52 protein-coding genes (1 of these 52 cut by a window edge) are annotated in these 57671 nt (G+C 61.3%); 29 read left to right on the forward strand and 23 right to left on the reverse strand.

All coding sequences use genetic code 11. The annotated features are described in order from the left end of the window. Positions 1-160 precede the first annotated feature (160 nt). The 4 genes from BVH74_RS03565 to rpmE form a co-directional block, all read right to left on the reverse strand. Complete coding sequence (locus tag BVH74_RS03565; RefSeq protein ID WP_080048737.1) at positions 161-1423, reverse strand: malic enzyme-like NAD(P)-binding protein; 1263 nt, start codon at positions 1421-1423, stop codon at positions 161-163. Positions 1424-1520: 97 nt separating this feature from the next. Then, on the reverse strand, positions 1521-2963 hold the full coding sequence (locus BVH74_RS03570) for a M48 family metalloprotease (RefSeq protein WP_080048738.1): 1443 nt from the start codon (positions 2961-2963) through the stop codon (positions 1521-1523). Next, positions 2964-3746, reverse strand: coding sequence for a thermonuclease family protein (locus BVH74_RS03575; protein WP_080048739.1), 783 nt, complete (start codon positions 3744-3746; stop codon positions 2964-2966). 22 nt (positions 3747-3768) lie between these two features. Continuing rightward, positions 3769-3981 carry a 50S ribosomal protein L31 gene (gene rpmE / locus BVH74_RS03580; protein ID WP_080048740.1) on the reverse strand — a complete coding sequence of 71 codons (213 nt, stop codon included), beginning with the start codon at positions 3979-3981 and terminating at the stop codon, positions 3769-3771. A gap of 258 nt (positions 3982-4239) precedes the next feature. Here rpmE and BVH74_RS03585 point away from each other — a divergent pair, with 258 nt between their 5' ends. The 10 genes from BVH74_RS03585 to BVH74_RS03630 all read left to right on the forward strand — a co-directional run bounded on the left by BVH74_RS03585 (position 4240) and on the right by BVH74_RS03630 (position 16564). Next, complete coding sequence (locus BVH74_RS03585) at positions 4240-6456, forward strand: primosomal protein N' (protein ID WP_080048741.1); 2217 nt, start codon at positions 4240-4242, stop codon at positions 6454-6456. Between the two features lie 76 nt (positions 6457-6532). Further along, complete coding sequence (gene argS, locus BVH74_RS03590; protein WP_080048742.1) at positions 6533-8278, forward strand: arginine--tRNA ligase; 1746 nt, start codon at positions 6533-6535, stop codon at positions 8276-8278. Positions 8279-8283: 5 nt separating this feature from the next. Further along, complete coding sequence (locus tag BVH74_RS03595) at positions 8284-8877, forward strand: SPOR domain-containing protein (protein WP_080048743.1); 594 nt, start codon at positions 8284-8286, stop codon at positions 8875-8877. A gap of 82 nt (positions 8878-8959) precedes the next feature. Then, positions 8960-9505, forward strand: coding sequence for an ATP-dependent protease subunit HslV (gene hslV / locus BVH74_RS03600; RefSeq protein WP_080048744.1), 546 nt, complete (start codon positions 8960-8962; stop codon positions 9503-9505). 18 nt (positions 9506-9523) lie between these two features. Beyond that, positions 9524-10864 (forward strand): ATP-dependent protease ATPase subunit HslU, encoded by a 1341-nt coding sequence (gene hslU, locus BVH74_RS03605; RefSeq protein ID WP_080048745.1) that lies wholly within the window; start codon positions 9524-9526, stop codon positions 10862-10864. Between the two features lie 274 nt (positions 10865-11138). After that, a complete protein-coding gene (locus BVH74_RS03610) occupies positions 11139-11519 on the forward strand; it encodes a gamma-butyrobetaine hydroxylase family protein (RefSeq protein ID WP_080048746.1) in 381 nt (126 codons plus the stop codon). Between the two features lie 196 nt (positions 11520-11715). After that, complete coding sequence (gene phaC / locus BVH74_RS03615) at positions 11716-13395, forward strand: class II poly(R)-hydroxyalkanoic acid synthase (protein ID WP_080048747.1); 1680 nt, start codon at positions 11716-11718, stop codon at positions 13393-13395. A 7-nt stretch (positions 13396-13402) separates the two neighbouring features. After that, entirely contained in the window at positions 13403-14266 is an 864-nt protein-coding gene (phaZ, locus tag BVH74_RS03620) for a poly(3-hydroxyalkanoate) depolymerase (RefSeq protein ID WP_080048748.1), read from the forward strand. Between the two features lie 75 nt (positions 14267-14341). Further along, positions 14342-15928, forward strand: coding sequence for a PHA/PHB synthase family protein (locus BVH74_RS03625; protein ID WP_080048749.1), 1587 nt, complete (start codon positions 14342-14344; stop codon positions 15926-15928). 9 nt (positions 15929-15937) lie between these two features. After that, positions 15938-16564: a TetR/AcrR family transcriptional regulator gene (locus BVH74_RS03630; RefSeq protein ID WP_080048750.1), complete on the forward strand. Its 627-nt coding sequence runs from the start codon at positions 15938-15940 to the stop codon at positions 16562-16564. Positions 16565-16616: 52 nt separating this feature from the next. Here the strand turns inward: BVH74_RS03630 and BVH74_RS03635 are convergent, their stop codons facing one another. The 3 genes from BVH74_RS03635 to BVH74_RS03645 form a co-directional block, all read right to left on the reverse strand. Continuing rightward, a complete protein-coding gene (locus BVH74_RS03635; RefSeq protein ID WP_080048751.1) occupies positions 16617-17399 on the reverse strand; it encodes a phasin family protein in 783 nt (260 codons plus the stop codon). Positions 17400-17419: 20 nt separating this feature from the next. Beyond that, complete coding sequence (locus BVH74_RS03640) at positions 17420-17842, reverse strand: phasin family protein (protein ID WP_080048752.1); 423 nt, start codon at positions 17840-17842, stop codon at positions 17420-17422. A 163-nt stretch (positions 17843-18005) separates the two neighbouring features. Beyond that, positions 18006-18281, reverse strand: coding sequence for a polyhydroxyalkanoic acid system family protein (locus tag BVH74_RS03645; RefSeq protein WP_080048753.1), 276 nt, complete (start codon positions 18279-18281; stop codon positions 18006-18008). A gap of 142 nt (positions 18282-18423) precedes the next feature. Here BVH74_RS03645 and ubiE point away from each other — a divergent pair, with 142 nt between their 5' ends. Genes ubiE through BVH74_RS03690 form a run of 9 tightly spaced genes read left to right on the forward strand, consistent with a single transcriptional unit; the run spans position 18424 to position 24261 of the window. Continuing rightward, positions 18424-19185, forward strand: a complete 762-nt coding sequence (gene ubiE / locus BVH74_RS03650) for a bifunctional demethylmenaquinone methyltransferase/2-methoxy-6-polyprenyl-1,4-benzoquinol methylase UbiE (protein WP_080048754.1) — start codon at positions 18424-18426, stop codon at positions 19183-19185. Continuing rightward, positions 19185-19808 carry a ubiquinone biosynthesis accessory factor UbiJ gene (locus BVH74_RS03655; RefSeq protein WP_080048755.1) on the forward strand — a complete coding sequence of 208 codons (624 nt, stop codon included), beginning with the start codon at positions 19185-19187 and terminating at the stop codon, positions 19806-19808. Before ubiE ends, BVH74_RS03655 begins: the two co-directional genes overlap by 1 nt. Next, positions 19805-21397, forward strand: a complete 1593-nt coding sequence (ubiB, locus tag BVH74_RS03660; protein ID WP_080048756.1) for a ubiquinone biosynthesis regulatory protein kinase UbiB — start codon at positions 19805-19807, stop codon at positions 21395-21397. The genes BVH74_RS03655 and ubiB overlap by 4 nt, the downstream gene beginning before the upstream one ends. Positions 21398-21430: 33 nt before the next feature. Then, positions 21431-21844, forward strand: a complete 414-nt coding sequence (gene hisI / locus BVH74_RS03665; RefSeq protein WP_080048757.1) for a phosphoribosyl-AMP cyclohydrolase — start codon at positions 21431-21433, stop codon at positions 21842-21844. Further along, on the forward strand, positions 21837-22169 hold the full coding sequence (locus BVH74_RS03670; RefSeq protein WP_080048758.1) for a phosphoribosyl-ATP diphosphatase: 333 nt from the start codon (positions 21837-21839) through the stop codon (positions 22167-22169). Before hisI ends, BVH74_RS03670 begins: the two co-directional genes overlap by 8 nt. 22 nt (positions 22170-22191) lie before the next feature. Continuing rightward, on the forward strand, positions 22192-22431 hold the full coding sequence (gene tatA / locus BVH74_RS03675) for a twin-arginine translocase TatA/TatE family subunit (RefSeq protein WP_080048759.1): 240 nt from the start codon (positions 22192-22194) through the stop codon (positions 22429-22431). A 6-nt stretch (positions 22432-22437) separates the two neighbouring features. Then, a complete protein-coding gene (gene tatB, locus BVH74_RS03680; protein WP_080048760.1) occupies positions 22438-22797 on the forward strand; it encodes a Sec-independent protein translocase protein TatB in 360 nt (119 codons plus the stop codon). Next, the gene (tatC, locus tag BVH74_RS03685) at positions 22784-23557 is read left to right on the forward strand and encodes a twin-arginine translocase subunit TatC (protein ID WP_080048761.1); all 774 of its coding nucleotides are present in this window, start codon (positions 22784-22786) and stop codon (positions 23555-23557) included. The genes tatB and tatC overlap by 14 nt, the downstream gene beginning before the upstream one ends. Next, the gene (locus BVH74_RS03690) at positions 23554-24261 is read left to right on the forward strand and encodes a 16S rRNA (uracil(1498)-N(3))-methyltransferase (protein ID WP_080048762.1); all 708 of its coding nucleotides are present in this window, start codon (positions 23554-23556) and stop codon (positions 24259-24261) included. The genes tatC and BVH74_RS03690 overlap by 4 nt, the downstream gene beginning before the upstream one ends. Here the strand turns inward: BVH74_RS03690 and BVH74_RS03695 are convergent. Beyond that, on the reverse strand, positions 24258-24824 hold the full coding sequence (locus BVH74_RS03695; protein WP_080051607.1) for an OsmC family protein: 567 nt from the start codon (positions 24822-24824) through the stop codon (positions 24258-24260). The genes BVH74_RS03690 and BVH74_RS03695 overlap by 4 nt on opposite strands. Positions 24825-24969: 145 nt before the next feature. Between BVH74_RS03695 and BVH74_RS03700 the strand changes: the two genes are divergently transcribed. Continuing rightward, positions 24970-25998, forward strand: a complete 1029-nt coding sequence (locus BVH74_RS03700) for a GlxA family transcriptional regulator (protein ID WP_205890211.1) — start codon at positions 24970-24972, stop codon at positions 25996-25998. Here BVH74_RS03700 and BVH74_RS03705 read toward each other — a convergent pair. Continuing rightward, a complete protein-coding gene (locus BVH74_RS03705; RefSeq protein ID WP_080048764.1) occupies positions 25995-26492 on the reverse strand; it encodes a winged helix-turn-helix transcriptional regulator in 498 nt (165 codons plus the stop codon). The genes BVH74_RS03700 and BVH74_RS03705 overlap by 4 nt on opposite strands. 110 nt (positions 26493-26602) lie before the next feature. Here BVH74_RS03705 and BVH74_RS03710 point away from each other — a divergent pair, with 110 nt between their 5' ends. From BVH74_RS03710 to BVH74_RS03720, 3 genes are all read left to right on the forward strand, one after another. Then, positions 26603-27331 (forward strand): SDR family oxidoreductase, encoded by a 729-nt coding sequence (locus BVH74_RS03710; protein ID WP_080048765.1) that lies wholly within the window; start codon positions 26603-26605, stop codon positions 27329-27331. A gap of 36 nt (positions 27332-27367) precedes the next feature. Then, positions 27368-27958, forward strand: a complete 591-nt coding sequence (locus BVH74_RS03715; RefSeq protein ID WP_080048766.1) for a 2-hydroxychromene-2-carboxylate isomerase — start codon at positions 27368-27370, stop codon at positions 27956-27958. Positions 27959-28022: 64 nt separating this feature from the next. Beyond that, positions 28023-28370 carry a GlpM family protein gene (locus tag BVH74_RS03720; protein WP_080048767.1) on the forward strand — a complete coding sequence of 116 codons (348 nt, stop codon included), beginning with the start codon at positions 28023-28025 and terminating at the stop codon, positions 28368-28370. A 1-nt stretch (position 28371) separates the two neighbouring features. On the opposite strand, the gene dtd is transcribed toward BVH74_RS03720, so the two are convergent. Together dtd and pip are read right to left on the reverse strand one after the other, a co-directional pair. Next, positions 28372-28809 carry a D-aminoacyl-tRNA deacylase gene (gene dtd / locus BVH74_RS03725; RefSeq protein ID WP_080048768.1) on the reverse strand — a complete coding sequence of 146 codons (438 nt, stop codon included), beginning with the start codon at positions 28807-28809 and terminating at the stop codon, positions 28372-28374. Positions 28810-28812: 3 nt separating this feature from the next. Next, on the reverse strand, positions 28813-29784 hold the full coding sequence (gene pip, locus BVH74_RS03730) for a prolyl aminopeptidase (RefSeq protein ID WP_080048769.1): 972 nt from the start codon (positions 29782-29784) through the stop codon (positions 28813-28815). Positions 29785-29866: 82 nt separating this feature from the next. On the opposite strand from pip, the gene BVH74_RS03735 reads away from it, so the two are divergent. The 4 genes from BVH74_RS03735 (at position 29867) to BVH74_RS03750 (ending at position 33746) form a co-directional block, all read left to right on the forward strand. Continuing rightward, positions 29867-30295, forward strand: coding sequence for a hypothetical protein (locus BVH74_RS03735; protein ID WP_080048770.1), 429 nt, complete (start codon positions 29867-29869; stop codon positions 30293-30295). 131 nt (positions 30296-30426) lie between these two features. Beyond that, the gene (locus tag BVH74_RS03740) at positions 30427-31482 is read left to right on the forward strand and encodes an AraC family transcriptional regulator (protein ID WP_080048771.1); all 1056 of its coding nucleotides are present in this window, start codon (positions 30427-30429) and stop codon (positions 31480-31482) included. 114 nt (positions 31483-31596) lie between these two features. Next, entirely contained in the window at positions 31597-32628 is a 1032-nt protein-coding gene (locus tag BVH74_RS03745) for a histone deacetylase family protein (protein ID WP_080048772.1), read from the forward strand. 20 nt (positions 32629-32648) lie between these two features. Beyond that, entirely contained in the window at positions 32649-33746 is a 1098-nt protein-coding gene (locus BVH74_RS03750; protein ID WP_080048773.1) for a polyamine ABC transporter substrate-binding protein, read from the forward strand. Positions 33747-33792: 46 nt separating this feature from the next. On the opposite strand, the gene BVH74_RS03755 is transcribed toward BVH74_RS03750, so the two are convergent. The 4 genes from BVH74_RS03755 to BVH74_RS03770 all read right to left on the reverse strand — a co-directional run bounded on the left by BVH74_RS03755 (position 33793) and on the right by BVH74_RS03770 (position 37241). Further along, complete coding sequence (locus BVH74_RS03755; RefSeq protein ID WP_080048774.1) at positions 33793-34374, reverse strand: NnrU family protein; 582 nt, start codon at positions 34372-34374, stop codon at positions 33793-33795. A 51-nt stretch (positions 34375-34425) separates the two neighbouring features. Beyond that, positions 34426-35748 (reverse strand): META domain-containing protein, encoded by a 1323-nt coding sequence (locus BVH74_RS03760; RefSeq protein WP_177344507.1) that lies wholly within the window; start codon positions 35746-35748, stop codon positions 34426-34428. A gap of 63 nt (positions 35749-35811) precedes the next feature. Next, positions 35812-36597, reverse strand: coding sequence for a PhzF family phenazine biosynthesis protein (locus BVH74_RS03765; RefSeq protein ID WP_080051608.1), 786 nt, complete (start codon positions 36595-36597; stop codon positions 35812-35814). Positions 36598-36704: 107 nt separating this feature from the next. Continuing rightward, the gene (locus BVH74_RS03770) at positions 36705-37241 is read right to left on the reverse strand and encodes a DUF924 family protein (RefSeq protein WP_080048776.1); all 537 of its coding nucleotides are present in this window, start codon (positions 37239-37241) and stop codon (positions 36705-36707) included. A 29-nt stretch (positions 37242-37270) separates the two neighbouring features. Between BVH74_RS03770 and BVH74_RS03775 the strand changes: the two genes are divergently transcribed. Further along, positions 37271-37933 (forward strand): TVP38/TMEM64 family protein, encoded by a 663-nt coding sequence (locus BVH74_RS03775; RefSeq protein WP_080048777.1) that lies wholly within the window; start codon positions 37271-37273, stop codon positions 37931-37933. Positions 37934-37998: 65 nt separating this feature from the next. Beyond that, positions 37999-38397: a YkgJ family cysteine cluster protein gene (locus BVH74_RS03780; protein ID WP_080048778.1), complete on the forward strand. Its 399-nt coding sequence runs from the start codon at positions 37999-38001 to the stop codon at positions 38395-38397. Here BVH74_RS03780 and BVH74_RS03785 read toward each other — a convergent pair. The 8 genes from BVH74_RS03785 to typA form a co-directional block, all read right to left on the reverse strand. Continuing rightward, a complete protein-coding gene (locus BVH74_RS03785) occupies positions 38394-39233 on the reverse strand; it encodes an alpha/beta hydrolase (protein ID WP_080048779.1) in 840 nt (279 codons plus the stop codon). The genes BVH74_RS03780 and BVH74_RS03785 overlap by 4 nt on opposite strands. 123 nt (positions 39234-39356) lie before the next feature. Then, positions 39357-40286 (reverse strand): alpha/beta hydrolase family protein, encoded by a 930-nt coding sequence (locus BVH74_RS03790; protein WP_080048780.1) that lies wholly within the window; start codon positions 40284-40286, stop codon positions 39357-39359. A gap of 191 nt (positions 40287-40477) precedes the next feature. Then, a complete protein-coding gene (locus BVH74_RS03795) occupies positions 40478-41611 on the reverse strand; it encodes a glutathione S-transferase family protein (RefSeq protein WP_080048781.1) in 1134 nt (377 codons plus the stop codon). A 69-nt stretch (positions 41612-41680) separates the two neighbouring features. Further along, the gene (locus BVH74_RS03800; RefSeq protein WP_080048782.1) at positions 41681-42091 is read right to left on the reverse strand and encodes an RDD family protein; all 411 of its coding nucleotides are present in this window, start codon (positions 42089-42091) and stop codon (positions 41681-41683) included. A 204-nt stretch (positions 42092-42295) separates the two neighbouring features. Continuing rightward, positions 42296-42823, reverse strand: coding sequence for a hypothetical protein (locus BVH74_RS03805; protein ID WP_080048783.1), 528 nt, complete (start codon positions 42821-42823; stop codon positions 42296-42298). A 4-nt stretch (positions 42824-42827) separates the two neighbouring features. Then, positions 42828-53876, reverse strand: a complete 11049-nt coding sequence (locus BVH74_RS03810) for a two-partner secretion domain-containing protein (RefSeq protein WP_177344509.1) — start codon at positions 53874-53876, stop codon at positions 42828-42830. Between the two features lie 23 nt (positions 53877-53899). Beyond that, the gene (locus BVH74_RS03815; RefSeq protein ID WP_080048785.1) at positions 53900-55594 is read right to left on the reverse strand and encodes a ShlB/FhaC/HecB family hemolysin secretion/activation protein; all 1695 of its coding nucleotides are present in this window, start codon (positions 55592-55594) and stop codon (positions 53900-53902) included. Between the two features lie 306 nt (positions 55595-55900). Further along, positions 55901-57671, reverse strand: partial view of a translational GTPase TypA gene (gene typA / locus BVH74_RS03820; RefSeq protein ID WP_080048786.1) — the 3' portion only. It continues 41 nt past the right edge of the window; 1771 of the gene's 1812 nt are visible here — the last part of the coding sequence; the start codon falls outside the window, past its right edge — the gene reads right to left on this strand; it ends in the stop codon at positions 55901-55903.

The raw sequence follows: 57671 nt of genomic DNA on the forward strand, positions 1-57671 counted from the left end.
GTAACCCATTGATCCTAAAGCACTTTAAACAAAGCACCGCGATCAGCGAGAGGCGCATTATAGGCACTTTCAAAACACCGTCAAGACTTTTTCCAAAACTTTTACTGCACAAATGCAAAGCCCCGCCAGAGGCGGGGCTTTGTACGACCACCAAACCGCGTTACTTGACGTCTTCTACCGACATCAGCGGGTAGTGAGCAGGGTAAGGCTGAGTCGCCACACCCGAATCAATAGCAGCCTGAGCCACGGCAGCCGGTACGCGCTCGATCAGACGCACATCCATCGGCTTGGGAATGATGTACTCACGACCAAATTCGAGCTTGATGCCGCCGTAGGCCTCGGATACATACTCCGGCACCGGCTCTTTGGCCAGTTCGCGGATGGCATGAACCGCAGCGATCTTCATCTCTTCATTGATCCGGGTTGCACGCACGTCGAGCGCACCACGGAAGATAAAGGGGAAGCCCAGCACGTTGTTGACCTGATTCGGATAGTCGGAGCGGCCAGTAGCCATGATCACGTCCGGACGCGCCGCATGAGCCAGCTCCGGCTTGATTTCCGGATCTGGGTTGGAGCAGGCGAATACGATCGGGTTTTCGGCCATCAGCTTGAGGTCGGCTGGCGGCAGCAGGTCCGGACCAGACAGACCAACGAATACATCAGCACCCTTGAGCGCGTCGGTCAGAGTGCGCTTGTCGGTCTCAGTGGCGAAGATCGCCTTGTACTCGTTCAGATCATCACGACCAGCATGGATCACGCCCTTGCGGTCGAGCATATAGATGTTTTCAACCTTGGCACCCATGGATACCAGCAGCTTCATGCAGGCGATGGCCGCAGCACCGGCACCGAGGCAGACGATCTTGGCATCTTCGATGGTCTTGTCGGCCAATTCCAGAGCATTGATCATGGCCGCAGCGGTAACGATAGCAGTACCGTGCTGGTCATCGTGGAATACTGGGATGTCGCACTGCTCAATCAGTGCGCGCTCGATCTCAAAGCACTCAGGCGCCTTGATATCTTCCAGGTTGATGCCACCAAAGGTGCAGGAGATACGCTTGACGGTATCAATGAAAGCCTGAGGGCTTTCAGCTTCGACCTCAATGTCGAACACGTCGACGCCAGCAAAGCGCTTGAACAGCACACCCTTGCCTTCCATGACCGGCTTGCTCGCCAGCGGCCCCAGATTACCCAAACCGAGAATCGCGGTACCATCGGAAATCACCGCAACCAGGTTGCCCTTGCCGGTGTATTTGAAGGCGTTTTCGGGATCCTTGGCGATCTCGCGTACCGGCTCAGCAACACCCGGGCTGTAGGCCAACGCCAGGTCACGGGCAGTAGCGGTAGGCTTGGTCAGTTCAACGCTCAACTTGCCCGGGCGCGGATTGGCGTGATAGGCAAGTGCATCGGTTCTCAAATCGGACATGGTCAAAAATTCCAGTCAAGTTGCTCATGCGGACGGCCGAGAATACCGAAAAGCATGTACCCGAACAAGATTATTCACGGAATATATGACGAGGACATTATTTTACAACTTTGAGCCATTGACCCGCCGCCGGCTCACCTGTCGGCCAGTGCCCATTCAGCAGCCGCAACCGCGCTTCAGCCTCCTCGCCAAGTGGGCTGCCTTGCGCCAGGCTGGCGTAGTTGTCGCCAACCCTGGCACGCCGCAAACGGATGCGCAGCGGCTCGGCCTGCGCACGCTCACTAGCCTCAAGCGCACGAAAACTGCCGATTACCTCGACAAAGCCCGCATCGTATAACTCCAGCGGGCCACGCCCCCTGAATCCGGCGACAAACAGAAAGGCCTGCTCACCCCGAACTATGGCGGCCACTCGGCGCGCCTGATTGCCGGGAATGATCGCCATATAGCCCTGATAACCCGGGCCACTGAACGCCTGCTCCTGCACCAGACGTTGGTTACCAGCACGCTGGCGCAGCAACTCCTCTGCTGTCAATGGCCGACTCAGACGCTCAAGCACCAATGCGATAAACCCCTGCTGATCCGGCGTATGCGCCAGCAACACATCCGGCCGATTGACCAGCACCCAGCCCTGCGGATAACTCAGGGCCAGATCCAGGTCAACATGAAAGAACTGCGAGCCGCGCACAATCCCTTCACGCGCACTGCTGCCGTACACCAATCCGTCGATCGCCTTGAGATACTCCCCAATACCGTCATGCTGCGCCTGATCGCCGGCCAGCGCCTCAGCCCTGGCCACCACCTGGCGCAGACGCTGATCATGGGTAGGGTGTGTAGCGAACAGCCCATGATAGCCCGCCACTTCACGCCCCTCGGCCGCCGCACGCTGGCGATGGTAGTCATCCTGATCCTTGAGTACACCAATGACACTCAACATGGCCTGCGGTCGATACCCCGTGCGCGCCAGATACTCGGCACCCAGCCCATCGGCCTCCAGCTCCATCTCTCGCCCATAACCACGGACCATCGCTGTACCCAATATATTGCTCAGGTCGCCGGCCGCCCTGACACCGGTCCCGATGGTCAGCAGATCACTGAGCAGCCCAGTACCCATGGCCATACTCTGCTGACGCACCCCATGGCGGGCGGTGACGTGACCGAGCTCATGACCAAGCACAGCAGCCAGCTCAGCTTCGGAGTTCAGATAGGCCAGCAGCCCACGGTGGATATAGATATGCCCGCCTGGCAAGGCAAAGGCGTTGACATCAGCACTGTCGACCACCCGAAACCGGTAATCGAGGCCCGGGCGATGACTGGCCTGCGCCAAGCGTTGCCCTACGCCCTGCACGTAAGCCTGCAGAGCCTCATCCCCAACCATCGACAACTGCTGCTCAAGCTGCTGACTAGCCTGGCGACCCAGCGTCAGCTCCTGAGCCTCGGACATCATCACGAAATCCTGCCGCCCCGTCACCGGATTAGGCGCACAGCCGGTCAACACGACCAGCAACAACAACCCTGACAAAAGAACAACTGGCCCAGACATTTATTGCAGCCCCAGCATGAACGGATGACGCACTGGCAACATGAATGGCTTAAACCCTGGTTTTACCCCCGTCTGTTGTCGCCGGTCAATGACCCAGCCACGCACCTCAACCTCACGGCCATGCCAGTGCTGCGGCGACGCTGCCCACAGGGAGGCATCATCCAAAGCCAGTCGCAGCACAATAGGCCCATCCAACTCCAGCCACAGATAACGTCCGGCCGACTGCACGCGAGCGATCCTGCCACGCAATACCTGAAAACCAGCCTTCGCCCGGGCCGCCGGCAGCGGCGGCTGGCGCCACACTCCCAGCAGTTCCCGGCGGGCCTCACCCTCGGCCGCGGCATGACACTCCAGCAGCGCCAGATTAGGCGGCACCGCCAGCGCGAACCCAAGCCCATCGGCCAGCAGCAACGCCTCGATATTGGCACCTCGACCGGTAAACAGATGGCCCAGAGTCCGCCCATAGCGATCCTCCGCCTGCTGACCAACCACCAACTGCAAGCCCGGCTCGCGCACCAACGCTTGCAAACGCTCCCGGGCCTGTTCAGCGAACGGCTCAGACGCACGACCTTCACGACCAATCTCGGGCGTATCAATGCCGATCAGCCGCACACGCCGCCCGTCCTCCAGGCGCAAAGTATCGCCATCGATGACCCGGGCCGCAGTTACCAGCTCAGCAACGGCAGGTGGCGTGCAAATCTCGGCCGCAACCGGCTGGAGCAAACTGCAGGCAACAAAAAAGGCGCCCCACAGGAGCGCCTTCTTGGTTGCTTGCCTTGCCATCCTTGCAGGGCCGTGCAGTTTGTTACTTGGTGCCAACCACACCGAAACGCTGCTTGAAGCGCTCGATACGACCGCCGGTGTCCAGGACCTTCTGCTTTCCGGTGTAGAACGGGTGGCACTCGGAGCACACGTCGATGTGGAACGCCTGGCACAAAGTCGAACGGGTCTTGATCACGTTGCCGCAGCTGCAGGTAGCTTCGACTTCTGCGTAGGCGGGATGCAAATCAGCTTTCATGATGAATTCCTCTTTGGGTGTGCCGCCACCGGACCGACTTGATCAGGCACCGCACGGTGTTTGTACGCCAGCTCCCGGGCTCACGCACAAGGGATCTGAAAATAGGCCGGCGATGATACCAGAATCCACCCCAGACGCAAGCATCGGCGCTATTTACCAGCACTTCAGGAACATATCCGGCATATATAAGGCGTTGTTCCCCGCCCCCTGATGCTAACATCAGCGCAGTTTCATCCAGGTCATCACCAGAGAACGCCCGTGCCCGGACCCATACTGCAAGTTGCCCTGCCCTCGCCACTGCGCCGCCTGTTCGACTACCGGGCGCCGGCTGGCGTGCACCCTGAGCAGCTTAAGATCGGCCAGCGGGTACGCGTGTCTTTTGGCCAACGGCAACTGGTTGGTCTGATCGCCGGCCTGGCCGAGCATAGCGATGTGCCTGCCGCCAAACTCAAACCAGCCTTGGAGCTGATAGACCTCAAGCCCCTGCTGCCGGACAGCCTGTGGCGACTATGCTATTGGACCGCGCAATACTACCAGCACAGCCTGGGTGACACCCTGAGCTGCGCCCTGCCGGTGCTGCTGCGCCAGGGCGAACCAGCCCTGGCTCGCCAGGATGTGCTTTGGCAACTCTGTCCAGGCGCCTACCCGGAACATCCGGCCCTGAGCCGGGCACAGAAACAGAAGCACGCGGTCCAGATCCTGGCCCGCCACCCCCACGGCCTGTCGCATGCACTGATCAGCCAATGGGGGCTTAGCCGCGACAGCCTTGAGGCGCTGGAGCGCAAAGGCCTGGCTAGGCGCATCAGCCAGTCCCCACACCACAGCCATGAGCCGCTGCCTTTATTAAGAGAGGCGCCACTGACGGCCAACCCCGAGCAACAGGCCGCATTAGCGGCGATTCTGGAGACCCCAGGTTTTAATACCTGGCTACTCGAAGGCGTGACCGGCAGCGGCAAGACCGAGGTCTACCTGCAGGCGATCGAACACTGCCTGCGCCAGGGCCGCCAGGCCCTGGTGCTGATCCCGGAAATCGGTCTGACCCCACAGACCTTGGAACGCTTTCGCCAACGCTTCAGCACACCAGTGGTGATTCTGCATTCCGGGCTCAACGACCGTGAGCGCCTGGATGCCTGGATTGCCGCCCGCGACGGCGAAGTCGGGATTGTCATCGGTACCCGGTCGGCGGTATTTACCCCGCTGGCGCAGCCGGGCCTGCTGATCGTCGATGAAGAGCATGACCTGTCTTACAAACAGCAGGACGGTCTGCGCTACAACGCCCGCGATCTGGCGGTGTATCGCGGTCACCTGGAAAACATGCCGGTCATTCTCGGCTCGGCCACCCCATCGCTGGAAACCCTGCACAACGCCCAGCGCGGACGTTATCGGCACCTACGCCTGACCCAGCGGGCCGGCAATGCCCAGGCTCCTCGTTTCCAGTGCCTGGACATTCGCAGTCGCCCCCTGGAGGGCGGCCTGTCGCAACCGTTGCTGCAGGCTATCGACCAGCATCTCAGGCAGGGCAATCAGGTGCTGGTGTTTATCAATCGGCGCGGCTTTGCTCCTACACTGATGTGCCATGACTGCGGCTGGATCGCCGAATGCCGACGCTGTGACGCCCGCATGACCGTACATCAGGCGCCCAGCCACCTGCACTGCCACCATTGCGACAGCCAGCGCCCGCTTGATCGCCACTGCCCCAAATGCAACAGTGCCGACCTGCGTCCGATCGGCGCCGGTACCGAGCGTACCGAAGAGCATCTGAGCCAGCGCTTCCCCGATACTCCGGTGCTGCGGATCGATCGCGACAGCACTGCGCGCAAGGATGCCATGCAGAAGCTGCTGACCCGCATTCACAGCGGCGCCCCCTGCCTGCTGGTCGGCACCCAGATGCTCGCCAAGGGCCACCACTTCCCTGATGTCACCCTGGTCGCCATCCTCGATGCCGACGGCGGCCTGTTCTCCGCCGACTTTCGCGGCGCCGAACGCATGGCTCAGATGATTACCCAGGTAGCTGGCCGCGCCGGGCGGGCAAACAAGCCCGGGCAGGTGCTAATCCAGACCCATATGGCCGAACATCCCCTGCTGATTGATCTGACCGAGCATGGTTACCCGGCCATTGCCCAGCGCGAACTGAGCGCCCGCGAGGCAGCCCATCTGCCACCGTTCAGCTTCATTGCCCTGCTGCGCGCCGAAGCCAATCGGGTCGACCAGACCGAAAGTTTCCTCGATCAGGCCTGCGATCTGGCCGAGCATCTCAAGACCCAACAAGGGCTGCAGGGTATCGAACTGCTCGGCCCGGTACCCTCGCCAATGGAGAGGCGCGCCGGGCGTTACCGAGCTCAGTTGCTGGTTCTGGCCGACCAGCGCTCTACCCTGCACAGCTTGCTGCACCCCTGGCTCGGCCTGCTGGAGCAGGAGCCGCTGGGCCGCAAGGTCCGCTGGTCGCTGGATGTCGATCCGCTCGACATGTTCTGAGCATTTGGCAAGTCCGCCCTGAAACGGGATAATAGCCGGTTTCCCCGATGGCCCCCTGCCGGAAGACCACACAGCCATGAAAAACCTGATCAGCCAACTGCTCGCCAGCGCCGTCAGCACCCTGCAACAGCAAGGCGTACTGCCTACCGACCTGAGTCCCAAAATCCAGGTGGAAACCGCCCGCGACAAGGCCCATGGTGATTTCGCCAGCAACCTGGCCATGACCCTGGCCAAACCGGCCGGCATGAAACCGCGTGATCTGGCCGAAAAGCTGATTGCCGCGCTGCCTGCCCACGAAGCCGTGCGCGAGGTCAGCATCGCCGGCCCCGGCTTCATCAACTTTTTCCAGGACAGTGCCTGGCTGGCCCGACAACTGGAGCAGGCGCTGACCGATGCCAAGCTGGGAGTTCCCCCAGCAGATCCCCTGCAGCGTGTGGTGGTTGACTACTCCTCACCGAACCTGGCCAAGGAAATGCACGTCGGCCACCTGCGCTCGACCATCATTGGCGATGCCGTAGCCCGGGTACTTGAGTTTCTCGGCCACAGCGTCATCCGCCAGAACCACGTGGGCGACTGGGGCACCCAGTTCGGCATGCTGCTGGCCTACCTGGAAGAACACAGCGTCGACGCCGAAGCCGAGCTGGGCGATCTGGAGCACTTCTACCGCCAGGCCAAGAAGCGCTTCGACGACAGCCCCGAGTTCGCCGACCGTGCGCGCCAGCGGGTAGTCGAGCTGCAGGCCGGCGACGCCGAATGCCTGGCTCTGTGGCAGCGCTTCAACAACATCTCGCTGGGCCATTGCCAGGCCGTCTACGACCGCCTGGGTGTCAGCCTGAGCGCCGCCGATGTGCGTGGCGAAAGCGCCTATAACGACATGCTCACAGGCGTGGTCGAGTCCCTGCGCGCCAGCGGCCTGCTGAGCGAGAGCGAAGGCGCCCAATGCGTATTCCTCGACGAATTCAAAAACAGCGAAGGCAAACCGCTGCCAGTGATCGTGCAAAAGGCCGGCGGCGGTTTTCTCTATGCCACCACCGACCTGGCCGCCATGCGCTATCGCCATGAGCAACTGCAAGCCGACCGGGTACTGTACTTTGTCGACCAGCGACAGGCCCTGCACTTCCAACAAGTATTCGCCGTAGCGCGCCAGGCTGGTTTCGTCCCGGCCGAGATGCAGCTCGAACACATGGGCTTTGGCACCATGAACGGCGCTGACGGCAAACCGTTCAAGACCCGTGACGGCGGCACCGTCAAGCTGATCGACCTGCTCGACGAAGCCGAACAGCGCGCCTACGCCCTGGTTCAGCAGAAGAACCCCGACCTGCCCGAGGCCGAACTCAAGCAGATCGCCCGCGCAGTCGGGATCGGTGCAGTCAAGTACGCCGACCTGTCCAAGCACCGCAGCAGCGACTACAGCTTCAACTTTGAGCAGATGCTCAGCTTCGAGGGCAACACCGCGCCCTATCTGATGTACGCCTACACCCGGGTGGCCAGTGTGTTCCGCAAGCTTGAGCGCGACATGCAGCAGCTCGACGACCTGGCGCCGCTGAGCCTGGAGCATGAGGCTGAGCTGGATCTGGCCGCGCACCTGGCCCAGTTCGGCCCGACGCTCAACTATGTGGCCCGCGAAGGCACGCCCCATGTGCTCTGCCATTATCTGTATGAACTGGCCGGGCGCTTCTCCAGCTTCTACGAGCAGTGCCCGATCCTCAGCGCCGAACAAGCCAGCCAACGCGACAGCCGCCTGCGCCTGGCAGCCCTGACTGGACGAACCCTCAAGCAAGGCCTTAACCTGCTCGGCATTGAGACTCTGGAGCGCATGTAAGCAGCATGGCAAAAGGACGCAAAGCTCCCCGCCGCGGCGCCAGCCGGGCGCAACCCAAACAGCGGCGCGCCATTCCCGGCTGGCTGTGGCTGGTTGGCGGCCTGGCAATCGGCCTGTTCGTCGCCTTCCTGTTCCAGCTGGAACCGGGACGCGATGGAGTGCGCCGGGATGCCACCCCCAAGCCGACCCCGCAACCCACTCGCCCGGCGCCAGTGCAGGAACAGCGCCCGCGCTATGACTTCTATACCCTGCTGCCAGAGTCCGAGGTGCTAGTGCCAGAGAGTGCTGTGCCGGCAACCCCGCCTGCTACGCCAGCCACTCCCCCGGAAACCAGCAAACCGCAGGTCGCTACCCGCTTCTACCTGCAGGCCGGCTCATTCCGCCAGCGCAGCGAAGCCGACCGGGTGCGCGCCCAGATCCTGCTGATGGGTCTGGACGTGCAACTGGAAAGCGCCAAGCTCAACAGCGGTGAGACCTGGTACCGAGTGCAGGTTGGCCCGTTCCAGGATCGCAACAGCCTGACCCAGGCCCAGCAAACCCTGACTGGCAACGGGTTCGATAACCTGCTGTTACAACAGCGCACCGTCAATCTCAACTGAGCCAACCGCGCCCGGGCTTGAAATCGCTGCGGGCGCCCCCACTTAACCTGCATGGCAGTGCGCTGCCACCTCTTTCCCAGCCATGCAGGAGCTGCGTGTGACTACAATCGTATCCGTTCGTCGCCACGGCAAGGTCGTGATCGGCGGCGATGGCCAGGTTTCCCTGGGCAATACCGTCATGAAGGGCAACGCCCGCAAAGTTCGCCGTCTGTACAAGGACCTGGTGATTGCCGGCTTCGCTGGCGGCACCGCCGACGCCTTTACCCTGTTCGAGCGATTCGAGGCGCAACTGGAGAAACACCAAGGCCATCTGGTCCGCGCCGCCGTCGAGCTGGCCAAGGACTGGCGTACCGACCGTGCCCTGCGCCGTCTCGAGGCCCTGCTGGCCGTCGCCAACAAAGATGCCTCGTTGATCATTACCGGCAACGGTGACGTGATCGAGCCGGAAAACGGCCTGATCGCCATTGGCTCCGGCGGCCCCTACGCCCAGGCCGCCGCCACTGCCCTGCTGCAGCATACCGACCTGCCAGCCCGCGAGATCGTCGAAACCAGTCTGAATATTGCCGGCGACATCTGCATCTACACCAACCGTAACCTGACCATCGAGGAGCTGGACGCCGATACCTGAGGCGACCGGAAATCATCCATGTCCATGACGCCCCGTGAAATCGTCCACGAACTCGACCGCCACATCATCGGCCAGCAGAACGCCAAGCGCGCCGTGGCCATTGCCCTGCGCAACCGCTGGCGGCGCCAGCAACTCCCCGAAGCCCTGCGCGCCGAGGTCACTCCGAAGAACATTCTGATGATCGGCCCCACCGGGGTCGGCAAAACCGAAATCGCCCGACGCCTGGCGCGCTTGGCACAAGCGCCCTTCATCAAGGTCGAAGCGACCAAATTTACCGAAGTCGGCTATGTTGGCCGTGACGTCGAGTCGATTGTTCGCGATCTGGTCGATGCCGCGATCAAGATGCTGCGCGAGCAGGAGATGACCAAGGTTCAGCACCGCGCCGAAGACCTGGCCGAAGAGCGCATTCTCGACGCCCTGTTGCCGCCCGCCCGACAAGGCGTCAGCGATCAGCCGGTACGCGAAGACAACAGCACTCGCCAGCTGTTTCGCAAGCGCCTGCGCGAAGGTCAGCTGGACGACAAGGACATCGACATTGAGGTGGCCGACATCCCGGTCGGGGTCGAGATCATGGCGCCGCCGGGCATGGAGGAAATGACCAACCAGTTGCAGAACATGTTCTCCAACTTCGGCAAGGGCAAACGCAAGACTCGTACCCTCAAGGTCAAGGAAGCGCTGAAGCTGGTGCGCGACGAGGAAGCCGCCAAGCTGGTCAATGAGGAAGAGCTCAAGGGCCGCGCCATCGAGGCAGTGGAGCAGAACGGGATCGTGTTCATCGACGAGATCGACAAGGTCAGCAAACGCGCCAACAGTGGTGGCGGTGCCGATGTTTCCCGCGAAGGCGTGCAGCGTGACCTGCTGCCGCTGATCGAGGGCTGCACGGTCAATACCAAGTTCGGCATGATCAAGACCGACCACATTCTGTTCATTGCTTCCGGTGCCTTCCACCTGACCAAGCCGTCGGACCTGATCCCCGAGCTGCAAGGCCGACTGCCTATCCGGGTCGAGCTGCAATCGCTGACACCCGGCGACTTCGAACGCATCCTGACCGAGCCGCATGCCTCGCTGACCGAGCAGTACAAGGCGCTGATGGAAACCGAAGGGTTGCGCATCGAGTTCACCAGCGATGCCATCACCCGGCTGGCCGAGATTGCCTGGCAGGTCAACGAGAAAACCGAGAACATCGGCGCCCGGCGCCTGCATACGGTACTTGAGCGCCTGCTTGAAGAGGTCTCGTTCAGCGCCGGCGACCTGGCTTCCAAGCACGATGAGCAGCCGCTGCGGATCGACGCCGGCTATGTCGATCAACACTTGGGCGAACTAGCGGTCAACGAAGATCTGTCACGCTATATTCTTTAAGGAAACGCTGATTAATTGCACGCAAGTCCAGTGGCCCGGTTGTCGCTGACCTGTTCTGGACTGTCGATGCCCCGGATGGGCATCGTCAAGCCCCCAGGGGTGAGGCAAGCGTTTACCAAGCATACTTGGTGCGCAGCCGAACGCCGACCGATCTGTGATCGGTTGGCCGGACCCGGAGGGGGTTCACGGCGTGTCCAGAACAGGTCAGCGACAATTGGGTCAACACCGAAACTGATTTAATCAGTGTTTCCTTAACTGACAACCAGGACCAAGCATGCCCGCTCCGCTGCCGACCACCATCAAGCTGCACAAGACCTCGCGTACCCTGGAGCTGGGTTATGCCGATGGTCGCAGCTTTGCGCTGCCGGCCGAGTACCTACGGGTCAACTCCCCCTCAGCCGAAGTCCGCGGGCATGGCAAACCGGTGCTGCAAACCGGCAAGCAAAACGTGGCTTTGCTGAATGTCGAACCCGCCGGCCGTTACGCGCTCAAGCTGGTGTTCGACGACGGCCATGACAGTGGTCTGTACAGTTGGGATTACCTCTACCAACTGGCCAGCGAATATCCCCAGCGCTGGCAAATCTACCTCGACCAACTGGACGCCGCTGGTGCCAGTCGTGACCCAGACGTTTCGGTTGTACGCTTCAAGCCCTGAACCGACTAACCAGTCTGTAATCTTTCTCTCCGATAATTCCAGTTCCGGTACCGAAAGACTGGTTAACAGCGCCCAGCGTGCGTGCTAACTTGTCTCAAGGACGCAATATTTTTCCAGGTCATAGCGATCAGCCTGTTCCTGTTTTTGGCATGGCGCTTGCTGCACTGCTGTACCTGCATCACAACGGAGCGTAAACATGGCCAACAAGAACAACGAAGACATCAGTCAAAAAGCCAGCGAAAACATTTTGGGCCCCAACCCGGTGGTCGGGATTCCGGCCCGTGATCTGCTTAGCACTGCCCGCCTGGTACTGCGCCAAACCGTCAAGCAGCCGATTCACAGCCTCAAACATGTTGGTCGCCTGGGACTGGCGGTCAAGGACGTAATGCTCGGGCGCTCAGACATAGCCCCGGCCCCGGACGACAAACGCTTCAGCGATCCGACCTGGAGCCTCAACCCACTCTATCGCCGCTACATGCAGACTTACCTGGCCTGGCGTCAGGAGCTCAACACCTGGATTACCCAAGCCGACCTGACACCCCAGGACATCAGCCGCGCCCAGTTCGTCATTGCCCTGATGACCGAAGCCATGGCTCCGACCAATACCGCCCTGAATCCGGCAGCGCTCAAACGCTTCTTTGAAACCGGCGGTAAGAGCCTGTTCGACGGACTCACTCATCTGGCCCAGGACCTGGTGCACAACGGCGGCATGCCCAGTCAGGTCAACATGAACGCCTTTGAGGTTGGCCAAAACCTGGCCACGACCAAGGGCTCAGTGGTATTTCGCAACGAAGTGCTGGAACTGATCCAATACAAGCCGCTTACCGAGGAAGTCTACGAACGCCCGGTGCTGGTAGTGCCACCGCAGATCAACAAATTCTATGTTTTCGACCTGTCACCGGAAAAAAGCCTGGCTCGCTATCTGGTTAGCAGTCACCTGCAGACCTTTGTGGTCAGTTGGCGCAACCCGACCAAGGCTCAGCGCGAATGGGGCCTGTCAACCTACATCGAGGCGCTCAAGGAAGCCATCGACGCGGTGCTGGCCATCACCGGCAGCAAGGACCTGAGCATGCTCGGAGCCTGCTCGGGCGGCGTCACCACGGTGTCTCTGCTTGGCCACCTCGCGGCGCTGAAAGAGAAGAAAGTCCATTCCTTCACCCTGCTGGTCAGCGTGCTGGATACCGACGTCAAAACCCAGGTTGCACTATTCGCCGACGAAAAGTCGATCGAAGCGGCACGACGCATGTCCTATCAGAGCGGCGTACTGGAAGGCCGCGACATGGCCAAGGTATTCGCTTGGATGCGCCCCAACGACCTGATCTGGAACTACTGGGTCAACAACTACCTGCTCGGCAACGAGCCGCCGGTGTTCGATATCCTGTTCTGGAACAATGACACCACTCGGCTACCGGCCGCGCTGCACGGCGAATTCCTTGAACTGTTCAAGACCAACCCGTTGACCCGTCCTGGTGCACTGGAAGTCTGCGGCACCCCGATTGACCTGAAACAGGTCAAATGCGACTTCTTCTGCATTGCCGGCCTCAACGATCACATCACTCCCTGGGAGGCCTGCTTCCGCTCAGCACGACTGCTCGGCGGCAAGTGTGAGTTTGTACTCTCGTCCAGCGGGCACATCCAGAGCATTCTGAACCCACCCGGCAACCCCAAGGGCCGGTTCTTCACCAACTCACAAATGAGTGAAGATCCGAAGCATTGGCTGGAGACGGCTACCAAGCAGTCCGACTCCTGGTGGCAATACTGGCGCGACTGGTTGCATGCCCGCGCCGGCAAGCTGAAGCCGGCTCCGGCGGTGCTTGGCAACGACGACTACCCGGCGCTGGAAGCCGCCCCGGGTACCTATGTACACGAGCGCTAGGGCCTATATGCCGCAACAACATTTCATCTTTCGCACCATTGAGGTGGACGGCCAGTTCCTGCGTACCGCGGTTCGCCCTGGCCAGGGCAACCATACGCCGCTGCTGATCTTCAACGGCATCGGCGCCAATCTGGAGCTGGTGTTCCCGTTTGTCCAGGCACTCGACCCAGAGCTGGAAGTGATCGCCTTCGACGTGCCCGGGGTGGGTGGCTCATCCACCCCACTGACCCCGTTCCGGTTCCCGGGGTTGGCTCGGCTGGCCGCGCGCATGCTCGACTACCTGGGTTACGGCCAGATCAATGTCATTGGCGTGTCCTGGGGCGGTGCACTGGCCCAGCAGTTTGCCTACGACTACCCCGAACGCTGCAAGAAGCTGATTCTGGCCGCGACTTCGGCCGGAACAGTGATGGTGCCTGGACGTCCCGGGGTCTTGCTGAAGATGGCCAGCCCTCGACGCTATATTCAACCCTCGCACGGGGTTAAGATCGCCCCGGATATTTATGGCGGCAGCTTCCGTCGCGACCCGAAGCTGGCCAAGGCGCATGCCGCCAAGGTTCGCTCCTCGGGCAAGCTGGGCTATTACTGGCAACTGTTCGCCGGACTGGGCTGGACCAGCATTCACTGGTTGCACCGGATCAAGCAGCCAACGCTGGTGCTGGCTGGCGACGATGACCCGATCATCCCGCTGGTCAACATGCGCCTGCTGGCCTGGCGCATTCCCAATGCAGAACTGCACGTCATCGACGACGGCCATCTGTTTTTGGTGACCCGGGCCGATGCGGTGGCACCGATCATCATGCGGTTTCTGGCCGAGGAAAAGCAGCGTGCAGTCATACGCCCGCAACTCGTCAGGCCGGCAACCAAACCTTGAGCGATTGCGCCACAGCAGCTCAGCCAGGATCGATTGCCGCATCCAGGGACGGACACCTATAACAAGGAATGCTGGATGCCCGAACGCAGTATCCATGACCCCAATCAAGCGTCCGCCGACATGGCGGACAGCCTGCTGTCGCTATTGCGTACCCTGCCCCAGCAACCTTGCCATCACGCCCGTCACACGCTGGCTCTGTTCCAGCAACTTGGCCAGCTTCTGCGCACACCCGACAGCGCCGCAGCAGCGCTGCCACCGGGTTTGCATCCCGGCTGGCAGCAGCCACTGCGTCACAAAGCCCTGCAAGCCTGGCAACTCTGGCAGCAACAAAGCCGGACCTGGCTCGAAGGCCTGCAATTAGCCGAGGCCGAGCGCGAGCGCCTGGCGTTACTCGGCAGGCTGCTGGCCGACAGCCTGTCGCCGCACAACAGCCCACTCAATCCAGAACTGGCACAGGCCTGGAGTAATGGCCCCTGCGCGCCTCTGCGCCAAGGGCTGCAACGGCTGCGCCAGGATCTGCTGCTGGATCGACCGCTACCGCCACTCAATGATGAAGACGCTTTCCAGGTCGGCCGCGATCTGGCGACCTGTCCAGGCCAGGTGGTCGCACGCACCGCGCGCTACGAGCTGATTCAATATCAGGCCAGCACGCCCAGAGTGCGGGAGTACCCGCTACTGATCATACCGCCGCCGCTCAACCGCTATTACCTGCTCGATCTGACTCCTGACACCAGCCTGATCCGCTACGCTCTGGAGCAGGGCATCCAGATCTTTGTCATCAGTTGGCGCAACCCCAATCCCAGCCACTGCGACTGGGGCCTGCCCGATTATGCCGCCAGCTGCGCCGAGGCCCTTGAGGCTTGCCGGCAGCTCAGTGCCAGCAGTAAGGTCTCGTTGTTGGGTATCTGTGCCGGCGGGCTGGTAACCCGGCAACTGCTGCAGTTGCTCAGTAGCCGGGACGAACTCGAACAATTGGCCAGCCTCAGTTTCTGGGTAACGCCGCAGAATCCACAGCATCCCAGCGACCTGACCCGTCTGGCCGGGCCAGCCAGCCGCCAGCAATTACGCCGAACGGTCTGGCGCCAGGGCTGCCTGACGCCACGACAGCTGTGCAGCGCCTTCGCCTGGCTGCGCCCTGGACAACTGGTCTGGCCGCAGGCCATGCAGCGCTACCTGCAGGGCCAGCCAACCCGCCCCGACCCGGTGCTGTTCTGGAACCAGGACAGCACCCGGCTACCAGCCCAACTGGTCGATGACTTACTAGGCTGGCTGGAGTCCGGCGTCGAAAACCGGCCGGCGATACCCGGTCAGATACCCAGCTGGCACCTGGGCGCCGAACAGGACCATATCGTGCCCTGGCGTCAGAGCTTTCCGGAAACGCCAAACCCCAACGCCACCTTTATCCTGTGTCGCGGCGGACACATTCAAGGGCTGATCAGCCCTCCCGGGCGCCCACGCGCCGGTTATCGCCAAAGCCCAGTCAGCACCACAGTGGAACATTGGGAACAGGCCAGCAGCACACACGAAGGCAGTTGGTGGCCAGCCTGGTGCCAATGGCTGCACGACCACAGCGGCCCCCATCAACCGGCACCGGCAACACCAGGCAACGCGCAACATCCAGCACTGGCACCAGCCCCTGGCCGTTATGTGCACCTTCTTTAAGGGAGTATCATGAAAACCCGCGACCGGATCCTGGCCTGTGCACTCGAACTGTTCAACGAGCAGGGCGAGCCCAATGTCACCACCCTGGAGATAGCCAACGAACTGGATATCAGCCCGGGCAACCTCTACTACCACTTCAAGGGCAAGGAGGCATTGCTGGAAGCCTTGCTCGAGGCGTTTCTCGAGCATACCCGCGGACTGCTGCGGGTCGAGGCCATGCCCGATGAACTGGAACCGGAAGACTACTGGCTGTTCCTGCACCTGTTGCTCGAGGCGATCATCACCTACCGCTTCCTGTTCCAGGATCTGTCCAACCTGATGGGCCGTCACACCTTTATCCAGCGCGCCATGCGCCAATGGCTACAGGCCTTGCGCCAAAGCCTGGAGCACCTGCTGCACAGCTTGCAGCGCAGCGGTGCCCTGACACTTGATGACGACAGCCTGCTGTGGCTGCTGGACAATCAATCCCAGACCCTGCTGTTCTGGTTCGACTATCAGCGCATCGCCTACGGTGATGAGCAGGCCGACCCGGTCCAGGCCGTCATTCAGGTCATGAGTCCGCTGCAACCATACCTGGCCTCACCGGCCCAGGAATGGTGGGCCATGCTGATCCTGCGCTATCGACGTCAAGTCTGAACAGCCATAAAAAAACCGGGCCCTGAGGCCCGGTTCGGATCAAGCGCGATGCTCAGCTAGTGCTGGCCGGCGTGCTCGGTGCAGCCGGAGCTGCGGCCGGAGTCGCTGCTGGCGCAGCACTCGGAGCCGGCTCAGCCGCCTTGGTTGCAGCCGGGGTCGCCTTGGGTTTGGCTGGCGCCCGAGGCTTGGCCGGCGCTTTCGGCTTGGCCGCTGCCTTGGGCTTGGCTGGCGCTGCCGGTTTTGCCGCGGGCTTGGCTACAGGCTTGGCCGCCGGGGCTTTGGCTGCGGCCGCTTTCGCTGCAGGCTTGGGCTTGGCTGCCGGTTTCGCTGCCGCCGGTTTGGCGGCCGGTTTGGCTGCAGCCTTCGGCGTAGCCTTGGGCGCGACCTTGGCAGCCGGCGCCTTGGTGCCAGACAACTGACCAATCAGCTTGGTCAGCTCATCGACCTTAGCATTAAGCGCCTTGATCTCATCACGGGAGGGAACCCCCAGGCGGGACACAGCATTATTCAGACGCTTGTCAAAGGCTTCTTCCAGCTCACTCCACTTGCCAGTGACCTTGTCCTTAGCCTTCTCGACCTTGGTCTTGGCCGCATCCAGCGAGTCTTTCTTGCCTTTGTCAGCCTTGCCCTTGATCGCTTCAACCTGTTTGTCGATCTCAGCCTTGGCAGCCTTTTCAGCCGCCTCGCCGTCCTTGATCAGGCCTTCGAAGAGCTTGACGCCCTCCTTGCCCATCTTGGCGTATGCGCCCAAACCAGCCAACCAGATCTGCCGCGAGTACTTCTCGATCTCGCTGACCCAGCCAGCGTCCTTTTCCTGTTTCTTCTTACCCGCCATGGAGAAACTCCTCTGTGACCTTACTTGCTTTGCAGTGACTTGAGTGCAGCACTCAGATCATCAAGCTTAGCAGACAGCAGGTCAATGTCCTTCTTGCTCGGAATACCCATCCGGCCCAGGGCCGAGGCAACCCGATCGTCGAACACTTCTTCAACCTTGCTCAGCTGCACGCCGGTTTTCGACTGCACGGTTTCCCGGGCCTTTTCCTTGAAGCTTTCAATCTTGCTGTTGGCCGCTTCCAGGCGCGCAGCAATCAGCTCCTTGCCCTGCTTCTCGGCAGCTTCGCCTTCGCTGACCAGCAGCTTGAAGTATTCAGCGCCTTCTTTGCCGGCCTTGGCATAGGCACCCAGGCCTGCCAGCCAGATCTGATGGGCGTAGCTCTTCACGTCGCTGACCAGCGAAGCGGTGGTTTCTTCAACTTTCTTGGCGGTGGTTTTGGCCATGTTCAGTACTCCTGTTCAGTTTGAAAGTGGTACAGCACCGGACCGGTTACCGATCCCTGATGCTCAAACTACGCAGGAAAATTAGAATACGCATACTAAAACGCGAAAATGGCAAAACCATAGAGCGCCGAAGCTGGACGCACCCCGACTTCGGCAGCAGTGATCAGGCCAGATACTTGTCCAGGGCCTTTTCGATTTCGCTTTTGACCATCCCGGCCATCGGGGTCAGCATCAGCCCCAGCTTGACCTTGACCCGCACGCTGTCATCGCTGACCAGGATCGAACCATCGGCGCCGCTGCGCTTGAAGGTCAACTCGTCGCCGCACCACTCACACTTGGCATCCAGCTTTTGCGCCAGCTTGTCGGCCAATAGCTGAGCGCGTTCGCGGGCAACGTCCTTGCCCAAGCTGTGTTCACGGGTAATGTCTACGGTGGCCATGGCCTGCTCCTTATGGTTTTAATCGGCCCATAGCATGCCGCAAACTGCGTCGCCATGCGACAGCAAGTCTCGGTGAAATCCCCCGCTGACGGGGAAAAAATGGTTAGAATGTGTGGCTGAACCGCCATCTCAGAGCAAGCCGATGAACAAGCACAACGATTCCGAGCGCACTACCCATTTTGGCTACCAGACGGTGGCCGAATCGGAAAAGGCCAACAAGGTCGCCGAAGTGTTCCACTCGGTCGCAGCCAAGTATGACCTGATGAACGATCTGATGTCCGCCGGTATCCATCGGTTATGGAAACGCTTCACCATCGAACTGTCCGGCGTGCGCCAGGGCAACCGGGTGCTGGACATCGCCGGCGGCACCGGCGATCTGACTCGCAAGTTTTCGCGTCTGGTCGGCCCGGAAGGCGAGGTGGTGCTGGCTGATATCAACGCCTCGATGCTCAAGGTCGGACGCGACCGGCTGCTCGACAAGGGCGTGGCTGGCAATGTGCGCTTCGTCCAGGCCGACGCCGAGGCCCTGCCGTTCCCGGACAACCACTTCGACTGCATCACCATTGCCTTCGGCCTGCGCAACGTCACCCACAAGGACCGTGCGCTGGAGTCAATGCTGCGGGTACTCAAGCCAGGTGGTCGCCTGCTGGTGCTGGAGTTTTCCAAACCGGGCAACCCGCTGCTGTCCAAGGCCTACGACCAGTATTCGTTCACCCTGATGCCGCTGATGGGCAAGCTGGTGACCAACGATGCCGAAAGCTACCGCTACCTGGCCGAATCGATCCGCATGCATCCGGATCAGGAAACCCTCAAGGCGATGATGGAAGAGGCCGGCTTTGCCCGGGTCAGTTACCACAACATGACCGGCGGGATCGTTGCCCTGCACCGGGGAATCAAGCCCTGATGCTGACCCAGGCTCTGCTCGCCGGGATCGAACGCAGTCTGGCGCTGGCCGTTGCCCGCGACCCGGTGACCGCCCAACGGCTTGGCCGACTGGCCGGCAAGGTACTGTTGATCCAGGCCCGCGACCCTGACTGGCAGCTGTGCCTGCTCCCCGACGCCGACGGTATTCAGTTGCTGGCCAGCGCCGAACTTGAGCCAGACTGCACGCTGAGCGCGCCCAGCGCGCTGTTGGCCCGGCTGGCCCTGAGCAGTCAGCGCCAACGCCTGTTGCAGGATCCGGCCCTGACCCTCACAGGTGACAGCCAGGTACTGATCAGCCTGCAAAACATCATCGCTGACCTGCGTCTGGACGGCGAAGCCGAGCTGGCCCGCTGGGTCGGTCCGGTGGTCGCCCCACTGATCGTCAAGCTGCTGCGCCATGGTCGTGACTGGGCCGGCCAGACCCACGACAGCCTGACCCGAACCCTGGGCGAGTACCTGACCGAAGAGTCGCGCCAACTGATCGGTCGCGACGAAGCCGATGTCGCCAGCCGCAAACTTTACGACCTGCGGCTGCGCCTGGAGCGCCTGGAAGCCCGCGTCAATCAACTTGGCCCCACGGACCCGGAAACGCCCGACGCATGAACCTGACCGCCTTGCTGCGCCTGCTGCGCATCCTGCAGATCTTTATCCGCTATCGCCTCGACCAGTTGCTGAGCCCGCTGCCGCTACCTTGGCTGGCGCGCCTGCTACTGGCCATCGGTCCCTGGCGACTGCGTCCGGCGCCGCGCCAGCTCAGCCGCGGCGAGCGGCTGCGGCGGGCCTGCGAGGACCTGGGTCCGGTGTTCATCAAGTTCGGTCAGATTCTTTCGACCCGCCGCGATCTGCTACCTGACGACATCGCCCTGGAACTGGCCCACTTGCAGGACAAGGTACCGCCATTCCCGGCTGATCAGGCCCGGCAGCGGATCGAGCAACAGCTCGGCCAACCGATCGAGCAGGTTTTCGCCAGTTTCAGTGATCAGCCACTGGCCTCAGCCTCGGTGGCTCAGGTGCATGCCGCCCGACTCAAGGATGGCAGCGAAGTGGTGGTCAAGGTCATTCGCCCGGGCATCGGCGAGATCATCGACCAGGATATCCAGTGGCTGTTCCTGGCCGCTCGAGCCCTGGAAAAGCTCTCCAGTGAAGGCCGGCGGCTGCGCCCGGTCGAAGTGGTCAGCGACTATGAAAAAACCATCTTCGACGAACTTGATCTGCTGCGCGAGGCAGCCAACGCTTCGCAACTGCGACGCAACTTCGAAGACTCGCCACTACTCTATGTACCGCGCATCTACTGGGACTGGTGCCGCCACAAGGTACTGGTCATGGAACGCATCACCGGCATCCCGGTGACCGACCTGGAGGCTCTGGCCGATCAACGCACCGACATGCGCAAGCTGGCCGAGCGCGGCGTGGAAATCTTCTTCACCCAGGTGTTCCGCGACAGCTTCTTCCATGCCGACATGCACCCGGGCAACATTTTCGTTGCCCACAAGCACCCGTGGGAGCCGCAGTACATCGCCATCGACTTCGGCATCGTTGGCAGCCTCACACCCGAAGATCAGACCTACCTGGCGCGCAACCTGATGGCCTTCTTCAAGCGCGACTACCGCCGGGTCGCGCAATTGCACATCGACTCCGGCTGGGTACCCGCCGACACCCGGGTCAACGAATTCGAGGCAGCAATCCGCAGCGTCTGCGAGCCGATCTTCGAACGTCCGCTCAAGGACATTTCTTTCGGTCAGTTGCTGCTGCGACTGTTCCAGACCGCCCGGCGCTTCAATATGGAGGTCCAGCCGCAACTGGTGTTGCTGCAAAAGACCCTGCTCAACATCGAGGGCTTGGGACGCCAGCTCTACCCCGATCTCGATCTGTGGACAACCGCCCAGCCCTATCTGGAGCGCTGGATGCGTGAACGGGCACTGCCCCAACAGCAATGGCGCCATGCCCAGCAACACCTGGAACGTCTGCCGCTGCTACTGGACAACGCTCAGCAGGCGCTGCAGCACCTGGCTCACCCGCAGCCGGCCCGTTCAGCACACAGCCGGTCGGTCTGGCCTTTGCGCCTGGCCGGGCTGCTACTGCTCGGATTCGGCGCCGCCGGGCTGGGCCTGAATCCCGGCGACTGGAGCCAGACGCCGGCCATACACTGGCTCAGCGGCGCCATTGGCGCCTGGCTGATACTGCGCCGCTAGCGCGATGCATGACATAACTGGCACACTTAGCCCATGAACCCGATATCCAACGACACCGCCTGGCTGGACTGCATCAAATGGGATGCTGACGGTCTGGTTCCTGCCATCGCCCAGGACGTACACACCCAACGCGTACTGATGGTGGCCTGGATGAACCGTGAAGCGCTGCGCCTGACCGCCGAGGAAGGGCGCGGCATCTATTGGTCTCGCTCACGGCAAAAGCTGTGGCGCAAGGGCGAGGAGTCCGGCCACGTGCAGGTACTGCATGAACTGCGCCTGGACTGCGACGCCGATGTGATCATCCTGATGGTCGAACAGTTGGGCGGCATCGCCTGTCATACCGGCCGTCAGAGCTGCTTCTACCGGGTCTGGAAAGATGGCCAGTGGCAGGTGGTAGACCCGGTGCTCAAGCACCCCGAACAGATCTACGAGCACAAACATGAGTGATACTCTGACCCGCCTGGCCGCGGTTCTGGAACAGCGCAAGCAGGCCAGTGCCGACGGCTCCTATGTCGCCAGCCTGCACGCCAAGGGCCTGAACAAGATTCTGGAGAAAGTCGGCGAGGAATGCACCGAAACCCTGCTGGCGGCCAAGGATTGCGAGCACCGTGACGACAAGTCGGAGCTGGTTTACGAAACCGCCGACCTGTGGTTTCACAGCCTGGTCATGCTCAGCCATCTGGGCCTGGGCCCGGACGACATATTGAAAGAACTGGAACGCCGCTTCGACCTGTCCGGTCTTGAAGAGAAAGCGTCCCGTCAACACAAATAGGGCAATGCCCTGGAGGTAGGCAATGGGTTTTGGCGGCATCAGCCTGTGGCAACTGTTGATCATTCTGCTGATCGTGATCCTGCTGTTTGGCACCAAGCGGCTCAAAGGCATCGGCAGCGATCTGGGCGAAGCGATCAAGGGCTTTCGCAAATCGGTCAATCAGGACGAAGACAAGCCAGCTAACGACAGCATCGAGAAGAAAGACGCCGATACCATCGACGTCACCGCCGAAAAGAAACAGGACAGCCAGTCCAAGGACTGATCGTCCATGTTCGATATCGGTTTCATCGAAATGCTGGTGGTGGCCATCATCGCCCTGCTGGTGCTCGGTCCCGAGCGCCTGCCTGGTGCTGTGCGCACCGTGGGCCTGACCATTGGCCGGATCAAGCGTGGCTTCAGTGAAGTGCGCGAGCAGGTCGAGCGTGAAATCGGTGCCGACGAACTGCGCCAGCAACTGCACAACGAACGGATCATGGCCGAGCTGGAGAAGCAGGCCCTGGGCAAAAGCTCCAACGTGAAACGCAACGGTAACCAGAACGTCACGACCGATGCGCAGACTGACACACCGGACCAGCCCAGCACAGCTCCTGACCATGACAGCCCAGCACCCCGTGATGAACAGCGATAACAAGCCCACACCTGCAGCCGACGACATGCCGCTGGTCGCTCACCTGACCGAGCTGCGCTCCCGGCTGCTGCGCATCATCCTGGTCTGGCTGCTGATCTTTGCCGGGCTGTTCTACTTCGCCAACGATCTTTATACCTTTATCTCCGAGCCACTGCGGGTCTATCTGCCTGAAGGCACCAGCATGATCGCCACCGATGTGGCCTCGCCGTTCCTGACCCCGTTCAAGCTGGCCCTGGTCTGTGCGTTGTTCATCGCCATGCCGTTCGTGCTGCACCAGCTCTGGGGCTTCATAGCCCCTGGCCTGTACAAGCACGAAAAGCGTCTGGCGGTGCCGCTGCTGGTGTCCAGCATCCTGCTGTTCTATGCCGGCATGGCGTTCGCCTATTACGTGGTGTTCCCGCTGGTGTTTGGCTTTTTCACCAGTACCGCGCCGGCCGGTGTGGCGGTGATGACCGACATCAACAAGTACCTGGATTTCGTCCTGACTCTGTTTTTGGCCTTCGGCCTGGCGTTCGAGATCCCGGTGGCCACCGTACTACTGGTGCTCAGCGGCGCGGTAACGGTCGAAAAACTTGGCCGCATCCGCCCTTATGTGGTGGTCGGCTGCTTCGTCATCGGCATGGTACTGACCCCGCCGGACGTTATATCCCAGACCCTGCTGGCGCTGCCGATGTGGCTGCTGTACGAAGTCGGCATCCTGTTCAGCCGGTTTATCCGCCCGCGCCCCAGTGGCAGTGACGAGTCCCCGCCAGCGGCATGAACCTGCTACTGCTCGAAGACGACGACTTCGTCGCCAGCGACCGGGTGCGGCTCAGCGGGCGACGGCTCAAGCACATGCTGGAGATTCATCAGGCCGAAGTTGGCGACCTACTGCGGGTCGGCCGGCTGGGAGGGCTGATGGGCCAGGCCGAAGTTCTCAGCCTGAGCCCTGACAGCACCGAACTGCAGGTTCAGCTCGACCAGCCACCGCCTGCCAAGCTGCCACTGACCCTGCTGCTGGCCATGCCCAGACCCAAGATGCTGCGCCGCATCCTTCAGCACTGCGCCAGCCTGGGCGTGGCCGAACTCATCCTGCTCAACAGCTATCGGGTGGAAAAGAGCTTCTGGCAGACGCCGTTTCTGCAGCCCGAGCAAATCCGCCACAACCTGCTGCTGGGACTGGAGCAGGCCCGCGATACCGTGCTGCCACAGGTACGTATTGAAAAGCGCTTCAAGCCCTTTGTCGAAGATCAGTTGCCAGCGCTGCTGAGCGACAAACAGGGACTGCTGGCCCATCCCGGCCCTTACCCGGCCTGCCCCCGGGCTGTGACCCAGCCGCTGCTGCTGGCCATCGGCCCGGAGGGCGGCTGGATCCCCTATGAAGTGGACAAACTGTGTCAGGCCGGACTGCAACCGGTACAACTGGGCGAGCGCATCCTGCGCGTGGAAACCGCAGTTACAGCCCTGATCGGCCGACTGTTCTAAACCCGTTCCAGCATCACCGGCACCGGCCGGCAGACGGTATTGCATACCGGCGAATGGTCCTTGGCAAAAGCCAGCAGCTCATCCAGTTCCTGATCGCTGCAATCGGCCTCGATAGCCATCTCAATCCGGATACTTTCATAGCCCACCGTGGCCTGCGGATCGAGATTGAGAAAACCTTCCAGATTGATCGTGCCGCTCAATCGGGTCGACAGCTTGCGGATGGTGATACCTCGAGCCGTGGCATGCAGCACCGTGGTAGTGGTGACACAACCGGCCAGCGCATGCAGCAGGTACTCCACCGGGTTGGCACCTTCATTGTGGCCCAGCAACACCGGCGGCTCACCGTTGGTGTAAACGAAATCGGCGCTGCGTGACTGGTCTTCGGCACCTACGCCGTAGAAGCCGCGAATCTGCGAGCGGTTTTCCCCGCCATTGATCCACTGGTTGCTGGCGCGGAATTCGAATTGCGCCAGGCTGGGCTGGTTACTCAGCAGGTTAATGGTCTGGTCCAGTTGGGCCAGGTCAAGGCCATTGCGGGTCAGGGCCGGAGCTTGTGCGTTCATCTTGCCTTCCTCATTGCTACAGTGATTATCGATGCAAGCGCTAAAACGTTCGCGCTTGCAGGCAAGATAAGCTGTCGACTGGCAGCCGATCAGATGGAGTTTTGACAAAAACAGGGCATTCGTGCCACTTCCGTACGGAGGTTTCATGATGAACGCCAGCAGCCAGCCCGTTCGCGCCCAGATCCTGGCACTGCCGGAAACCGCCGGCTCAGCGCTGTACGGCATGCTCGACGTGCTGCTGGCCACCGGCAACCTGTGGCAGACCCTGGTCGCCGATGAGCCGCCCCGGCGCTGCTTCGAGGTCAGCATCGTCGCCTTGTCCGACAGCCCCTTTCACTGCGGGCACGGCATCCCGGTCGAGCCGGTCTGCAGCATCAGTCAGGCCCCGCCCGCCGAGCTGCTGATCATTCCGGAAATCTGGCTGGCTCCGGAGGAACGGCTGGACGGTCGCTATCCCGAACTGATGCGCTGGCTGCAAGCTCAATATCGCGCTGGGGTGGCGATCTATTCAGCCTGTTCCGGCGCCATTTTGCTGGCCGAAAGCGGGTTGCTGGATAACTGCGCGGCGACCTCGCACTGGGGCTATCAGGATCTGTTTCGCCAGCGCTACCCTCAGGTTCGATTCCACCCCGAAGCCAACCTGGTGGTCGCTCAGCCCAATGGCCGGCTGGTTACTGCCGGCGGCACCACCTCCTGGCATGACCTGGCTCTGCACATCATTGCCCGGCATATCGGCATCGGCGAGGCCTTGCGAATCGCCAAGGTCTATCTGCTCAAGTGGCACGATGAGGGTCAGTTACCCTTTACCGGACTGGTACGGCGTACCCCCCATGCCGACGCCGTGGTCCGGCGCTGCGAAAGCTGGCTGCAGGACAACTTTCAGGACAGTCAGGCACTGGCGCACCTGCTGCAACAGGCCGCGCTGCCCGAACGTACGCTCAAGCGCCGGTTCAAGCAGGCCACCGGCTGCTCGCTGATTGAGTATTTGCAAAACCTGCGGATCGAAGCGGCCAAACGGCTGCTGGAGCAGTCGCGCCTGGCGATCGAAGACATCAGCCTGGCGGCCGGCTACGAGGACACCTCATTCTTTCGCCGGCTGTTCAAACGCCTGACCGGACTGACTCCGGGCCAATACCGGCGCCTGTTCCAGCCACTGGCCCGGGCTCTGGACTAATCGGCTCGCGGCGCGCCGACCAGCGTCGGCAGCACGTCATCATCACGCCAGCCAAAACCAGCCTGAACCTGCACATCACGGGCACCGACTGGCTCACCGCATTCGGAGCAGACCATCACCGGGCGCATGACCTGGCCACAGCCCTTGTGCACATGCAGCACCGGCGCGCCGCGCTCATCGGCCATATGCCGATCGCCCCAGTGCACCAGCGCCAGCAGTACCGGGTGCAACTCCAGCCCCTTGTCGGTCAGCCGGTACTCTTCACGTAGCGGGCGCTGCTGATAAACCTGCTTGCGCAATACGCCGTGTTCGACCAGTTTTTTCAGACGGTCGGTGAGAATGTGCCGGGTAATACCCAGACGCCGCTCGAACTCGTCGAACCGGCGCACCCCGAGAAAACAGTCACGCAGCACCAGCAAGGTCCAGCGATCGCCGACCACCGCCAGGGTGCGGGCCAGGGAACAAGGTTGTTGATCGAGATCTTCCCAGCGCATGGGCAGGACTCCTTGAGGATGGTCTGCACAGAATAATAGCTTGACAGGTTCCAAAAAGGAACTGAGTATTAATCTGTAGGTTCCAAAACAGAACTAACGAGGACAACAACATGCCCAAAGCCCAGGTCGCTATTGTCATCGGTGCCGGCGACGCCACCGGCGGCGCCATTGCCCGCCGTTTCGCCCGTGAAGGTTTTACCCTGTGCATCACCCGACGTCAGGCCGATGCCCTGCAGCCATTGGCCGAGCAGATCCGCGCCGAAGGTGGCCAGGCGCATGCTTTTGGCTGTGATGCCCGGCGCGAGGAGCAGATGGTGGAGCTGTTCGAGCACATTGAGCGTGACATCGGCGAGATTGCCGTGGTGGTATTCAATATTGGCGCCAACGTCCGCTTCGGCATTACCGAAACCACTGAGCGGGTTTATCGCAAGGTCTGGGAAATGGCCGCTCTGGCGGGTTTTCTCAGCGGCCGGGAAGCGGCCAAGGCGATGCTGCCGCGAGGCCGGGGCACCATCATCTTCACCGGGGCGACTGCCTCACTGCGCGGCGGCAACGGCTTTGCCGCCTTCGCCAGCGCCAAGTTCGCGCTACGGGCACTGGCCCAGAGCATGGCTCGCGAACTCGGCCCGCAGGGTATCCACGTTGCCCACCCGATCATTGACGGGGCCATCGACACCGCCTTTATCCGCGACAATTTCCCCGAGCGCTACGCGCTCAAGGACCAGGCCGGGATTCTCGATCCGGAGCACATTGCCGAGCAATACTGGCAGTTGCATTGCCAGCCGCGTGACTGCTGGACCCATGAACTGGATCTGCGCCCGTGGATGGAAACGTTCTGATTTAACGCATTGAACAAACGCACCGGAGACCTTGCGATGAGCAAACAAGTCGAATTCTTCTTTGATGTCGGCAGCCCAGCCAGCTACCTGGCCTGGACCCAGCTCCCAGCCCTGGCTGCGCGGCAGCAGGCCGAGATCGTCTGGAAACCCATGCTGCTGGGCGCGGTGTTCCAGGCCACCGGCAACAGCTCACCGGCCACCATCGAGGCCAAGGGTCGTTATACCCGGCTGGATTTTCAGCGCTTTGCCCAGCGCTACGGCGTCGCCTTCAACCACAATCCGTACTTTCCCATCAACACCCTGCTGCTGATGCGCGGGGCGGCGGCCTATCTGGACGGTCCGCGCTTTGCCGACTACCTCAGCGCCATCTTCAAAGCCATGTGGGTGGATGCCCAGGACATGAACCAGCCCGAGGTAGTAGGTACTGTGCTGGCCAAGGCCGGTTTCGATCCGCAGGAAGTATTGGCCTTGTGCAACGACCCTGCCACCAAGGAGCGGCTCAAGCAATTGACCGCTGAAGCGATTGAGCGTGGAGTGTTCGGGGCACCGACGCTGTTCGTGGCCGACGAGATGTTCTTCGGCCAGGACCGGCTGGATTTTGTCGAGCAGGCGCTGCAAGCGGAGTGAAAGGCTTGACGACCAGGGTTCCGCGGCCTAGCTTTGGCGGACTATCTACACCCGGAACCCTGTCATGCTTTCGCTTGCGTTCAAATGCCTGCTCGGCGCTCTGGCCGTGCTGGCTATAGCGCTGTTGGCCAAATCTCGGCATTTCTACATTGCCGGACTGGTACCGCTGTTCCCTACCTTCACTATCATCGCCCACTACGTGGTGGGCACTCAGCGACTCTCCAGTGATCTGCGCATGACTGCGATCTTCGGGCTCTGGTCGCTGATTCCCTACGCCCTCTATCTGCTGGCGGTCGCCTGGTTCAGCCAACGCTTTTCGCTGCTGATCACCCTGCTGCTGGCGGTGGCCGCCTGGACCGTGGCCGCAGCAATCCTGGTCCATGTCTGGTCGCGGATCTACCCGCTGCAATAACTCAGACTTCGAGCAGCAGGGTCACCGGGCCGTCGTTGACCAGGTGAACCTGCATGTCAGCACCAAAGCGGCCACTGGCAACCTGCGGATGGCTGGCCCGGGCCCGCTCCAGCAGGTAGTTGAACAGCTCTTCGGCCAGTGCTGGCGCGGCTGCGGTGGAAAATCCCGGGCGCAGGCCCTTGCGGGTGTCGGCCGCCAGCGTAAACTGCGAAACCAGCAGCAGCCCGCCGCCGACATCCTGGAGCGAGCAGTTCATCCGCCCCTCGGCATCGTTGAAGACCCGGTAGTTGAGCAGCTTGTGCAGGAGCTTGTCGGCCTTGGCCTGATCATCGCCTGGCTCGACACCGACCAGCACTAGCAGCCCCTGATCAACCGCACCCACCACCTCGCCGGCGACCTCAACCCGGGCATGGCGTACCCGTTGCAGCAAACCCTTCATGCCTTACTCCGCCTGCGGGGTCAGATTCAACAGGCGCTGGGCCATGCTCTGAGTCGCCCGCACCAGCGCATCGGCGATACTCGGCTCGGAGGCGGCGTGCCCGGCATCGCGAATGATCTGCAGCTCACTGCCAGGCCAGCGCTGATGTACGGCATAGGCATTGTCCAGCGGACAAACCATATCGTAGCGACCGTGGACGATGATCCCTGGGATATGGGCGATGCGGCCCATGTTGGCCAGCAACTGATCGGGCTCCAGAAATGCCTGATTGATGAAGTAGTGGCACTCGATCCGGGCAATGGCATAAGCCCGGCGGGCCTCGCTGAAACGCTCGACCACCTGGCTGCTCGGGCGCAGCGTGGCGCAGCGCCCCTCCCACACCGACCAGGCCTTGGCCGCATGCATGCGACAGATCTCGTCATCACCGGTCAGGCGCCGATAGTAGGCAGCCACCATGTCATCGCGCTCGGCCTCGGGGATCAGCGATACATAGTCCTCCCAGTAATCGGGAAACACGTGACTGGCGCCTTCCTGGTAGAACCAGTGGATATCCTGGTCACGGCAGAGAAACACCCCACGCAGGATCATTCCCAACACCCGCTGGGGGTGGGCCTGAGCATAGGCCAGCGCCAGGGTCGAGCCCCAGGAACCACCAAACAGCACCCACTGCTCGATACCCAGATGCTCGCGCAGCGCCTCCAGGTCATCGATCAAATCAGCCGTAGTGTTGTGTTCCAGACTGGCATGTGGCGTTGAACGCCCCGAGCCGCGCTGGTCAAAGGTGATGATTCGATAGATCGAGGGGTCGAAAAAACGCCGGCTCAGGCTATCGCACCCCGCTCCGGGACCACCGTGAATGAATACCACCGGCAGCCCCTCAGCCTGGCCACTTTCATCGGCGTAAAGTACATGTGGTGACTGCACCGCCAGTTCATGCCGGGCGTAGGGTTTGATCTCCGGGTACAGCAGCTGCATGATGGGGCTCCTGGGCTGGGCGGGCGACTTTGTCGCGCCTGGCGATATGCTCAACACACCACATTACTGACCGGCGAGGCATATGTCACCTGTACGTTTTTTCGCACTGGGCCTGCTGGCCCTGATACTGCTCGGCTGCTCACGTCCGAGCCCGGATGAGCAGCTCAATCGCAGTCTCACCGAGTTGCAGGAGGCGATCGAAGCACGCTCCAGCGAGCGGGTGCTGAAACTGCTGCACCCGGAGTTCAACGCTCATCAGCCCTATGACCGCGACTGGGCCAGACGCACTATGGCCCTGCTGTTTCTTCAGCACCAGCGCATTCAGGTGCTGGTGTTGAACCAGACGACCCAAATCGACCCGATCTACAGTGGTCAGGCCCGCACTGAGGCCCAGGTCACCCTGGGCGGCGCAGAGCGTTTCATACCCGACAGTACCCGCTATTACCGCATCACCCTGGACTGGCTGGAAGATGACGGCGACTGGCGCGTTCATCGCCTGAGTTGGGAATAGCAGCAACCACGGAGTGGCGCGTTTCTAGCGCTCTGCTGCGCTTCAGGCTTTAATAAACCAAGGCTTCAGACTCTTGGCTGGCACTGTTTGTGCTTGCCTACAACAATAAACCACCGCCTTGAGGATGTCGCATGCCGCTTGAGCGCGCCAGTTGCCAAGCCCCTGATCAACGCCTGATCAGCCTGCAGAGTACTTGCCTGATCGCCCACTGCTTTGCGGCCCAGGGGTTGTCGGTCAGCGACCTGCTGAACGCCACCGGACTGAGCGAATCCGACCTTGAGCAACCTTCGCGGTTGATCACCCCAGCCCAGGAACAGCAGGTATTCGCCAATGCAGCCAGGTTAGCCAACTCGGCCCTGATCGGCCTTGAGCTGGGTCAACGCATGCGCATCTCCGCCTACGGCCAGCTCGGCTATGCCATGCTGTCGAGTCCCACACTGGGTCAGGCGCTGGAGGTCATGCTCAGCTATCCGGTGCTGCTTGGCAGCTATTTCCGCCTGTCGCTTGAACTGCTCGATGACGGCCTGGTTGCCCTCAGCGCCCGCGACTATCATGAATCGCCACAACTGCGGCTGTTCAATACCGAGCTATGCCTGTCATCGGTCAAGGCCATGCTCGATGATGCTCTGGGTCAGCCTTTGCCCCTGAGCGCCATACACCTGAGCCTGCCGGCTCCCAGCCATGCCGAACACTACCCGCAGGCATTCGGGGCCTGTCAGTTGCTGGCACACCAGGATGCCGAACGGCTGGTATTCGATTCGCACTGGCTGGATGCCCCGCTACCGCTGGCCGACCCGGTTACCCAACATGAAGCCCTGCGCCAATGCCAGCAGTTGCAGGAGCGTTTTTGTGCCCAACAGTCCCCGCTGGTTGTCAGCCTGACCGAACAGTTGCAACAGACTCTGGATGCACCGCCAAGCCTGGAGCAACTGGCCGGGCGCCTGCACTGCACCTCCCGTACCCTACGCCGCCACCTGCGCCAGGCCGGCTGTGGTTATCAGCAACTGCTCGACCAGTTGCGCCTGCAACAGGCCAAGACCCTGCTCAGCCGCCCTCATCTACCCATCTATGTCATCGCTGAACAGCTCGGTTTCAGCGAGAGCGCCAGTTTCCGCCATGCCTTCATCCGCTGGACCGGCATGACCCCGCGAGCTTGGCGCCAACGCCAGAAAGCAGCCGAACACTAGGCCCTGTCCGTTTCGATCCCTTTTCTGTCCCCAGCTATCGTTCCGCCTCATGCCGCCAGAGGCCATGATCAAGGTCAGCCCCCTGGTAGAACAACAACCGGAACGAGAACCACCATGCAGACTTTCTACAGCGATGACCACCGCCTGCACCACGGCCAGGCCGAGCTTAACAACGGCCAACTGATGCCCTGCTTCGAGAAACCCTCACGCGCCGATATGGTGCTCGAACGAGTCAGAAGTACCGGTTTAGGGCCGGTGCAGGCACCCGAGGACTTTGGTCTTGCGCCCATCAAGCGCGTGCATGACAGTCAGTTTGTCGACTTTCTCAAGGGCGCCTGGGCCCGCTGGGCTGCACTGGGCCGCAGCCATGACATGCTCCCGCTGGCCTGGCCGCCACGGCGTATGCCGGCACGCTGCCCCGAGGATATCGACGGCCAGCTCGGCTACTACAGCTTCGACGCCGGGGTACCGATGAACGCCGGCAGTTGGCAGGCCATCTACAGCAGTGCCCAGGTAGCACTCAGTGCCCAGGCCCGGCTCGCCACCGGTGATCAGGCCGCCTTCGCCCTGTGCCGACCACCCGGACACCATGCCGGAATCGACTACATGGGCGGCTACTGCTACCTGAACAATGCTGCCATCGCCACCCAGGCCCTGCTCGACGGCGGGGCACGCAAGGTGGCGATTCTCGATGTCGACTTCCACCACGGCAACGGCACCCAGGACATTTTCTACCAACGGCCTGATGTACTGTTCCTGTCGATTCACGGCGACCCGCGTCACGAATACCCCTGCTTTGCCGGCTATGCCGATGAACGCGGTGAAGGTGCCGGGCTGGGCTACAACTACAACTATCCGCTGGCCGCCGGCAGTGACTGGACGCGGTGGTCGCAGGCACTGGCTGATGCCCTGCGGGTGATCGCCGGTTATGGCGCCGATGCTCTGGTGGTTTCGCTGGGGGTAGACACCTACAAACAGGATCCGATTTCCAGCTTCAAACTGGACAGCCCCGACTACCTGCGTATGGGTGAGCAGATCGCCAGCCTCGGCCTGCCCAGCCTGTTCGTGATGGAAGGCGGCTACGCCGTCGAAGAGATCGGCATCAATGCCGTCAATGTCCTCAGCGGTTTTTCCAGCCGACGCTGATTCACCTTAGGAGCACCACCATGAAACTCAAGCCACTCTTGCCAACCCTGGGGCTCATGCTCCCGCTCAGTCTGTTTGCCACCCAGAGCCAGGCCGCTGACGTGCGGATCTACAACTGGTTCGACTACACCCCGCAATCGACCCTCGACAGCTTTCAGGCCGCCACCGGCATCCGCCCGACCCTGGACACCTTTGACTCCAATGAAGTGCTGGAAGCCCGGCTGATGTCCGGACGTTCCGGTTATGACGTGGTGGTGCCCAGTGACAGCTTTCTGGCCAAGCAGCGTCAGGCCGGTGCCTTTCAGAAACTGGACAAAAGCCTGCTGCCCAACCTCGGCAATCTCAACCCGGACCTGATGCAGGCGCTGGAGGGCAATGACCCGGGTAACGAATATGCGGTGCCTTATATGTGGGGTACCAACGGGATCGGCTTCAATGTCGACAAGGTCAGGGCAGTGCTGGGCGAGGATGCCCCGATCGATTCCTGGGCCCTGGTGTTCGACCCCACCTACATGGCCAAGCTGGCCCAGTGTGGCGTGGCGTTCCTCGACTCACCCTCGGAAATTCTGCCCGCCGCCCTGCACTATCTGGGTCGCGACCCCAACAGCACCGAGGCCGACGATTATGCCGCCGCCGAAGAACTGATGCTGGCGATCCAGCCCTATGTCCGCTATTTCCACTCCTCACGTTTCCTCAACGATCTGGCCAACGGGGAAATCTGCGTCGCGGTCGCCTGGTCCGGCAGCATCCTGCAGGCCGATGCCCGGGCTCAGGAAGCAGGTAATGGGGTGCAACTGGAGTACCGGATACCCAAGGAAGGCACCCAGGTCTGGTTCGATCTGATGGCGATTCCGCGTGATGCGCCCAACCCGGCCGGCGCCCATGCCTTTATCAATCACATCCTCGAACCCGAGGTAGTGGCGGCGATCAGCAACGAAGTGGGTTACGCCAACCCCAACCAGGCAGCCACTCCACTGGTCAAGGAGTCCCTGCGCACCAATCCCGGAGCCTACCCGCCAGCGCAAGTGCAGGCCCGGCTGTTCACCCTCAAGCCCTTGCCGATTGCCGCTGAGCGTATCCGCACCCGGGCCTGGAACAGGATCAAGACCGGCAAGTAAACAAAAGCCCCGGAGCAGGAATCAAACTCTGCTCCGGGGCAGCCACTCAGCCGCCGAACGGCGCTCTGCCGATCAGCCAGAGGTGCAGCCACAGGGCAAAGATCACCCAGGTAACCAGCCCGACCACCACAACCGCAGCATCCCGACTCAGCTGGCCGCTAGCCGGTACCAGCCCGGCCAGCCGGTCACGCCGACGGTTGCTGACGTAGGCCGCCGTGGCCCACACCAGAAAACCGCCAAACAGCAGCAGGTCTGCCAGGGTACCGTTGGCAATCAAGTGGGCCAGCGCCCAGAACTTCACCCCCAGCAGCATCGGATGACCAACCCGGGCCTTGAGTTTTGAACCCGGCAGATAGGCGGCAACCAGCAGAATGAATGCCGGTATGGTCAGCAGGGCTGCCAGGTGGCGAGTCCATACCGGCGGCACCCACAGCCAGGTCGGAGCCAGCCGTGCCTGCCCATAACCCCAGATGATCAGCACCAGACCGATCAGCGCCACCAGCGAATACAGCCCCTTCCAGGGCATCAGGCCCAACCGCTGCACCTGTTGCTCACGCCAGGCCGGCGCCAACATGCGCAGCGAATGCACGCCAAGAAAAATCACCAGACCAATCACCAGAGCCAACATCGGTATATCCTTTTTTCGTTGTTATGGCCCTGGCGAGTAGTCCAGGGCTGGTTAGCGGGTTTCAGGGTAGGCTTTCAAACTCCCCGCCTGCGAACGCACCAGCAAGGCACCGGTGTCATCGAAGTCAAACCCGTCGATCGCTTCCAGCGTTTCCAGGAAACGCTGCTCCTGCTCCATCAATGATGGAGCGCAGGCCATCATGGTGGTAGCCGCCTGACTGACCGTCAAGCTCTCACCCGTGAGGGCGTACTGGCCCATGAAGTTGTTGCACGAAGCGCGCCCGGCAATCCGTCCGTCAGGGAAAAAGTTCAGGGTCACCCGCGACCGGTCGATGATACCGCCACCGTTGATGTCTTCCACCACCCATTCAACACCCTGCAACAAACGTTCGGGCTGACCACCACACCCTTGAAGGGTTTCGCCATCGACCATCAGGCTGACCTGCTGGGGGAAGGGCATCCCGCTCATGCTGTCGCGGCACAGCCGTTCGGTAACCAGCAGGGTTATCGTCTGTTCGCCCTCACCAGCGTCAATCCGGCTGCGGCTGGTGCTTTCCTGCTCGTTACGATAGGGCAAGGTGCGCGTCAGCTTGTCGTCCATGCGCTGCAGGCTCAACTCGCCCGCGTCCAGCTCGACCGACCAGAACGGCTCATTGCCCGTAGCTTTGAATGGCTCGACAACCGCTCCCGGCGGCACGCAAAGCGGATACTCGTCACCGTTAAGCGTCAGCCAACCCTGATTGCCCTTGCTCCAGAAACTGGTGCTGGGGTCGCCCTCAAGCTCGAACTTGGCTCCCGACGCACTGACCGCCGGCAGCAGTACCAGCTCCTGACCCTTGGCATTGAGCATCAGCTTGTCATCTTCATAGCCGACGTTGATCTGCAACTGGCCACAGTTGAACACGTTGCTGAAAGCCGAACCCCGATGGGGCAACAGCACGATCTCGCCCAACTCGGCATCACCACCGGTCAGGTCCACTTCTACCGGGCCAGACGCCCAGGTAGTACGCCCACCCTCCTGAATCGCGGCCCGCAGCACATAGCTGGAAGCCTGGGCCAGAGTCTGGGCATCCACCTCCAGGGCAAAATTAACCGGCACCTGCTGGCCATCCAGGCTGATGCGCTGCTCAGCCAATACGCCGTCCCCATCGGCTGCCTCGGCATCACGCAACTCAACCAGCACCTGACTATCAGGCAACAGGGCAATACGCGCCCGATAAGTGAGGCTGCCGCTGACCCGGCTCAGGGCCTGTTCGGCCTCCTGCTCAGTGACCCGCTCGCTGCTGGCCGGCGCCTCGCTGGCAGGTTCTGAGCAGCCGGTTAGCGCCAAAACGGCACCCAGCGACAAGGCAATGGCAAGTGGTGTGAGTTGCATAATGGTTCTCCCTGAACAATGGAGCCCATCAGACCCGAACCAGCCGGTTCGGTTCCTGGGCATTCAATCCGGCAGCCAGATACTGCCTTCCAAATACAAGCGTGCCTGCCCGGCAACCAGCACGTAATCCTCGCCGACCTGACAGTGCAGTACGCCGCGCCGCGCCGAGGCCTGCAACGCCGTTAGCTGCGGGCGGCCCAGCCGCCCAGCCCAGAACGGCGCCAGACCGGCGTGGATGGAGCCAGTTACCGGATCCTCCAGCCCACCATTGGCCGGCCAGAAATAGCGCGAGACACAATCGAACTCACGCCCCGCTGCCGTCACCACGGTATCGCGCGGCGCCAGGCGGGCCAGGGCGGTGGGCTCGGGTACCACATCATGCACAGCCTGTTCATCATGATAGACGGCAAACCAGGCCTGGCGGTTGCGCCAGACCTCATCCGGGCGGATAGACAAACCTTCCAGCAACGCCAGCGGCACCTCATCGACCGGCTCCGGCGCCAGCAAGGGGAAGCGCATTTCAATCAAACCATCGGCCTTGCGCCAGACCTGCAACCGGCCGACGGCCGGAGCAGTGAAGCTCAGCACCTCGCATTCCGGCATCTGGCGGAACAGCACAAAGGCGCTGGCCAGAGTGGCGTGCCCACAGAAATCGATTTCCGCCAGCGGCGAAAACCAGCGAATCGCATAGCTGCCATCCGCCGAGGGCACAAAAAAAGCGGTTTCCGACAGGTTGTTCTCGGCCGCTATCGCCTGCATCAGCGGCTCGGGCAACCACTGGTTCAACGGCACCACCGCCGCCGGATTGCCGGCAAACAGGCGGTCGGTAAAAGCATCGACCTGATACAGTCTCAGCGACATAGCACTCACTCCATAGCCAGTAAATGCAAGAGTTTAGCCACAGTGCCGCTCAGCAGCCTGCAACAGCCAGTGCGGATTCAGGCATAACAGTTTCTTTAAAAAGATGATCCCGGCTCCTGTAAAAAGGCCAACTCCTCGGCCGTGGATGGCCGGCCAAGAATGGCGTTGCGATGCGGATAGCGGCCAAAGCGCTCAATGATCTGCTGATGCTTGAGTTCATAATCCAGACTGTCGTGCTGCCCCAGCGCGGTAAACAGCCTGACCGCCTGCTCATGGATAACCGGCGACTCGCTGTGCATATAGGGCATATAGAGAAAGCTGCGCTGTACCGGCGGCAGTTGCTGGTCGAGCCCGGCGGCGACGGCCTCCTGGGCCAGCACCAGCGCCATCGCGTCATTGGCAAAGGCCCGCGCAGTGTCACGCCAGATATTGCGCGAGAACTGATCCAGCACCAGGATCTCGGCCAGCCGGCCTTCAATCGTGCGGCGCCAGGCGGCCAGCTCAGCACGTTCGGCCTGCTGGTGCAGCGCCAGAAAGCGCCGGGCCACCAGTTGATCGAACTGCGGATCCTTCTTCCACCATTGCCCGGGTTTGATTTCCTCGAACCAGAAAGTCAGTATGGCTTGATACATGCACACATCCTGTTTGCCGGGAGAGTCTATTGAGAACGCGCCTGAGCCCACGCCCACCGCTGCTGGCCCTGATTGGCCTGGTCACCCTGCTGGTGATCTTCGCCTTGCTGCCGATCAGTGTAGCCGACCTGCTGAGCTGGGGCGCCCAACTGGTTGGTCATCCGCTGGCTCTGGCCGGGCTGGTGCTGATCATGCTGCTGTTGATGAGTTTCGGCCTGCCCGGCAGCCTGTGCTTCTGGCTGATTGCCCCCTTTCATCCCCCCTGGCTCAGCGTTCCGCTGCTACTGGTCGGTAGCGTCGGCGGCGCGCTGGGCGCCTACTGGCTCGGACGCAAGGTTGGCTCGGCCTGGCGCCCCGGGAAACTGGCTCGCCAGGTACTCAGGCTGCTGGCCAAGCGCAGTGACTTGCTCACCCAATGCGCGCTGCGCATCCTGCCCGGCTTTCCCCACGCCTTCATCAATCTGGCCGCCGGTGTTCTGCACCTGCCCCTGATTACCTATATGCTGGCGGCCGTGGTGGGCCTGAGCATCAAATGGACCGTCTATGCCCAGGCAGTCCACGGCATGGTCAGCGCCGCCCAGGCCGAACAAGCCCTGGGGCTGAGCAACCTGCTGCCGCTATTGGTGTTGGCCGGTCTGCTGGCTCTGGGCGGCCTGGCCAAGCGCCTGTGGCTGAATCCCAAGTCCAACTGACTGGACTACACCCGAGCTCGGCTTTTACGTATCATCCGCGCCAACTCGCCTTCAGTAGACTGAGCATGAAACCCGAGCTGATCAAAGCCGCCGACATAGACCGTACCGACACCTGGCTGCGCTACCGCAAGGGCCTGTGCGACAGTTGCCATGGCAGTTGCTGCACCCTGCCGGTGGAAGTCCGAATCGACGACCTGATCCGCCTTGAGCTGGTCGACGAGTTCGAGCGCAGCACCCCGCTCAAACAAATCGCCAAGCGCCTGCAAAAGGAAGGCGTAATCGAGCGCCTGAACCTCAAGAGCGGCATCTTCACCCTGCGCCGCATGAGCAACGACGACTGCCTGTTCCTGGACCGCCACAGCCGCCGCTGCACGGTCTACGACAAACGCCCCGATACCTGCCGCAATCATCCCCAGATCGGGCCGCGTCCGGGCTTTTGCGCCTACCGACCGCGAATGAGTTAGTGGCCAGCAGTGCCCAGCAGATACTCGCGAATCAAACGCTGGCGGGTTTCATGAACGGCCGGGGCATCCAGAAACGGGTGGTCCCAGCCGGCCTCATGATGGGTCCCTAGTCCCAAGGCGGCAGCCCGCTCGCGTAGCGGCCCGACCATGCTCTCATCCAGCACGCCATCGCGGCCCCCGGTAATTATCAGGACCTTCGAACCCAGCGATTCAGACAGATTGTTGAGCGGATCAACCCAGCCTGGACAGCCATAATCAGACAGCCGACTGGGGCTGGAATCGATTACCACAGCGTCAAACTCCGCCCCAGCACCGATCACATTCATCATCACCAGTCCACCCAGAGAAATGCCGTATAGCAGGGTGCGCTCATAGCGCTGGTTGAACCGGGCCACCATCTCCCGGTAATCGGCAATGATCGCGTTGAGTCGCCGGCGCCCTTCCGAGCGACCATAGCCTCGATAATCAAACACATAAACATCGTAGCCGGCTGCAGCATAGTCACCCAATCCAACAATCAACTGATCGGAGATCATCGCATTGCCAGAAGCTACCAACAGATAGCCCTTGGGCTGGATATGCGGCAAGTGGCTGTCCCGAGCGGCATAACGGTAGCCACGCAGCACCTTGCCGTCATCGGCAACAAATTCAGCCAGAGAAATATCCGGGTGACGGGTCACCCGCTCGGGAACAGGTAAGGGCGTCAGCGAACTCCAGAGGGTAAATACCAGGGGTTCCTTGAACCAGCCGCAGATTGCAGCCTCACGCGGGGTATCGGCCAAGACTGGTTGGCTGGTAGTCAGAATACTCAGGGCAAGGGCACTGAGACGGCGCATGAATCGCCTCCCCAAACCTGTTGAAGGTTAGCTGCCCCGATAGTACTCCCAAGGTTGGCCGGAGAGAAAGTCAGGCCGGGAAACGAACACCGGACCTAATCAGGCCCGGTGTTCAAGTCGCGCTTAGTAAGGGCAGTTGCTGCGATGCTCGTTGATGTTGGAATCGGAAGTGTGGTTCGGGCCGCAGAGGAACTGGTGGTAACGGCGGTCCTGATCCAGGTGCAGTTTCATCCAGGATACGCCAAGACGGCTCAGAGCACGGTCATAGCGACCAAAGGAGCTACCGCCATTGGCACAGTAGTGGTTGCCGTTGGTAAGACGGAAATAGGCCTTGTCGATATCATCCGGCAAGCGGTTGTAGAACGGCGAGGCGTGGCTGCTGACCGGCGCGATAGTATCCGACTGACAGGCAAAGATCATAGTCGGAGCCTGAACATTGCGGAACTGCAGGCTGGAAGAGTCCCATGGTGCCAGCGGAATTGCGGCGCTGATGCGACCTTCTGTGGCTACCCGCAGGGTCCCGCCACCACCCATCGACCAACCGATTACCCCCAGACGGTCGGTATCGATCATGCCACGTACCGGGCTACCGACCCGGGTGTTCTGGGCAATCAGGTAATCCAGCGCATTGTTGATCTGCCGAGCCCGGCTGGCCGGCTGGTCAAAGCCACTGTTGGTGTCGATGGTCATGACCACGAAACCATGGGAAGCCAGCTTCGGACCCCACCAGTCAATCGAGGACTCAGCCGAAACAAAACCTGGGATCACCACAATCGCAGCCATGGTGCCGGTTGTGCCGCTTGGGTAGTGGATAGTGCCGCCGCCAAAGCCACTGACCAGACTCGACACTCTGCTGTCGCGCACAGAGTAGGGGCCACGATCCGCCTCAAGGAATGAAACGCTTGGGTCAGGGCCACGCTGATAAGGGCTGGGGCCAGTGTCGGGATCACCTGGACCCGGGTCAGGGTTGGTAGCCAAGGCAGAAGCGGAAAGCATCAGTGCGCTGGCAGTCAGCATCGAGAGCAGGGACTGCTTGATGGTTCTGGTTTTCATGTTGTCTCCAGGATCATGCGGATTGTTATTGTTCGATCACCGCCCGCGAACCGGGAATGTTCGACAGCCGGGGGCATGTGTGCAGGGGCATTACATAGCAAGAGGAGAAAGCTTGGTATCGCCTTTTCAGGTGATAAAACCCGGGAGAAAACAGCGGACCGACGGCCTGGACGGCCCGTAGAAAGAGTGATTCAAACTCGAGACCAAACCTCGATATGGTGACGGCGCGCCACCCGCACGCCGGTGTTGGCCGGCAAAGCCCCGGCCAGCCCAACACGCTCTAGCTCGGCCATAACCCTGACCTGTTCCGGCTCGGGCAAGGCCTGAACAGTGTCACTGGCACGCTGCAGGACATAACGCAGATAGGGCTCAACCCCGGTCTCGATGGGCACTCCTCGAAACTCGGTCTGCACGCTGGCAATCTGTCGTCGGTGGGGCTTGTCGGTCACTGGCGCGCCATCGGCCGGCTGCTCACGCACCGTCCAGGCATCAAGAAACGCCAGCTTGTCGCCAAGCTCCGGAAACAACTCCGCAGCCACGTGCTGCAACAGTGGCTCCAGGGTCGGCGGTATCTGGTCATCCGGCCACAACCCCTCAGGGCCGTCCAGATACTCGACCACATCCAGATCGGGCGCCGTCATCCGCTCGACCCAACGGAACACTCTGGGCGAGCGCAGTTTCATCAATTGAGCAGGTATCGGATCACGCCCAAGGTGGGCGAACAGACTACCAATCATGCCGTAATCGGCCAGGCTCGGACGGCCACCCAGCAGGTAGGGCATACACTCGAAGTGAGCCTCGAGAATGTCCAGCAAACGCAGGTAGGAAGCTTCGATCAACGGAATGCTCGCCTCAGTCACCCCCAGACGCGGCAGATAGGACTGCATGCGCGCCATCACCTGCTGAGCCAACACCGCCCCGGAGCCGCTGGCAAAGGCATGCTCAAGAAACTCTCGCTGCTGCTCCAGATATGACCAACGGTAATGCATCGCATGCCTGAGCAGACCCTGCCCGCCGTAATACTCAAGAATAACCGCCAGCACACGCTGCAACGGCGTAGACGGGTAAGCCGGATATGGCACACCCCGACGCTCGAAATAATCGATGATGTCGACCGTATCCTGAATCACCTGACCATCCGGCGTCTCCAGCACCGGAATGATCGCCCGGCCAATCAACGGCACAATACGCCCAACAAAGTTTGGATCCGCCGTCGGGCGCTCACGGTAAGGAATGCCCTGATTGCGCAGATAACAACGTACCTTGGCGGTATATAGCGAATGGGGCACCCCGTAGAGGGTGTAAATTGGGCTGGTCGAGGGCATGGTGGCGTCCTTGTGTTGTAATGTATTCCGGCAGACTTATTCTCTAGGGAACAATTGGCTGCTGCCCGCTCAAGTGGTCAAACCAACAGCACTATCGATAACCATCGTTGAAGCCAGCGCATCCCCAATACGGCGCCCACTCAGCAGTATGACAATAGCCTCCAACGGAAACAGAACCGGCAACACAAGATTGCGTAGTGCCGACTGCCACCAACTGCAATCCTGATAAGTCACGCTGCCAATGACCGCCAGCCCCAACATGCGCTTACCAAGACTCTGGCCTCTTGGCAAAGCATCTTTGAACAGCAAGTAGGCAACCGCCACCCAAAGCATGATGCTCGAAAATGGCATAACATTAGCGCCCACAATCAGTGAAAGTAGTAAAGGAATCTGCGAGGCCAGCAGCCAGCAGATCAGCACATCGACAAGGCAAGCAGCTAAACGTTTTATGTGTCTTGGCGCAGGTAGTGTTTTTCCCATATCACCCTTTCTCCATCATTATAAAGTGTACAAGCTGCGCAATTTAGGCACGGCAATTCCCGCCACAAATAAATCTGTCCCCTTTTCCCGTCCCCTTTTCCCGAACGAGCGGATACGGATTCGGGTGATGCAGGGCTGTTTGGTGATTACGGCGGAGTGAAAACAAATCCCCCGGCGAGAGCCGGGAATTTATATCGCACCTATTTATCGAAGAGACCAGTCATGTATAGAAATGTATTGAATGATTTGATCTGGAGCATCCTCTAAAGAAGCCCGGTAATCCGTTAAGAAGCTAATCCCCGCCAATATGCTTTCATCTTTCACAATAAGAAAATCATCATCCATATCATTGAATAAAATACCAAACCCCGCCCCCTCTAGATTTCGCAGATCATCTCCCGGCCTTACCCCAAAGAAACTACCGCCATATCCCTTCCCAACATCTACCCTATACAGCCTCAAGCTCTCCTCAAACTCCAGGCAGATTACATCATTCATATAGATAAGTGACTGGACCAGCGTGCAAGGACCGCCAGGCAAACCACATCTCGACTTCACCCCAATCCAACCAGTGTTTGAGGAAAGCTTTTCATCTAGCGTGGAATCTTTGTCATGCCATTCAACGAAACCTACTCGCTTTAGAATTGAGTCAAAGCCTTCGCCAATCTCAAATCCAGCAGCACCTTTCGCAGGAATCAGCTCTGCCATTAAATCAGGAGTATAAATAGACATTGCTTTACTCCCAGGACTTCCACTGGCCATCTTCATATCTCAACCTATTACCGGTAGTGTCAAAATATTGCTGGGTACTGGTGATGGTGCCCGGTTTGAATCCAGAAGCCGGATCAATAACTCTGGCTTCAACCCCATCCTTGTAGGTAAATTTATAGTACGGCGCACCATGCGTACCGCCACCAGGATGAACTTGGACTTCCTTTATAGTCGGATGCCCTTCAACCGTAAAAGCTTGAGCCTTGCCGGAAGTCCCGGAGAGTGCAGGTTTGGGTACTAGGGTAGCGCCATCCATCTTATATGCTTGTGCTAGGTCATCGACTGAAGCACCCCAAACCTTATCTAGACTTCGCGGTATTCCTGCTTGCGCGGCTAAGTCGTTTCTCAAACCATCACGAGCGATTGCAGAAGTAGCAGGCACTTCAGCCGCTGCAGTTCCTTTTGCACCCTCACCCACCCTTACCACAGCACCCGGCCGGCTAGCCGCTACAAAGTTTAGCGCAAATTCCGTCTTCCATTTCTCTTCAACATAAGCCGCACTCTCATAATCTCCCTGGAGCCGATGCAGGTAGGCCTGCGTTTCTGCATCCTGCTTGGCCTGCAGGAAGTCGCCAATGACACGATCAGGGCTCATGGCTGCCTGCAACAAGGCCTGTGACAGCTCTTCGCTGGTGCCGGTAAAGTCCTCCATCAAGGCAAGCGCCAGCTCATTGAAGCCTTGAACCATTTCAATTACCGCAGCACCGCTGCCGGCAGCCCCGCCCGTTAGCGAGCCCAGCACATCGTACGGCCCCGAGTAATTGAGGTTTTCTTCATAGAATTGCCGCTGCTCGTTGGCAGTGGCTGATAAGCCTCGCAAATACTCTGCGTACATCAGCGGGTCGCTGAAGGCTGCGGCATAATTACTGTGGTAGTTCTGGAGCAGCGTCAGAGTTTCTTCCGGGCTATAAACCCTATTCGGGTCAAACGTGGGTACGTCACCCGTCATTGCCACATCGTAGCCATGCGCCAACGGTGCCAGGGCAATGCCCAGGTGACGCAAAGTCGCCGCATCCAGCTCCACGCCTTGGCTTTCAATCACTGCGCGGTACTGCTCATCCACGAAGTAGGCTTGAGCTTCAGCCAATCGCCGCTCGGCTTCGGCGTGTGTGATACCTAGCTCTTCAGCCAAGTGCTCAGCCTGCTCCTTGATCAGCTTGACTTCTTCCGGGTGCAACTGCCGGTTATACGCCGTGGCGTTCTTCGCCAGCTCAGCCGCCTTGGCATAGTCGCCGCCGGTAACCGTTGCGGCTGCGATGCCGATCAGTTGCGAGACCGCCAGTTCAAGACTCTGGTCACCCTTGATCGTGCCTGATAGCTGTTCTATCAGGGCTTCATTGGCTCCAGCAGCCAGGGCCCCGGTTTTGAAGTCGCCACCGGTGGCTTCGCTGAGCAGGCCGCCCACCACCGCATGCAGGGCGATCTTTTCCGGGCTGCCGTCAGCAAAATTAGCCGAGCCTTCAGCAAAGTCCCCCACGGCATTGAAAGCTGCGGCTTGCAGCAAATGCTGTACTTGACCAGTCAAGGCGGTTTGCAGGTTGTCACTCAGGCTGCCACCCATGATCGCGGTCTGGGTGACGGCCTGTAATGTTCCCTGGGCGCCCAGGTAAGCACCGAACTGGCTCAGCTCCGCCGGGTTACTTAAGTTGAAGCCCTTGGTTGTGCGATTGATATTGTCACCGGTGACACCAAAGGCTTCATCCAGAATGCCCGCCGTCAGGCCGGCGGTGATGGCTGAACTGGCGTAACCTTGCAAGGCATCGCTGCTGGTGATTTCCTTGAGCACAGCCCCCAGGTCACCCCCGTTGTTAATGGCGCTGATGGCTGCGCCACTGGCCGCCGAGGTGATGGCAGCTGTCGCGGCAACATTGGCCCAGCCTGCGGCGGTGCCGGCCGACGCCGCCGCCCAGGCGGTGCCCGCACTGGCCGCAGCACCCGCACCACCAGCAGCAGTACTAGCTACCATGGCGCTAGCCGCCCCCGCCGTGAAATACGCCACCACAATCGCCACCGCCATCGCGGCTGGGCCACCCAGCCCCGAACTGCTGTAACTGAAGCTGTCGTGCAGTTCCTGGACCTGGCGCCAGTCCACGTCGCCGCGCTGTTCCATCTCCTTGAGCCAGCCCAGGTTCGGGTCGGCCTGGACCATGGCGTCGATGGTCTGGCTGATGCTTTGCTGGTTGACTTCTCGGATGTCGATATTCAGGCCTTCGGCGGCCTGGATCGCCAGTTGGCCCTGGGCCAGCAGTTGGCTTTGCAGCAGGGTTTCATCGGTGTTGCCTTTGCCCTTGGCACTCTGCCAGGCCCAACTGCTCTTGCTCTTCTCGTGGCTTTCCTGATGCAGGTCCTTGACGCCTTCGAAGTGAATGGCACCAGCGCTGATCAGTTCCAGGTCGGCGCCGCTGTTCAGTTCGGCGGCCTGGTAGGTTTGGTCGCCGCCGCTGATCAGGCTCAGGTCGCCGCCGGTGCTGATCTCGGTGCCTTGCTGGGTGATGCGGGTGACCTGATCACTACGGAAGGATCTACGCCCAAAGGAGCCTTTGCTTTTCTTCTCGTAGAAGCTGTGATCCAGCTCTTCAGCAGCCAGCAGCGCCAGTTGCTCGCCAGCCACCAGATAGGCTTCGCCTGCGGCTTCGATACGGCTGGCACTGACGATCAGGTCCTGGCCGGCGATAATGGCCACATCACCCCCGACCAGCAGCTCCGTGCCCTGCTGCTCGATCTGGCTGTTCTCCCGGGTGACTTTCTTGTCGCTGCGGCGGTAGCGGTACAGGCTGGTCTGTTCGTTGGCGGCGCTGCTGATCAGTACGTCATTACCGGCTGACAGGGTCAGATCGTCACCCACCTGTACGCGGCTGGCGATCAGGCCCAGGTCCTGGCCGGCGCTCAGCTCCAGACTGCCGCCTATGGCCAGCTCGCTGCCATGCTGGGTGACGCTGATGTTTTCCCAGTGATGACGGCGGTCCTGGCGCAGCAGCTCGCTGCGCTCCTCCACCGCGCCGATCAATAGGTCGTTACCGGCGCTCAGGCGGGCGTCGCCTGCGGCTTCCAGTACCCCGCCCAGGTTCAGCAGGTCACGGCCGGCACTCAGGCTCAGATCACCCGTGGCTTCGATGCGGGCGGCGTTGTCGAGCAGGGTGCCGGCCTGGCGCCAGAGTGTGCTTTCATTCTGGTAGTAGGTGGCGCTGCGTTCGTTGAGGATATCGCCGCCAGCCGCCAGGCTGACATCCCGGCCGGCGATGATGCCGCCGGCACGGTTGCTGATATCGCCATCACTGAGCAAGGCCAGGCGATTGCCGGCCTCGATCAGGCCACTGTTGGCGATGCTGCCGGCCATCACGCCCAGGTCATTGGCGGCCCGCAGGGTGCCCTGGTTGTTCAGTTCACCGCCGCTGATCAGGGTCAGGTCGTTGCCCTGGATCAGTGCGCCATTGGCCATCAACCGGCCTTCGGGCTGGGCCAGGTACAGCACTGGCACCAGCACCCGTTCGCCCATGACCTCGTGCTCTTCCAGCCAGACGATGTCATGCGTCAGCGCCGCTACCTGCTCGGCGCTCAGGCTCACGCCCAGCGCCAGGCCCAGGGCATCCTTGCTGGCCAGGGCGTTGTCCATCAGATAACGGAACATCGCCTCGTCACTGGTCAGCCCGGCCAGGTAGCGCTGGCCGGTGTGGGCCATGACCGCTTCGCGGACCAGGCGCTGTTCGTACAGGCCGTCGCCCAGGCGCTTCTGGGCCTGGTCCGGATCAAAGCCCATGTTCGCCAGCAGGTAGTCCGAGCCCATGAATTGCTTGAGGTCGGTCAGTGCCGGGTTGGTCTCGATCAGGTATTTGTGTGGTTGCGAGCTCTGGGAGGCCGGCAAGCCCTGGACCGGCGGCAGGTACAGGCCGTCTTGCCCTGTGGGGGTGCCTACCTGAACAGTGCTGCCTGCCCCTTGGCCTGCCAGCCCTTGTGTAGCGCTGGCTGTGGGCCCTGCCCCTGTTCCCAACTGTACGCTGCCAGTCTGAACACCCTGAACACTGTCCCGTGCGGGCTCAGTAACCAGCGTGTGTTGCTCCACAGTCCAGCCCTGTTGGGTGGCGCCATCGCTGATCTGGCCATTGCTGCCTTCCTGGCCACTGAGCCGGAACAGGCCGTTCTGGCCGGTCGGCAGGCTGAAGCCGGGCAACGTCAGAGGGTTGACCTGCTGCTGAGCAAGGTCGGGGGGGAGTTGCGGGTTGAGGGTCACAACGACTGGCGTTGCGGCATTGCCAACACGGGTATCGCCCGTTCGGGCATTGCCTACCGCGACCGCCTGGTGCAGTACAACTTCGTTATTCAGGTCACCAGCCACCCGCACCGTAGCAGCTCCGGCCGCCTGAATAATGGCATGGGCGGCAACGCCAGTGGGTGTGACTGTGGTGATGTCACTCACCAGGGTATAGCGCTCCAGTGCTTCAAGCGGCAGCTCTTTGGGTAGTTCCGCATTGTTGTAAGGAACGATATAGGCTGTCCGGAAGCGATGGTCAGTGCCGTCTGTGGTTCGGCCGGTATTCCATGTCCGCTCGCGGGTGGTTTCCGCTTCGGCGGCGCCGATGTTGTCCAGACTCGCGGCCTCGATCAGCAGGTTGCCGCCGGTGGCGATGGTGCTGTAGCGGTTGCTCAGGGCGCCGGTTTCCAGCGCCATGCCGGTGCCGCTGAGCAGCAAGGCGGAAGGGCTGTCCGCCGTTATCTGTGTTGTAAATATTTCCGTGCCGATATAATCAACATTGTGATGATCACCACTACAGTCGTAACAGTGCACCCGCATCTGGCCGTAGGTCTGTTGCTCGGTCAGTTCGAACTGGTCCTTGCGGTTGATCAGGCTCCAGGTGCGGGCCACCAGGTTGCCTGCGGCCTCGATGGTCGCCGAGATATTCTCCAGCAAGGTGCTGCGCTGGTTGGGTTGGCGCCCCTCAATCGAGACATCCCCCAGGCTATACACATCCGCATAGCGGTTGGTGAAGTGGTTGGCGTACAGTCGCATGTCGCCGCCACTGAAGATCAAGCCTTGCTCGTTGAGCAGGGTCTCGGCAGTCAGGGTCAGGTCTGTGGCGCTGCCCAGGGTGCCGTGGTTATTCAGGGTCGCGGCCTGCAGGTTGAGGTCGCCAGCGGCGGTGATACGTCCGTGGTTGAGCAACTGATTGCCAAGGCTGAGCTGCCCATGGCCGCCAGCAGCGATGCTGCCGCTCTCGGACAGGGTCAGACTGGCCGCATTCAGATTCAGGTCACCCAGGCTGGTCAGGCGCCCGCTGCCGCTGTAGCCGCCAGCAAGTGCCAGTGACAAGCTGCCGTCGCTGGCGATCAGCCCGGCATTGCTCCAGTTGCTACCCTGGCCAGTCAGGCCTTCTGAGGCCAGCAATTGACCGTTGGCGGTCTGGGTCAGGTTGCCGATATCCAGGGTCAGATGCCCGGCCTGCACCAGGCCGCTGTTGGTCCAGGTGCTGCCGCTGAGGCTCAGGCCGCCACGGGTAATGATTTCACCACCGGCGCCATTGATCTGGGCCAGGGTCAGGCCCAGCTCACCCTGACCGGTGTGCAACAACCGGCCGCTCTGATTGGCCAGGCTGCCAATGGCCAGGTTGAAGTGCTGGCTGGCAACTTCCAGTACCCCGGACGTATTGTTCAGTTGCCCACCAAGCTGGAAGAAGCTGGTGCCGCCGTTACCTAACGCTCTTAGCTGTCCGTTGCGGTTATCCAGGCTGGCGGCCTGCAACAGCAGTTGGGTGGAGCTTTCGATAATGCCGCTCTGGTTGTTCAGGCCGGCGCTCAGCCCCAGGTCGATATGCCCGGCGCCGATCTGGCCGCCGCGATTGTCGAAGCTGGTGCCGGTGAGCACCAGTTGGTCTTGCGCGTACAGCACCCCGGCCTGGTTGTTGATGGCCCCGGCGCTCAGTTGAGCACTGCCACCCAGCGCATGCAGGCGTCCATTCTGGTTGCTCAGGTTGGTGCTGGCCGCCAATTCCAGTTGCTGGGCCTGGATCAGGCCACCAGTTGCGCTGGCGTCACCATTGTTCAGCCAGCCGCTGAGCTGGGCGCGTACCCAGCCGCTCAGGCTGGCGATCACGCCTTGGCGGTTGTCGAGGTTGTCTGCGGCAATGGCAATGTCGCCTGCCTGGCTGATCAGTTGACCGTCACGGTTGAGCAGGTCGCTATCCAGGGTCAGGCTCAGATCGCCCGCACCTTGCAGGCTGCCACCCTGGTTATCCAACTGGTAGGCCCGGATATCGAGCCCGGCGTCACGACTGAAAATCAGGCCGTCATCGTGATTGGCCAGGGTGCCGGACAGTTGCACAACCAGGGCATCGTTGGCCGCCAGAGTGCCGGCGGCGCTATTGTCCAGGCGCTGGGCGTCAATCACCAGTCCAGCCTGGCTGGCCAGGGTGCCGCCACGGTTATCCAGTTCAGCGGCGCTGATCTCCAGCGGGCCAGTGCTGGCCAGTTGGCCGGCCTGATTGTTCAGGGCGCCACTCAGGGCCAGATCGGTGGTCGCGCCGGAACTGATCCGGCCACCGTTGTTGTCCAGCCCGGTGCCACGTAGTTGCAGGTTCTGGTCGGCCAGTACCAGCCCCTGCTGATTGTTCAGGTGCTGAGCCTCAATGCTCAGCGCCTGACCCGCATCGATCTGGCCGGCGCTATTGTTCAGGCTACCGGTTACCTGAAGCTGCTGGTTGCCAGCGCTGGACAGAATGCCCTGCTGACTGTTGTCGAGGCTGGCGGCGCTGACGGCAAGCTGACCACTGGCTACCAGCGCCCCTTCGGCGCTGTTGAGCAACTGACCACTCAGGCCAACCGTCACGTCACCACTGCGGCTGGACAGCGTACCGGCCTGGCTGTTATCCAGGCTGCCCCCGGTCAGAGCCAACCCCTGCCAGCCTGACAGCAGGCCACCGCGGTTATCGGCCTGACCCAGTGTCAGGCTGAGCCAGTCGCGGCTGATCAGGTGCCCGGCACGGTTATCGAGCAACGCGGCCTTGAGCACCAACGGCCCCTGGCTGACGATCTCGCCACTGCGGTTGTCCAGACTCTGCAGGTTTTCCAGCGTCAGTGGCCCTTGGGCGCTGATCAGGCCGCCCTGGTTATCCAGGCTGCCCTGCTGCAGGTCCAGGGTCAGACCCGCGCCCCCGATCAGGGCGCCACCTGCCTGGCGTAGTTCGCCTGCCAGCAGCTCCAGATCACCCCTGGCGGATACTTCACCACCCTGGCTGGAATCCAGGCTGGAGGTCTGGAGCTGGAGTTGCCCCTGGCTATTGATCAACCCGCCATTGCGGTTGTCCAGCTCGCTGTCGACCTGTACCAGGGCGTCGCCCGCCGCCAGCAGATAACCACCCTGGTTATCGATCCGGCCACTGTGCAGCAACAGGGCACTACCGGCCTGAACCAGGCCCTCGGCGCGGTTGTCCAGCGCATCGCTCACGGTCAGCGCGAGCTGGCCCTGGGCAAACAGCGTACCTTCACGATTATCCAGACTGTCGGCATCAAGGTTGAGCCGGGCGCCGCCAATCAGTCCGCCCAGGTTGTTCAGCAGGCGCTCAATCCCCAGCGTCAGGCCGTTATCGGACAGGATTCGGCCTGCGCTGTTGTCCAGGCTGTGGGCGGTCAGCGCAAAGCTCGCCGCGCTGCTGATTTCCCCACTGCGGTTGCTGACCGCACCCAGGTTGTTCAGCACCAGCAGTTCCGGGGCGCTGATCAGACCAGCATCATTGTTCAGGGCTCCGCCGTTGAGGTTCAGGCTCAGTTGCCGCTGGCTGAACAGCTCGCCGCCTTGTTGCTCAAGGCCCGTCAGGCTGGCGTTCAAACGATCACCGCTGGCAATGCGCCCCTGGCGGTTATCGACCTGACCAGCCTGCAGTTCCAGCCGTTCCAGCCCAACCATCTGGCCCTGCTGGTTGTTGATGTCACCGCTGTCGACCGCCAGCGTGGTATTGGCGCTGAGTCGCCCTGCACTGTTGTCCAGGGTCTGACTGCGCACTGCGATATCGGCATCGCTCAGCACCCGGCCGGCCTGGTTCAGCAGTTGACCCTGGCTGTCCAGTTGCAGGCTTGCGGCGCTGGAGAGGGTGCCCTGACGGTTGTCGATCTGCTGCGCACGCACGCTCAGCGTGCCTTCACTGTTGATCAGCCCGGCCTGATTGATCAGTGCGCCATCCGTTTGTTCACCAGTGGCGTTCAACGTTAGTACCAGACTGGTTTCACTGGCCAGACTGCCGGCGCTGTTATCCAGCAACGCCGCGTTGACATTCAGCCCATCGCGGCCATAGATCAGACCACGGGTACGGTTGAGCAGACGCTCGACCGCCAGGTCCAGATGGCGACCCAGCAGACGCCCTCCCTCGCTGTTGTCCAGTTGTTGGCTGCTGAGCACCAGGTTCTGGCTGCTGGAGATTTCACCCGCGCGATTGTCGATCTCGGCAATATCAAGCAGCAGTTCACCATTGGCTACCAGCAACCCCGCCTGGTTATCCAGGCTCTGACCACTCAGGTTCAGGCGCCCTTCGGCCAGCAATTCACCGCCGGCCTGCCGCAGGCTGACGAACTGGGCGGTGATATCGGCCCGGCTGGCAATCTGGCCCTGCTGGTTGTCGATGTCCCCGGCCTGCAAGGCGAGGCCAGTCTCCGCCAGCAGCCTGCCGCCTTGGTTGTCGAGCGTGCCTGAGAGCTGAATATCCAGGTCTGTGTGGCTGCGCAGCAAGCCATCGGCGCTATTGTCCAGCGTGGCAGCCGCTAGCGTAAGCTGATGCCCTGAGATCCGCCCGCCGCGGTTGTCGAGTTGCCCGGTAATTTGGGTGCTCAAAGCCTGTTCGCTGAGCAACAGGCCTTCGCGGTTGTCCAGTTGGCTGGCCGTCAGGTCAAAGCTTTCCGGGCTGGAAATCTCGCCGCCGCGGTTGCTGACCACGCCCAGGTTGCGTAACAGCAAGGTGCCTGGAGCATTGATCAACCCGTTGTCATTGATCAGTACGCCGCCCTGCAAGTCCAGACTCAGGCGGTCCTGGCTGTAGAGTTCGCCACCCTGCTGGTCCAATCCTGTGGCTTGCATTACCAGCGGCCCGGTGCTGGCGATACGACCAGCACGATTGCCCACCTGCCCGGCACTCAGAGTCAGCCCGCCCAGTGCAATAAGCTGCCCCTGAGTGTTATCCAGAGTGGCGGTGTTCAGGCGTACCGGGCCGTGCGCTTCAATCCGGCCCTGCTGGTTGATCAGGTTGTCGGCTGACAGGCTCAGCTCGCGGCCCAGCAGGCGCCCGCCAGTGCTGTTATCCAGCTCTGCGGCGCTGATCACCAGAGCCTCCTGGGCACTGACAGCACCGCCACGGTTGTCGATCTGGGACACGTCGACCTGCAGGTCAGTATTGGCGGCCAGCAGGCCTGCGCGGTTGTCCAGCGCTTGACCTGTCAGCTCAAGCCGCTGCTCGGCCAGCAGTTTTCCACCCTGATTGTCGAGACTGTCGGCTTGCACACTGAGCTGCTGGCGGCTGGAAATTTCACCGGTACGGTTACTGGCCGCGCCAACATGCGTGAGTTGCAAGTCGCCCTCGGCAAGGATCAAGCCGGCCTCGTTATCCAGCACACCACCACCCAGACCCAGGCGCATATCCCCCTGGCTGAGTAGTTCGCCACCTTGCTGGCTCAGCCCGCCGGACTGCAGCTCAAGCGATCCGACACTGGCGATACGTCCACCGCGGTTATCGACCTGCACGGCTGTCAGCTCCAGATCACCGCCTGTGCTCAGGCGGCCCTGGCTATTGCTAAACTGTCCAGCGCTGATCACTGCATTGCGTTGCGCGACCACCTGCCCATCACGGTTATCCAGGGTGTTTTGAGCGTCCACAGTCAGGTCACGGTTGGCAACCAGCGTGCCCGGGTTGTTTATCCGGGCTGCCTGCAGCGCCAGGTCACCCCGGGCATTGCGGCTACCGTCGGTGTTTACCCCGGCTTCAATATGCCCCTGGTTGCTCAGCGTCCCGTCGGCGCGCAGAACCACGGCGTTCTGGGCGGCGATCAGGCCCTGACTGGTCAGCTCGCTACGGCTGTCCAGCTCCAGCCGGTTACCGGCGTAGAGGTCACCTTGCGCCTCAAGCCCGGCGCTGCGGGCGGTCAACTGGCCGCCCGCCGTGGCATTACCCAGAGTCAGTTTGCCGCTGGCATCGATCTGGATGTCGCCGGCGCTGGCAGCCAGGTCTCCGGCCAGCCGTACGCCAACGCCCTGTTCAGTACCGACCAGACGAATCGCACCGGCGTACATGCCACCCAGGGCCGAGCTGTCGATGGCCAGTTGCGGGGCATCCTGGCTGGTGCCGGATTTGGCCTGGGCTTCCAGGGTCCGGGCATCCACTTCATTACGGCCAGTGATGATATTGAGATTTTGCGCGTGCAGTTCGGCATTGATGCGGGCGCTGCGGGTAATCAGGTCGAACTGGTCGATATTGCTGGCATTGAGGCCGTCCCCCTGGATGCTGATGGTGCCGCGCTCAACGTCGAAGCGGCTCAGCTCGCCCTGTTCAATGATGGGCTTGCCGGTGCTCAGGGTAACCCTGGGGGTGTTGATGAAGCCGCAACCGTCACAACTGATGCCATGCGGGTTGGCGACGATCACCCCGGCGGCCTGGCCAGCCACCTCGGTATAGCCTCTGAGCTGGCTGGGATTGGAGCCGGTCACCTCGTTGAGGATCAGCCCGGCCGCGCCTTTGCTCAGGTTCTGGTTGCCCAGGATGATGCCGCCCAGTTGGGTGGACTGGGTAGCCTGAGTGGCATTGTTGAGGATCAGGCCCTGTTGGCCGACGTTGTATTCATTGAAGCGGTTATGCGACAGCCCCTTGGCATTCGGGGTGGCAATATTCACCACGGGTACGCCATTGCCGGCCTGGCTCAGGTGGGCATTGCCTCCCGCCGCCGCATCCAATGCCAGGTTGGCGCCGAGGCTGACAACCGGATTGATGAACAGGATGCCAGCCAGCATGGCGGCGATGTTCTTGAACAAGGGGCTACGGATATCCATGACATTCATCCCTGACGGTGCGATCAGAACAACAGGTCGACTCGGAAATGGGTGGGGTGTTCGTTGCGGCCAATCGCGTTGGGCCGCTCCAGCGATCGGGCAAGAGTCACACTGGCGGCCAGGTGCTTGCCGCGCAACGACAGCTCCAGCGCCTGGCCGGTCAGGCGCCCGGACTGGCCCGGGTTGTGCCGGCTGGAGCTGATCTGCCCCAGGTCATAGCCCAGGGCTGCGCTGAATTCGTGGAACCAGGGGGTGATGGAGGTCTGCCGCAAGGCGTGCCGCCAGCGCAGGTTGTTGCGCCAGTAAAAGCCGCTGTCTCCGGCCAGCGATTGCTCCTTGAACCCACGGACCGAGGCCAGTCCACCAATACTCATGCGTTGCGGGCTGAACAGGACATCCTCGCTGCGCTGGCCATAGAACAGGCTATCGACGCTCAGCATCTGCCCCCAGAACTGAAAAGGCTGAAGATAGCTGGCGGTCAGCGTGTATTTGTTATAGCGGGCCACCGGCTGGCTCCCTCGGGGGCTGCCATTACTTTGCGCATCGAAGGCACCAATACCGCGCTGCCAACCCAGGTCGATGTTGGTAAAGGCATTCCCCAGCCGACGTCCATGATTGATGCCCAGCTGCAACTCACTGAGTCGATGACTCGATGCATCCAGGCGGGTGTTTTCGATGTAGTTGCGGGTACGCAGGTGAGCCAGACCAAGACCCAGGCCGGTCTTGCTGGTGTTGTCACGATGCAGGAGACGGTCGGCATTGAACTGGTGACGCTTGCTTTCGCCATCGCTGGCGAAACTGAATCCGGCCGCCTGATTGCGCGTGCGGTAATAACTCTGGCTATAGCTGTAGCCGAAAGTCCACCAGCCAAAGGGCAGACCATAGAACAGGCTCTGGTTGGCCGAGTGGCGCCAGCGGTCACTGACGGTATCGCCACCGCCACGCAGTCGCAGTTGATCCGCCAGGCCCAGGGGGCTGTCCCATAACAGGGCCACCTCCCACTGCTGTTCGCCGGTGCTGCGCTGGCCATCATTGTGACGGGCGAGACTGGCCTGCCAGGGCTTGCTGCGCTGGCCCTGCAGGCTCACCCGGCTACCACCGACTTCATCTCCGGGCAGCAGTTCCAACTGCACCTGGCGTGAGGGCAAACGGCCGAGTTGATCAACCAGTTGCTCCAGCTCCCGCAGGTTGAGCCGTTCACCCGGCTGCCCAGGAAAGGCCATGAACAGTTCCCTGTCGCTGGCCAGTTCGGAGCTGTCCAGCCCCTCCAGCAGCCCTTCGATGACCATGATTTCCAACACACCGTCACTGAGGTCCTGCTCCGGGAGGTACGCCCGGGTAGTGACATACCCCCGATCCAGGTAATAGCTGGTGATCACCCTGAGCAGTTCATTGAGTTGCACGGTGCCAAGACATTGGCCAAGGAAGCTCGCCAGCTCGCGGCGCTGCTCTGCAACGGACAACAGCTCGGCGCCAGACAGGCGAATTTCGTGAATATCGAAACAGAAGGGTGCCGGTTCGTGCGGCACAGGCTCCAGCGAGGGACGTTCGCCAGGCAGGCGTTGCAGCTCTTCCAGGCGGCGGCGCTGCTCTTCCAGCAAACGCTCCTGGCGCTCGTGAATCAGGTCTCTGTCCGCTGGCAGGCTTTGCGCCATTGCCGGCAATGCGCCACCCAGCGCAACAGCAGTCAACAGTAATACCGATTTCAGGTACATCATTCTCCATCCCTGGCAACAGCGAGTTAACTGCCGCGCATTATCCCTAGCGGGCGCATTCATGCAATTCAATTGATGGCACTATGCCAAGAGTGTCACATTAATAGCGCGGCATAATACTGGCGCCTGATCACTGACGCAACCTTCCCAGGAGGCGGGAGCATCCGCTCCCGCGCAGACCATCGAGCAGCGCTGATCTTGAGCAGATGCTCAAGATTCCCAAAAAGCCCTAGCCTCCAGCTCAAACACCAAGGCACAAAAAAGCCCCGCCAGATCGCTCTGGCGGGGCTTTTTGTTCAGCAGGCCGACTTAGCCCTTGCTGGCACGCTTGCGCTGGTTCTCGTCGAGAATTTTCTTGCGCAGACGGATCGACTTAGGTGTGACTTCAACCAGTTCGTCGTCATCGATAAACTCCAGCGCCTGCTCCAGGGTGAACTTCAGCGCCGGGGTCAGTTGCACGGTGTCGTCCTTGCCAGAAGCGCGCATGTTGTCGAGCTTCTTGGCCTTGGTCGGGTTGATCACCAGGTCGTTGTCGCGGCTGTGGATACCACACAGCTGGCCTTCGTAGATCTCGTCGCCCGGCGACAGGAACAGCTTGCCGCGCTCCTGCAGGGTTTCCAGCGAGTAGGTCAGTGCGGTACCGGTAGCCATCGACACCAGTACGCCGTTCTGGCGGTTGGTGACTTCACCGGCCTTGATCGGCCCGTAGTGGCTGAAGGTGCTGGTCAGAATGCCGGTGCCCGAGGTCATGGTCAGGAAGGCGTTACGGAAGCCGATCAGGCCACGCGCCGGGATGGTGTATTCCAGGCGGATACGACCCTTGCCATCGGGGATCATGTTGGTCATGTCGCCCTTGCGCAGACCCATCTGTTCCATCACCGGACCCTGATGCTGCTCTTCGATGTCGATGGTGACGTTCTCGTAGGGCTCCTGCTTCTCGCCATCGACCTCAATGATCACCACTTCCGGACGGCCAACGGCCATCTCGAAGCCTTCGCGGCGCATGGTTTCGATCAGTACCGACAGGTGCAGTTCGCCACGACCGGAGACCTTGAACTTGTCCGGGCTGCCGGTATCTTCGACGCGCAGGGCGACGTTGTGCAGCAGCTCTTTCTCCAGACGCTCCTTGATGTTGCGGCTGGTAACAAACTTGCCTTCCTTGCCGGCGAACGGTGAGTCGTTGACCTGGAAGGTCATGCTCACGGTCGGCTGGTCAACGGTCAGCGGCGGCAGGGCCTCAACGGCGTTCTGGTCGCACAGGGTATCGGAGATAAACAGCTCGTCCATGCCGCTGACGCAGACGATATCACCGGCTTCGGCGCTTTCGACCTCAACCCGCTGCAGACCGTGGTGGCCCATGATCTTGAGGATACGACCGTTGCGCTTCTTGCCGTCGGCACCGATGGCGGTAACCGGCGAGTTGGCCTTGATCCGGCCACGGGCGATACGGCCAATGCCGATAACGCCAAGGAAGCTGTTGTAGTCGAGCTGGGAGACTTGCATCTGGAACGGACCGTCCAGATCAACGCTGGGCGCCGGCACATGGTCGACGATGGCCTGGAACAGGGCGTCCATGTTGTCATCCATGGCTTCATGGTCAAGGCCGGCGATGCCGTTCAGGGCGCTGGCGTAGACAATCGGGAAGTCCAGTTGCTCGTCGGTCGCGCCAAGATTGTCGAACAGGTCGAAAATCTGATCAATGACCCAGTCCGGACGGGCGCCGGGACGGTCGATCTTGTTGACTACCACGATCGGACGCAGGCCGGCCTTGAACGCCTTCTGGGTGACGAAACGGGTCTGCGGCATGGGGCCGTCCTGGGCGTCGACCACCAGCAGTACCGAGTCGACCATGCTCATCACGCGCTCTACCTCGCCACCGAAGTCGGCGTGGCCGGGGGTGTCGACGATGTTGATGTTGTAGCCGTTCCACTTCAGGGCGGTGTTCTTGGCCAGGATGGTAATACCGCGCTCCTTTTCCTGGTCGTTGGAGTCCATCACCCGCTCGCCTTCGGCTTCCTTGCGATCCAGGGTGCCAGACAGCTTGAGCAGCTTGTCAACCAGTGTGGTCTTGCCGTGGTCA

It is taken from the genome of Halopseudomonas phragmitis, from assembly GCF_002056295.1.
Taxonomy (GTDB): domain Bacteria; phylum Pseudomonadota; class Gammaproteobacteria; order Pseudomonadales; family Pseudomonadaceae; genus Halopseudomonas; species Halopseudomonas phragmitis.

Coding starts and splice junctions, on each gene's coding strand:
- BVH74_RS03700 (WP_205890211.1), top strand. CDS start 24,970: ATGATGAACGCCAGCAGCCAGCCCGTTCGCGCCCAGATCCTGGCACTG.
- tatA (WP_080048759.1), top strand. CDS start 22,192: ATGGGTTTTGGCGGCATCAGCCTGTGGCAACTGTTGATCATTCTGCTG.
- BVH74_RS03805 (WP_080048783.1), bottom strand. CDS start 42,823: ATGTCTATTTATACTCCTGATTTAATGGCAGAGCTGATTCCTGCGAAA.
- BVH74_RS03735 (WP_080048770.1), top strand. CDS start 29,867: ATGTCACCTGTACGTTTTTTCGCACTGGGCCTGCTGGCCCTGATACTG.
- BVH74_RS03720 (WP_080048767.1), top strand. CDS start 28,023: ATGCTTTCGCTTGCGTTCAAATGCCTGCTCGGCGCTCTGGCCGTGCTG.
- BVH74_RS03695 (WP_080051607.1), bottom strand. CDS start 24,824: ATGAACGCACAAGCTCCGGCCCTGACCCGCAATGGCCTTGACCTGGCC.
- hslV (WP_080048744.1), top strand. CDS start 8,960: ATGCAGGAGCTGCGTGTGACTACAATCGTATCCGTTCGTCGCCACGGC.
- BVH74_RS03785 (WP_080048779.1), bottom strand. CDS start 39,233: ATGCGCCGTCTCAGTGCCCTTGCCCTGAGTATTCTGACTACCAGCCAA.
- ubiB (WP_080048756.1), top strand. CDS start 19,805: ATGAACCTGACCGCCTTGCTGCGCCTGCTGCGCATCCTGCAGATCTTT.
- BVH74_RS03745 (WP_080048772.1), top strand. CDS start 31,597: ATGCAGACTTTCTACAGCGATGACCACCGCCTGCACCACGGCCAGGCC.
- BVH74_RS03815 (WP_080048785.1), bottom strand. CDS start 55,594: ATGATGTACCTGAAATCGGTATTACTGTTGACTGCTGTTGCGCTGGGT.
- BVH74_RS03635 (WP_080048751.1), bottom strand. CDS start 17,399: ATGGCGGGTAAGAAGAAACAGGAAAAGGACGCTGGCTGGGTCAGCGAG.
- argS (WP_080048742.1), top strand. CDS start 6,533: ATGAAAAACCTGATCAGCCAACTGCTCGCCAGCGCCGTCAGCACCCTG.
- BVH74_RS03570 (WP_080048738.1), bottom strand. CDS start 2,963: ATGTCTGGGCCAGTTGTTCTTTTGTCAGGGTTGTTGTTGCTGGTCGTG.
- BVH74_RS03780 (WP_080048778.1), top strand. CDS start 37,999: ATGAAACCCGAGCTGATCAAAGCCGCCGACATAGACCGTACCGACACC.
- pip (WP_080048769.1), bottom strand. CDS start 29,784: ATGCAGCTGCTGTACCCGGAGATCAAACCCTACGCCCGGCATGAACTG.
- BVH74_RS03565 (WP_080048737.1), bottom strand. CDS start 1,423: ATGTCCGATTTGAGAACCGATGCACTTGCCTATCACGCCAATCCGCGC.
- BVH74_RS03645 (WP_080048753.1), bottom strand. CDS start 18,281: ATGGCCACCGTAGACATTACCCGTGAACACAGCTTGGGCAAGGACGTT.
- BVH74_RS03740 (WP_080048771.1), top strand. CDS start 30,427: ATGCCGCTTGAGCGCGCCAGTTGCCAAGCCCCTGATCAACGCCTGATC.
- BVH74_RS03795 (WP_080048781.1), bottom strand. CDS start 41,611: ATGCCCTCGACCAGCCCAATTTACACCCTCTACGGGGTGCCCCATTCG.
- BVH74_RS03640 (WP_080048752.1), bottom strand. CDS start 17,842: ATGGCCAAAACCACCGCCAAGAAAGTTGAAGAAACCACCGCTTCGCTG.
- BVH74_RS03690 (WP_080048762.1), top strand. CDS start 23,554: ATGAACCTGCTACTGCTCGAAGACGACGACTTCGTCGCCAGCGACCGG.
- tatB (WP_080048760.1), top strand. CDS start 22,438: ATGTTCGATATCGGTTTCATCGAAATGCTGGTGGTGGCCATCATCGCC.
- BVH74_RS03770 (WP_080048776.1), bottom strand. CDS start 37,241: ATGTATCAAGCCATACTGACTTTCTGGTTCGAGGAAATCAAACCCGGG.
- BVH74_RS03670 (WP_080048758.1), top strand. CDS start 21,837: ATGAGTGATACTCTGACCCGCCTGGCCGCGGTTCTGGAACAGCGCAAG.
- BVH74_RS03705 (WP_080048764.1), bottom strand. CDS start 26,492: ATGCGCTGGGAAGATCTCGATCAACAACCTTGTTCCCTGGCCCGCACC.
- BVH74_RS03810 (WP_177344509.1), bottom strand. CDS start 53,876: ATGGATATCCGTAGCCCCTTGTTCAAGAACATCGCCGCCATGCTGGCT.
- hisI (WP_080048757.1), top strand. CDS start 21,431: ATGAACCCGATATCCAACGACACCGCCTGGCTGGACTGCATCAAATGG.
- BVH74_RS03575 (WP_080048739.1), bottom strand. CDS start 3,746: ATGGCAAGGCAAGCAACCAAGAAGGCGCTCCTGTGGGGCGCCTTTTTT.
- dtd (WP_080048768.1), bottom strand. CDS start 28,809: ATGAAGGGTTTGCTGCAACGGGTACGCCATGCCCGGGTTGAGGTCGCC.
- tatC (WP_080048761.1), top strand. CDS start 22,784: ATGAACAGCGATAACAAGCCCACACCTGCAGCCGACGACATGCCGCTG.
- BVH74_RS03755 (WP_080048774.1), bottom strand. CDS start 34,374: ATGTTGGCTCTGGTGATTGGTCTGGTGATTTTTCTTGGCGTGCATTCG.
- BVH74_RS03595 (WP_080048743.1), top strand. CDS start 8,284: ATGGCAAAAGGACGCAAAGCTCCCCGCCGCGGCGCCAGCCGGGCGCAA.
- hslU (WP_080048745.1), top strand. CDS start 9,524: ATGTCCATGACGCCCCGTGAAATCGTCCACGAACTCGACCGCCACATC.
- ubiE (WP_080048754.1), top strand. CDS start 18,424: ATGAACAAGCACAACGATTCCGAGCGCACTACCCATTTTGGCTACCAG.
- phaZ (WP_080048748.1), top strand. CDS start 13,403: ATGCCGCAACAACATTTCATCTTTCGCACCATTGAGGTGGACGGCCAG.
- phaC (WP_080048747.1), top strand. CDS start 11,716: ATGGCCAACAAGAACAACGAAGACATCAGTCAAAAAGCCAGCGAAAAC.
- BVH74_RS03710 (WP_080048765.1), top strand. CDS start 26,603: ATGCCCAAAGCCCAGGTCGCTATTGTCATCGGTGCCGGCGACGCCACC.
- rpmE (WP_080048740.1), bottom strand. CDS start 3,981: ATGAAAGCTGATTTGCATCCCGCCTACGCAGAAGTCGAAGCTACCTGC.
- BVH74_RS03655 (WP_080048755.1), top strand. CDS start 19,185: ATGCTGACCCAGGCTCTGCTCGCCGGGATCGAACGCAGTCTGGCGCTG.
- BVH74_RS03610 (WP_080048746.1), top strand. CDS start 11,139: ATGCCCGCTCCGCTGCCGACCACCATCAAGCTGCACAAGACCTCGCGT.
- BVH74_RS03750 (WP_080048773.1), top strand. CDS start 32,649: ATGAAACTCAAGCCACTCTTGCCAACCCTGGGGCTCATGCTCCCGCTC.
- BVH74_RS03625 (WP_080048749.1), top strand. CDS start 14,342: ATGCCCGAACGCAGTATCCATGACCCCAATCAAGCGTCCGCCGACATG.
- BVH74_RS03630 (WP_080048750.1), top strand. CDS start 15,938: ATGAAAACCCGCGACCGGATCCTGGCCTGTGCACTCGAACTGTTCAAC.
- BVH74_RS03760 (WP_177344507.1), bottom strand. CDS start 35,748: ATGCAACTCACACCACTTGCCATTGCCTTGTCGCTGGGTGCCGTTTTG.
- BVH74_RS03715 (WP_080048766.1), top strand. CDS start 27,368: ATGAGCAAACAAGTCGAATTCTTCTTTGATGTCGGCAGCCCAGCCAGC.
- BVH74_RS03790 (WP_080048780.1), bottom strand. CDS start 40,286: ATGAAAACCAGAACCATCAAGCAGTCCCTGCTCTCGATGCTGACTGCC.
- BVH74_RS03800 (WP_080048782.1), bottom strand. CDS start 42,091: ATGGGAAAAACACTACCTGCGCCAAGACACATAAAACGTTTAGCTGCT.